At 72.0% G+C, this 42,644-nt stretch carries 35 protein-coding genes and 2 pseudogenes; 15 read left to right on the top strand and 22 right to left on the bottom strand.

Features of this window, described 5'->3' with window-relative positions:
* The 5 genes and pseudogenes from ACGGAQ_RS12720 to rsgA form a co-directional block, all read right to left on the bottom strand.
* Positions 1 to 197: pseudogene (locus ACGGAQ_RS12720) on the bottom strand (phytochelatin synthase); the annotation flags it as partial.
* Between the two features lie 761 nt (positions 198 to 958).
* Positions 959 to 3,001 (bottom strand): excinuclease ABC subunit UvrC, encoded by a 2,043-nt coding sequence (uvrC, locus tag ACGGAQ_RS12715; RefSeq protein ID WP_393047848.1) that lies wholly within the window; start codon positions 2,999 to 3,001, stop codon positions 959 to 961.
* 140 nt (positions 3,002 to 3,141) lie between these two features.
* Positions 3,142 to 3,627 carry a Rieske (2Fe-2S) protein gene (locus ACGGAQ_RS12710; protein ID WP_354862806.1) on the bottom strand — a complete coding sequence of 162 codons (486 nt, stop codon included), beginning with the start codon at positions 3,625 to 3,627 and terminating at the stop codon, positions 3,142 to 3,144.
* Between the two features lie 160 nt (positions 3,628 to 3,787).
* Positions 3,788 to 6,733, bottom strand: coding sequence for an excinuclease ABC subunit UvrA (gene uvrA / locus ACGGAQ_RS12705; RefSeq protein WP_393047845.1), 2,946 nt, complete (start codon positions 6,731 to 6,733; stop codon positions 3,788 to 3,790).
* Positions 6,734 to 6,913: 180 nt separating this feature from the next.
* On the bottom strand, positions 6,914 to 7,984 hold the full coding sequence (rsgA, locus tag ACGGAQ_RS12700; RefSeq protein ID WP_393047906.1) for a ribosome small subunit-dependent GTPase A: 1,071 nt from the start codon (positions 7,982 to 7,984) through the stop codon (positions 6,914 to 6,916).
* Positions 7,985 to 8,280: 296 nt separating this feature from the next.
* Between rsgA and ACGGAQ_RS12695 the strand changes: the two genes are divergently transcribed.
* A complete protein-coding gene (locus ACGGAQ_RS12695; protein ID WP_354862801.1) occupies positions 8,281 to 8,934 on the top strand; it encodes an MBL fold metallo-hydrolase in 654 nt (217 codons plus the stop codon).
* Between the two features lie 292 nt (positions 8,935 to 9,226).
* On the opposite strand, the gene ACGGAQ_RS12690 is transcribed toward ACGGAQ_RS12695, so the two are convergent.
* The gene (locus ACGGAQ_RS12690) at positions 9,227 to 9,835 is read right to left on the bottom strand and encodes a DedA family protein (protein ID WP_393047842.1); all 609 of its coding nucleotides are present in this window, start codon (positions 9,833 to 9,835) and stop codon (positions 9,227 to 9,229) included.
* 101 nt (positions 9,836 to 9,936) lie between these two features.
* Entirely contained in the window at positions 9,937 to 10,632 is a 696-nt protein-coding gene (locus ACGGAQ_RS12685) for a class I SAM-dependent methyltransferase (RefSeq protein WP_393047840.1), read from the bottom strand.
* 183 nt (positions 10,633 to 10,815) lie between these two features.
* Between ACGGAQ_RS12685 and ACGGAQ_RS12680 the strand changes: the two genes are divergently transcribed.
* On the top strand, positions 10,816 to 11,019 hold the full coding sequence (locus ACGGAQ_RS12680) for a cold-shock protein (protein WP_007462771.1): 204 nt from the start codon (positions 10,816 to 10,818) through the stop codon (positions 11,017 to 11,019).
* Between the two features lie 48 nt (positions 11,020 to 11,067).
* Here ACGGAQ_RS12680 and ACGGAQ_RS12675 read toward each other — a convergent pair whose 3' ends face one another.
* From ACGGAQ_RS12675 to ACGGAQ_RS12655, 5 genes are all read right to left on the bottom strand, one after another.
* Entirely contained in the window at positions 11,068 to 12,348 is a 1,281-nt protein-coding gene (locus ACGGAQ_RS12675; RefSeq protein WP_393047835.1) for an MFS transporter, read from the bottom strand.
* Positions 12,345 to 12,920: an ArsR/SmtB family transcription factor gene (locus tag ACGGAQ_RS12670; protein ID WP_393047832.1), complete on the bottom strand. Its 576-nt coding sequence runs from the start codon at positions 12,918 to 12,920 to the stop codon at positions 12,345 to 12,347. Before ACGGAQ_RS12670 ends, ACGGAQ_RS12675 begins: the two co-directional genes overlap by 4 nt.
* A gap of 107 nt (positions 12,921 to 13,027) precedes the next feature.
* Positions 13,028 to 13,909 carry a hypothetical protein gene (locus ACGGAQ_RS12665; RefSeq protein WP_393047829.1) on the bottom strand — a complete coding sequence of 294 codons (882 nt, stop codon included), beginning with the start codon at positions 13,907 to 13,909 and terminating at the stop codon, positions 13,028 to 13,030.
* 162 nt (positions 13,910 to 14,071) lie between these two features.
* Complete coding sequence (locus tag ACGGAQ_RS12660) at positions 14,072 to 15,751, bottom strand: CocE/NonD family hydrolase (RefSeq protein WP_393047826.1); 1,680 nt, start codon at positions 15,749 to 15,751, stop codon at positions 14,072 to 14,074.
* Between the two features lie 2 nt (positions 15,752 to 15,753).
* On the bottom strand, positions 15,754 to 16,269 hold the full coding sequence (locus ACGGAQ_RS12655) for a MarR family transcriptional regulator (RefSeq protein WP_354861427.1): 516 nt from the start codon (positions 16,267 to 16,269) through the stop codon (positions 15,754 to 15,756).
* Positions 16,270 to 16,392: 123 nt separating this feature from the next.
* Here ACGGAQ_RS12655 and ACGGAQ_RS12650 point away from each other — a divergent pair, with 123 nt between their 5' ends.
* Positions 16,393 to 18,519, top strand: a complete 2,127-nt coding sequence (locus tag ACGGAQ_RS12650; RefSeq protein WP_393047823.1) for an MMPL family transporter — start codon at positions 16,393 to 16,395, stop codon at positions 18,517 to 18,519.
* Between the two features lie 58 nt (positions 18,520 to 18,577).
* Here the strand turns inward: ACGGAQ_RS12650 and ACGGAQ_RS12645 are convergent, their stop codons facing one another.
* Together ACGGAQ_RS12645 and ACGGAQ_RS12640 are read right to left on the bottom strand one after the other, a co-directional pair.
* The gene (locus ACGGAQ_RS12645) at positions 18,578 to 19,462 is read right to left on the bottom strand and encodes a transglycosylase SLT domain-containing protein (RefSeq protein ID WP_393047820.1); all 885 of its coding nucleotides are present in this window, start codon (positions 19,460 to 19,462) and stop codon (positions 18,578 to 18,580) included.
* 33 nt (positions 19,463 to 19,495) lie between these two features.
* Positions 19,496 to 20,911 carry a DedA family protein gene (locus tag ACGGAQ_RS12640; RefSeq protein WP_393047818.1) on the bottom strand — a complete coding sequence of 472 codons (1,416 nt, stop codon included), beginning with the start codon at positions 20,909 to 20,911 and terminating at the stop codon, positions 19,496 to 19,498.
* Positions 20,912 to 21,044: 133 nt separating this feature from the next.
* Here ACGGAQ_RS12640 and typA point away from each other — a divergent pair, with 133 nt between their 5' ends.
* The 3 genes from typA to ACGGAQ_RS12625 all read left to right on the top strand — a co-directional run bounded on the left by typA (position 21,045) and on the right by ACGGAQ_RS12625 (position 24,636).
* On the top strand, positions 21,045 to 22,913 hold the full coding sequence (typA, locus tag ACGGAQ_RS12635; protein ID WP_393047815.1) for a translational GTPase TypA: 1,869 nt from the start codon (positions 21,045 to 21,047) through the stop codon (positions 22,911 to 22,913).
* A 113-nt stretch (positions 22,914 to 23,026) separates the two neighbouring features.
* Positions 23,027 to 23,878, top strand: a complete 852-nt coding sequence (locus tag ACGGAQ_RS12630; protein WP_393047812.1) for a serine hydrolase — start codon at positions 23,027 to 23,029, stop codon at positions 23,876 to 23,878.
* A gap of 56 nt (positions 23,879 to 23,934) precedes the next feature.
* Positions 23,935 to 24,636: a lysoplasmalogenase gene (locus ACGGAQ_RS12625; protein ID WP_393047809.1), complete on the top strand. Its 702-nt coding sequence runs from the start codon at positions 23,935 to 23,937 to the stop codon at positions 24,634 to 24,636.
* On the opposite strand, the gene ACGGAQ_RS12620 is transcribed toward ACGGAQ_RS12625, so the two are convergent.
* Positions 24,605 to 25,402 carry a tyrosine-protein phosphatase gene (locus ACGGAQ_RS12620; protein WP_393047806.1) on the bottom strand — a complete coding sequence of 266 codons (798 nt, stop codon included), beginning with the start codon at positions 25,400 to 25,402 and terminating at the stop codon, positions 24,605 to 24,607. The genes ACGGAQ_RS12625 and ACGGAQ_RS12620 overlap by 32 nt on opposite strands.
* Positions 25,403 to 25,446: 44 nt before the next feature.
* Between ACGGAQ_RS12620 and ACGGAQ_RS12615 the strand changes: the two genes are divergently transcribed.
* Both ACGGAQ_RS12615 and ACGGAQ_RS12610 read left to right on the top strand, forming a co-directional pair.
* Positions 25,447 to 26,544 carry a mandelate racemase/muconate lactonizing enzyme family protein gene (locus ACGGAQ_RS12615; RefSeq protein ID WP_393047803.1) on the top strand — a complete coding sequence of 366 codons (1,098 nt, stop codon included), beginning with the start codon at positions 25,447 to 25,449 and terminating at the stop codon, positions 26,542 to 26,544.
* Between the two features lie 59 nt (positions 26,545 to 26,603).
* Positions 26,604 to 27,521: an NlpC/P60 family protein gene (locus ACGGAQ_RS12610; RefSeq protein WP_393047800.1), complete on the top strand. Its 918-nt coding sequence runs from the start codon at positions 26,604 to 26,606 to the stop codon at positions 27,519 to 27,521.
* Between the two features lie 37 nt (positions 27,522 to 27,558).
* Here ACGGAQ_RS12610 and ACGGAQ_RS12605 read toward each other — a convergent pair whose 3' ends face one another.
* From ACGGAQ_RS12605 to ACGGAQ_RS12595, 3 genes are all read right to left on the bottom strand, one after another.
* Positions 27,559 to 28,557, bottom strand: a complete 999-nt coding sequence (locus ACGGAQ_RS12605; protein ID WP_393047797.1) for a TerC family protein — start codon at positions 28,555 to 28,557, stop codon at positions 27,559 to 27,561.
* 370 nt (positions 28,558 to 28,927) lie between these two features.
* Complete coding sequence (locus ACGGAQ_RS12600; protein WP_393047794.1) at positions 28,928 to 29,059, bottom strand: hypothetical protein; 132 nt, start codon at positions 29,057 to 29,059, stop codon at positions 28,928 to 28,930.
* Between the two features lie 16 nt (positions 29,060 to 29,075).
* Positions 29,076 to 30,461, bottom strand: coding sequence for an MFS transporter (locus ACGGAQ_RS12595; protein WP_393047793.1), 1,386 nt, complete (start codon positions 30,459 to 30,461; stop codon positions 29,076 to 29,078).
* 127 nt (positions 30,462 to 30,588) lie between these two features.
* Between ACGGAQ_RS12595 and ACGGAQ_RS12590 the strand changes: the two genes are divergently transcribed.
* Positions 30,589 to 31,476: a helix-turn-helix transcriptional regulator gene (locus tag ACGGAQ_RS12590; RefSeq protein ID WP_393047791.1), complete on the top strand. Its 888-nt coding sequence runs from the start codon at positions 30,589 to 30,591 to the stop codon at positions 31,474 to 31,476.
* A 71-nt stretch (positions 31,477 to 31,547) separates the two neighbouring features.
* The gene (locus ACGGAQ_RS12585; protein ID WP_393047789.1) at positions 31,548 to 31,841 is read left to right on the top strand and encodes an antibiotic biosynthesis monooxygenase family protein; all 294 of its coding nucleotides are present in this window, start codon (positions 31,548 to 31,550) and stop codon (positions 31,839 to 31,841) included.
* Between the two features lie 108 nt (positions 31,842 to 31,949).
* Here the strand turns inward: ACGGAQ_RS12585 and ACGGAQ_RS12580 are convergent, their stop codons facing one another.
* Together ACGGAQ_RS12580 and uvrB are read right to left on the bottom strand one after the other, a co-directional pair.
* Positions 31,950 to 32,807, bottom strand: a complete 858-nt coding sequence (locus ACGGAQ_RS12580; protein WP_393047787.1) for a helix-turn-helix domain-containing protein — start codon at positions 32,805 to 32,807, stop codon at positions 31,950 to 31,952.
* Positions 32,808 to 32,960: 153 nt separating this feature from the next.
* Positions 32,961 to 35,069, bottom strand: a complete 2,109-nt coding sequence (gene uvrB, locus ACGGAQ_RS12575) for an excinuclease ABC subunit UvrB (RefSeq protein WP_393047785.1) — start codon at positions 35,067 to 35,069, stop codon at positions 32,961 to 32,963.
* A 327-nt stretch (positions 35,070 to 35,396) separates the two neighbouring features.
* Here uvrB and ACGGAQ_RS12570 point away from each other — a divergent pair, with 327 nt between their 5' ends.
* A complete protein-coding gene (locus tag ACGGAQ_RS12570) occupies positions 35,397 to 36,983 on the top strand; it encodes a hypothetical protein (RefSeq protein WP_393047782.1) in 1,587 nt (528 codons plus the stop codon).
* Positions 36,984 to 37,013: 30 nt separating this feature from the next.
* Here the strand turns inward: ACGGAQ_RS12570 and coaE are convergent, their stop codons facing one another.
* Positions 37,014 to 38,198, bottom strand: coding sequence for a dephospho-CoA kinase (coaE, locus tag ACGGAQ_RS12565; protein ID WP_393047780.1), 1,185 nt, complete (start codon positions 38,196 to 38,198; stop codon positions 37,014 to 37,016).
* A gap of 228 nt (positions 38,199 to 38,426) precedes the next feature.
* Positions 38,427 to 39,926 (bottom strand): 30S ribosomal protein S1, encoded by a 1,500-nt coding sequence (rpsA, locus tag ACGGAQ_RS12560; protein ID WP_109819865.1) that lies wholly within the window; start codon positions 39,924 to 39,926, stop codon positions 38,427 to 38,429.
* A 470-nt stretch (positions 39,927 to 40,396) separates the two neighbouring features.
* Between rpsA and ACGGAQ_RS12555 the strand changes: the two genes are divergently transcribed.
* From ACGGAQ_RS12555 to ACGGAQ_RS12540, 4 genes and pseudogenes are all read left to right on the top strand, one after another.
* Positions 40,397 to 41,203, top strand: a complete 807-nt coding sequence (locus ACGGAQ_RS12555) for a class I SAM-dependent methyltransferase (RefSeq protein ID WP_393047778.1) — start codon at positions 40,397 to 40,399, stop codon at positions 41,201 to 41,203.
* Positions 41,204 to 41,310: 107 nt separating this feature from the next.
* Positions 41,311 to 41,862, top strand: coding sequence for a Uma2 family endonuclease (locus tag ACGGAQ_RS12550; protein WP_393047776.1), 552 nt, complete (start codon positions 41,311 to 41,313; stop codon positions 41,860 to 41,862).
* Between the two features lie 36 nt (positions 41,863 to 41,898).
* Positions 41,899 to 42,117: a DUF2945 domain-containing protein gene (locus ACGGAQ_RS12545; protein ID WP_393047774.1), complete on the top strand. Its 219-nt coding sequence runs from the start codon at positions 41,899 to 41,901 to the stop codon at positions 42,115 to 42,117.
* Positions 42,104 to 42,448, top strand: a pseudogene (locus ACGGAQ_RS12540) (DUF3140 domain-containing protein); the annotation flags it as partial. The gene ACGGAQ_RS12545 and the pseudogene ACGGAQ_RS12540, both read left to right, overlap by 14 nt.
* Positions 42,449 to 42,644 lie beyond the last annotated feature (196 nt).

The following is a 42,644-nucleotide window of genomic DNA, read 5'->3' as shown; positions in this document are numbered from 1 at the left end:
TAGTAGAAGTTCGGCTGGGCTTCGTAGCGCACGCCGAGCTGACGCTCACCCGCAGGCTTACGGTCGGCCTGCGTCGCAGTGGCGGGCTTGGCCTCGGAGGCGGCGTAGGCGGTGGTGATGGGGCCGGCGATGGCGCCGCCGGTGAAGGCGAGGCCAGCAGCGGTCAGAGCGGTCTTACGCATCAGATCGGTACGCATGATGGCGTGCTCCTCTGCATCAGGGGGATACGCGACGACACACACATTTCGGGGGGTGTGTGCCGGGCGGAAAGTTCACGGCGGGACGTGTGGTCCGGCGGCCCGGCGGGGGCCTGCACGGGGGGTGTCCCGGAGGGTGGTGCAACGGTCCGGGGCGGCGAGTCATTCCGCCGACGTTCTTCCGGGGACCGGGGGACGACCGGTGGTGCTCGGCCGTGCGGGGGGTGTAACCGCGGCGACCGGGCGGGTGTTCCCGGCGGCTGCCACACGCGCCGGGCCGATGTGCTGCTCGGCGGTGCGGGGGATGTAACCGTGGCCGCCGGCGCGGTGTTCCCGGCGGCTGCCGTGCGCCGCTAGCCCGTAGGTCGCGGCGGCATGCCAGGTATAACGACCCCGCCGGGTCCCCGATTCCGCCCCCAGGGTGGCACCCGCCACGGGACGGCCATGTCGAATCCACCCAAACCACCCACCGGAAACGGACACGCCACCACCCGGGAGTCGATCGACACGCGATCGGCGATACCGGGGTATCCGAGCGCCCGGGACACCCCGACATCACCGAACCCGAGTCGATCACCACCGCGCGGCCCCACGGCAACCTCATGATCCTGCTCGATCCAGGAAACAGGCCCCTCACCCAGCCGGCGAGGCCACTACATCCAGGATCGAGCACGATCATGCGGGGCACGCGGATTGTCACGGTGCGCCTCCACGCCGAGCGTCGTCTCCGCGCCGAGCGTCGCCTTCGCGCCGGGCGCGGCCTAGGCGCTGGGCGTCGCCTCGGCGCTGGGCGTCGCCTCGGCGCTGGGCGTCGCCTCGGCGCTGGGCGTCGCCTCGGCGCTGCCCTCGGACGTTGTGCCCTTGTCGAGGGCGGCCAGGATCGCCTCGGCGGTGCGTCGACCCACCCCGGGCACCTCGGTGATCTCTTCGACGGTCGCCGTCGAGAGTCGCTTCAGCGAGCCGAAGTGCCGTAGCAGCGCCTTGCGGCGTACCTCACCCAGGCCGGGGACATTGTCCAGCGCCGACTCGGTCATCCGCTTGGAGCGACGCTGACGGTGGAACGTGATGGCGAAGCGGTGCGCCTCGTCGCGGACCCGTTGCAGCAGGTAGAGACCCTCCGAGGTGCGCGGCAGGATGACCGGGAACTCGTCGTCGGGGAGCCACACCTCCTCCAGCCGCTTGGCGAGGCCGCACAGCGCGACATCGTCGATGCCCAGGTCGGCAAGGGCCTGGGCGGCCGCCGCGACCTGCGGGGCGCCGCCGTCGACGACCACCAGTTGTGGTGGGTACGCGAATTTCCGCGGCCGGCCGGTGGTCGGGTCGACCAGGATGCCGATCTGCGGATCCGTGGCGCCGCCGGGCGCGGTCGGGTCGTCGGCGGACTCCACGCCCACCTCGCCCGTCTCGGCCCGCGCGTCGAGGTAGCGGGCGAAGCGGCGGCGTAGCACCTCGGACATGGCGGACAGGTCGTCGGTGGCGCCCCGCACGATGAACCGCCGGTACTCACTCTTGCGGGGCAGCCCGTCCTCGAAGACCACCATGCTGGCGACCACGTCGGTGCCCTGGATCTGGGAGATGTCGAAGCACTCGATGCGCAGCGGCGAGGTGCGCATGCCGAGCGCCTCAGTGATCTCGTCCAGCGCCTTGCCGCGGGTGGTCAGGTCACCGGACCGCTTGAGCTTGTGCCGGGCCAGCGCGTCCTTGGCGTTGCGCTCCACCGTCTCCATGAGTGAGCGCTTGTCGCCGCGCTGCGGCACGCGCAGCGACACCCGACTGCCCCGGTGGCTGCTGAGCCACTCGGCCAGCGCGTCGGCGTCGGCGGGCAACTCGGGCACCAGCAGTTCGCGGGGCACGTCGGCTTCGCCGTGCTCGCCGCCGTACACCTGGGTGCAGAAGTGGTGCACCAGGTCGCCCGTGGTCAGGTCCTCGGTCTTCTCCACCACCCACCCGCGCTGGCCGCGGACCCGGCCGTCGCGGACGTGGAAGACCTGCACGGCCGCCTCGAGCGGGTCGTCGGCGAACGCGACCACGTCGGCGTCGGTGCCGTCGCCGAGCACCACGGTCTGCTTCTCCATGGCCCGGCGCAGGGCGGCCACGTCGTCGCGCAGCCGGGCGGCCCGCTCGAACTCCAGCTGCTCGCTTGCCTCGGTCATCTCGCGCTCGATCTTGCGGACCATGGTGTCGGTGCGCCCGGCCATGAAGTCGCAGAAGCCGTCGACGATGGCACGGTGCTCGTCGGCGGAGACGGTGCCGACGCACGGCGCCGAGCACTTGCCGATGTAGCCCAGCAGGCAGGGACGACCGACCTGGCCGGCCCGCTTGAACACGCCGGCCGAGCAGGTGCGCGCGGGGAACACCCGTAGCAGCAGGTCGAGGGTCTCCCGGATCGCCCAGGCGTGCGAGTACGGACCGAAGTAGCGCACACCCTTGCGCTTCGCGCCGCGCATCACCTGGAGTCGCGGGTACTCCTCGTCGAGGGTGACGGCGAGATAGGGGTACGACTTGTCGTCGCGGTAGCGGACGTTGAACCGGGGGTCGTACTGCTTGATCCAGGTGAACTCCTGCTGGAGCGCCTCGACCTCGGTGCCGACGGTGATCCAGTCCACCGACTCGGCGGTGGTGACCATCTGCCGGGTGCGCTCGTGCAGGTTCCAGACGTCGCCGAAGTAGGAGTTGAGCCGGCTGCGCAGGTTTTTCGCCTTGCCGACGTAGATCACCCGGCCGGTGCCGTCGCGGAAGCGGTAGACCCCCGGTGACTCCGGGATGGTGCCGGGTGCGGGACGGTAGGTCGAGGGGTCAGCCACGTCGACAAGCCTAGTCCGCACCCCCGACACCCACCGCGAGCACTTGATCCACTCGGTTTCCGGGAAGTCGGGGTGTCCGGTGCCTACCGACACCCCGACTTCATGGAACGCGAGTCGATCAAGCCGTCGAGCCGCGCGGGTCAGGCGAGGGAGATCTGGTCCCCGGTGACCTTGATGTCCTTCGGCGGCAGCGGCTTGGTGGCCGGGCCGGCCTTCACCGAGCCGTCCTCGATCGAGAACTTGCTGTTGTGGCAGGTGCAGTTGATGGTGCCGCCGTCGACGTTCGTCACGGGGCAGTTCTGGTGCGTACAGATCGGGCTGAAGCCCTTGAACTGACCGGCCGTGGGCTGGGTGATCACGACGCCCTCGGCGGCGAGGACCTTACCGCCGCCGACCGGGATGTCGGCGGTGGTGGCCAGCGACTGGGCGTTCTGCCGATCCCCGCCGCCGGCGTCCCCGGTGCTGGGCACCGCCGGGCCGCCGCTGGTGGGGGCACCGCTGCCACTGCCGTCGTCGTCACTGCCGCAGGCCGCCAGGACGACGGCCGCGCCGACGGCCCCGACGCCGGTGAGCAGGGTACGACGGGTCTGCGTACCCGGTCCGGTCAGCGCCTGATCGTCGCTCATGCCTGGCCTCTCTCTCGCCCAGTGCGCCGGTCCAAAAGCCGGCCACACTTCTCTCCACGGGCAACTGTGCCGGATAGTTCACCCCGGCATCGGTGCGACACCCCGCAAAAGGGTCGGGGCGGGTCGTCATCCGACCCGCCCCGAAAGAGTTGCGTCGCGGTCAGCGCGCGCCGGCCGGCACCTTGCGGCTGGCCCGCGTCTTGGTGGCGCCGTTGGCCTTGGCGGCGCGGGTGGTCGCCGCCGCCGCGCCCTTGGCCTCGCCGTCGAGCTTGAGCACCCCGCGCAGGAACTGGCCGGTGTGGCTCTCGGGCACCTCGGCGACCTCCTCCGGGGTGCCGGTGGCGAGCACCATGCCGCCCCGGTGGCCGCCCTCCGGACCCATGTCGATCAGCCAGTCGGCCGTCTTGATCACATCGAGGTTGTGCTCGATGGTGATCACCGTGTTGCCCTTGTCGACCAGGCCCTCCAGGACCATCAGCAGCTTGCGGATGTCCTCGAAGTGCAGACCGGTGGTCGGCTCGTCGAGCACGTAGACCGTCCGCCCGGTGGAGCGCTTCTGCAGCTCGGAGGCCAGCTTGACCCGCTGCGCCTCGCCGCCGGAGAGGGTCGGCGCGGGCTGCCCGAGGCGGACGTAGCCCAGGCCGACGTCGACGAGCGTCTTGAGGTGCCGGTGGATGGCCGGGATGGCGGAGAAGAACTCCGCGGCCTCCTCGATCGGCATCTCCAGCACGTCCGAGACGGTCTTGCCCTTGTAGTGCACCTCCAGGGTCTCCCGGTTGTACCGGGCGCCCTTGCAGACCTCGCAGGGGACGTACACGTCGGGCAGGAAGTTCATCTCGATCTTGATGGTGCCGTCGCCGGAGCACGCCTCACAGCGACCGCCCTTGACGTTGAACGAGAACCGGCCCGGCCCGTACCCCCGGACCTTGGCCTCGGTGGTCTCGGCGAAGAGCTTGCGGACGTGGTCCCAGACCCCCGTGTAGGTGGCCGGGTTGGAGCGCGGGGTACGGCCGATCGGCGACTGGTCCACACCGACGACCTTGTCCACGTGCTCGAGACCGGAGACCCGGGTGTGCCGGCCGGGCACCAGCCGAGCGCCGTTGATCTGGTTGGCCAGCACGGCGTACAGGATGTCGTTGACCAGCGTCGACTTGCCCGAGCCGCTGACCCCGGTGACCGCGATGAGCTGGCCCAGCGGGAACGAGACGGTCAGGTTGCGCAGGTTGTGCTCGCGCGCGCCGTGCACCACCAGCTCGCGGGCCGGATCCTGCGGACGGCGGCCCGTCGGTGTCGGGATCGACCGGCGACCCGACAGGTACGCCCCGGTGATCGACTCCTTGTTCTTCAGCAGGGCCGGCACTGAGCCGCTGTGCACGATCTTGCCGCCGTGCTCGCCAGCGCCGGGCCCGATGTCGACGATCCAGTCGGCGACGCGGATGGTGTCCTCGTCGTGCTCCACCACGATCAGCGTGTTGCCCAGACCGCGCAGCCGGATCAGGGTCTCGATCAGCCGGTGGTTGTCGCGCTGGTGCAGACCGATCGACGGCTCGTCGAGCACGTAGAGCACGCCGACCAGGCCGGAGCCGATCTGGGTGGCCAGCCGGATGCGCTGCGCCTCGCCGCCGGACAGCGTGCCGGCCGGCCGGTCCAGCGAGAGGTAGTCCAGGCCGACGTCGAGCAGGAACCGCAGCCGGGCGTTGATCTCCTTGAGGACGCGCTCGGCGATCATCTTCTGCCGGTCGGTCAGCTCGATGCCGGCGAGCAGGTCCGCGCACTCCCCCACCGACAGGTTGCAGACCTCGGCGATGCTCTTGCCGGCGAGGGTGACCGCGAGCACCTCGGGCTTGAGCCGGGCGCCGCCGCACGCCGCGCACGGCACGTCGCGCATGTAGCCCTCGTACTTGTCGCGGGACCACTCGGACTCGGTGTCGGAGTGCCGGCGCTCGATCCACTGCACCACGCCCTCGAAACCGGTGTAGTAGGAGCGCTCGCGACCGTACTTGTTGCGGTAGCGCACGTGCACCTGGTCGTCGGAGCCGTGCAGGATCGTCTTCTGCGCCCGCGCCGGCAGCGCCCGCCACGGGGTGTCGACGTCGAAGTGCTGGGCCTCGCCGAGCGCCTCCAGCAGGCGCAGGAAGTATTCCAGGTTGTGCCCGGTGGACCAGGGCTGGATGGCGCCCTCGCGCAGGCTGCGCTCCGGGTCGGGGACCAGCAGCTCCGGGTCGACCTCCTTCTTGGTGCCCAGGCCGGTGCACTCCGGGCAGGCGCCGTACGGCGCGTTGAAGGAGAAGACCCGGGGCTCGAGATCCTCGATCGCGAGCGGGTGGTCGTTGGGGCAGGCCAGGTGCTCGGAGTAGCGGCGCTCCCGGTCCGGGTCGTCCTCCGGCAGGTCGACGAAGTCGAGCAGCACCAGCCCGCTGGACAGGCCCAGGGCGGCCTCGACCGAGTCGGTCAGCCGCTGCTTGGCGCTGGGCTTGACGGTGAGCCGGTCGATCACCACCTCGATGGTGTGCTTCTCCTGCTTCTTGAGCTTCGGCGGCTCGGTCAGCGGGTGCACCACGCCGTCGACGCGGGCCCGGGCGTAGCCCTTGGCCTGCAGCTCGGCGAAGAGGTCGACGTACTCGCCCTTGCGGCCGCGGATCACCGGCGCGAGCACCATGAACTTGGTGCCCTCCGCCATCGCGAGGACCCGGTCGACGATCTGTTGCGGGCTCTGCCGGGAGATCCGCTCGCCGCAGACCGGGCAGTGCGGCTCACCGATGCGGGCGAAGAGCAGCCGCAGGTAGTCGTAGACCTCGGTGATGGTGCCGACGGTCGAGCGCGGGTTGCGCGAGGTGGACTTCTGGTCGATCGAGACGGCCGGGCTCAGCCCCTCGATGAAGTCGACGTCGGGCTTGTCCATCTGCCCGAGGAACTGCCGGGCGTACGAGGAGAGCGACTCGACGTAGCGGCGCTGCCCCTCGGCGAAGATCGTGTCGAAGGCCAGGCTCGACTTGCCCGACCCGGACAGCCCGGTGAACACGATGAGAGCGTCCCGGGGCAGGTCGAGACTGACGTCACGCAGGTTGTGCTCGCGCGCGCCACGGATGATCAGTCGGTCGGCCACAGTGCGTGTACTCCCGGGAGAAGACGAAGCGAAGGATCTGTCCCGCTCTGGGGGATTTCGAGCGGTCGTGCGGGCGCGGAAAACACGCCTCGGCAACTCTAGCCCCGAGGTGTGACAGTTTCCCCCGCCCGCACATTCCCCCAGCTCAGCCCGGTCGGCCGCGCCACGCACAACTGCCCGTCAGTAACCTCCGGGCGACGGCGGCCGCGCCGCCCTGCGCCGCGCCGATCGCCATCCGCCGCGCCGCTCGGCGGCCAGCCGCGCCTCACGCCGCCGGCTCTCGTGGGTGACCTCCGACTGCAGACGCCGCCAGCTCTCCCACCGACGGGTGGACAGCTCACCGGTCCGCAACGCGTCGCGGACCGCGCAGGCCGGTTCGCCGTCGTGCCGACAGTCGGCGTACCGGCAGCCCTCGGCCAGCCCGGCGATGTCGGCGAACGCCCGGTCCAGCCCGGCCACGCCGTCGAGCAGGCCGACCGCCCGTACACCGGGTGTGTCGATCACGGCGCCGCCGTTCGGGATCGGCACCAGGGCCCGCCACGTGGTGGTGTGCCGGCCCTTGCCGTCGACCCGACGGATCGCCTGGGTCGGCATCATCACCGCGCCGGCGAGCGCGTTGACCAGGCTCGACTTGCCGGCACCGGACGGCCCGAGCAGCCCCAGCGTGCGACCCGGCGCGACCTCGGCGCGCAGCGGGTCCAGCCCGGTGCCGCGCTCGGCGCTGACCGACAGCACCGGCACACCGGGGGCGATCACGGCGAGCTGGCGGGCCAGCGCGGCCGGGTCGGCCGCGAGGTCGGACTTCGTCAGCACCACGAGCGGCCGGGCCCCGGACTCGTGGACCAGGGAGAGCAGCCGCTCGATGCGGCCGACATCCGGCTCCGGGTGCACCGGCTCCACCACGGCGGCGGCGTCGAGGTTGGCGGCCAGCACCTGGCCGCTGGCGTCCTTGCCGGCGGTACGGCGGATCAGCGCGGCCCGCCGGGGCAGCACGGCCGCCACGGTGATCCGGCGGTCCGGCCAGTGCGTGAGCAGCACCCAGTCCCCTGCGCAGGGCAGTGCCGAGGGGTCCTGGACGGCGGCGGCCAGCACGGACGGGCCGAGGCTGGCCCGGACCGGGCCGCCGGCGGTGAGCACCGTGCAGACCCCCCGGTCCACCCGGGCCACCCGGCCGGGGTGGTGCTCGCCGCGTCGGGCGGCGTACGCCGCCCGGTCGGCGTCCCAGCCGAGGGCGGTCAGATCGATCGTCATGGCATCCTCATCGGTGTCGAGCTGGTGATGGCGGAACACGCGTGCCACGTCCGGCATGAACACCACCTCCGTCCGACGTCCCGGTGCCGCTTGTGAGGCCGACGGTAGGGCGCGGGGCGACGCGCCGAAAGCGATTTCCGCGACGACGGCGCAGCGCGGGCCCGCTAGGGTCGACGCGTGACCACGGGTCCGCTGCTGCTCGGGGGCGCGGCGGACGACACCACCACCGGCCGCCACGCTCGCCGTCGACCCCGACGGTCCCCTGTCTACTCCACCGGAACGGATTTGGACACGTCATGACCTACAGCGGAGATGTCACCCACGGCGGCCCGCCGGCGGTACGGGAGTTGGACGGGCTCACCATCAGCAAGCTGTCGGTGGGCCCGATGGACAACAACGCGTACCTGCTGCGCTGCACCGGCACCGGCGACCAGGTGTTGATCGACGCCGCCAACGAGGCGCCCCGGCTGCTGGAGCTGATCGGCGACGGTGGTCTGACCGCCGTGGTGACCACCCACCAGCACATGGACCACTGGGTGGCGCTGGAGGAGGTGGTCGCCAAGACCGGCGCGCGGGCGCTCGTGCACGCCGACGACGCGGCCGGGCTGCCGATCGAGGCGGAGCAGCTGGCCGATGGTGACACCGTGGCGGTCGGTGACTGCGCGCTGGAGGTCATCCACATCAAGGGCCACACGCCGGGTTCGATCGCGCTGCTCTACCGCGACCCGAGCGGCACCGGCCACCTGTTCACCGGCGACAGTCTCTTTCCCGGCGGCGTTGGCAACACGGACCAGGACCCGCAGCGCTTCGCCGCGCTGATCGACGACGTCGAGCACAAGCTGTTCGACCAGCTGCCGGACGACACCTGGTTCTACCCCGGCCACGGCAAGGACAGCACCCTGGGAGCAGAACGCCCATCGCTCCCCCAGTGGCGAGCCCGAGGCTGGTAACCCCCAACACCCGAACCCGAGCCCGAGCCCGAGCCCGAGCCCGAGCCCGAGCCCGAGCCCGAGCCCGAGCGATGGTCACCCAACGCTGACCGGACACCACTGACGATCCACACCACCGGCGGATCGCGGCACCACCGGACGAACCGCCCCCACGACGGGTGCGGGGGCCTGCCGTGCCCGGCGCAGGGATCAAGCCTGACCGCCCGAAGCCGGGCACGGCAGGCCCCCCCACCCCCACCGCAACCACGCCAGGCCCCCGCACCCCCACCGCAACCACAGCAGGCCCAACAGCTCAACCAGCAAGAGCAGAGAACCGCCGCCGCGCCCCCACCAGCACGACGAACGCCAACGCCAGCCCCACCCCCATGGTCACCAGCAGCGGGCTCGGCGCCCCCGGCAGCAGCCCGGCCAGCGACCGCGACGCGGTGCCCAGCGCCAGGTAGAGACCGGCCCAGGCCGCCGCGCCGAGGGTCGCGCAGCCGAGGAACCGGCGATACGACATCCGCAGCCCGCCGGCGGCCAGCGGCAGCAGCGCGTTGAACACCGGCAGGAACGGCGCGACCATCATCATCCGGCCACCGCCGCGGCTGAGGATCCCCTCCGCCGCGCTCCAGCGCGCTTCACCGATCCAGCCCCCGATCCGGCTGTCGCGCAGGCGTTCGGCGTAGCGGCGACCCACCAGGAAGCTCAGCGACCAGCCGGCCAGGCACCCGACCAGCACCGCGGCGAAGGTGGCCAGCCCGGTGGCCGGGCGGCCCACCCCGACCGCGGCCAGGATCGCCACGTCACCGGGGATCAGCACACCCAGCAGCGGTACGGCGTCGAAGAGCATGACCAGCCCGAGCGCGCCCATCAGCACCAGGATGGGCAGCTCTCCGACCTGGGCCAGCCATTGCGTCATGCCTCGTACGCTATGGCCGCCGCACCACCGTGGACATCAGGTCGCAGCCCTCAGCGCCCCCTGGTATCGGCCTCAGGGTCGCCCCTGAGAGAGCCCGCGCGTCACGCGGGTCGCAGCACCTGGACCTGCCGCAGCGACGAGTCCACCGACGGCTCGGTGGTGGGCACCGGATAGTCGGCCAGCACCCGCAGCCCGTCCTCGGGCAGGTGCCCCCGGCCGGGGTCCCCGACCAGCACCTCGGCGCCGGAGGCGACGGCCCGTTGCAGGAACGGCAGCATCCGCTCGGCCATCGCGCGGTCGTAGAAGACGTCCCCGGCGACCACCAGGTCGGCGTCGACGCCGATGCTGTCGAGCAGGTCGTCCCCGCTGGCGTCGACGGCGACCCGGTTGGCGCGCGCGTTGACGGTGATGGCCGCCACGGCGAACGGGTCGATGTCGTTGGCGACGACGTCGGCGGCGCCGGCCAGCGCGGCGGCGATGGCCACCAGACCCGAGCCGGCGGCGAGGTCGAGGACGCGGCGTCCGGCGGCCAGCTCCGGGTGGTCCAGCAGGTGTCGGGCCAGTGCCTGGCCGCCGGCCCAGGCGGAGGCCCAGTACGGCGGTGGCAGGGCGTGACCGGCGATCGCCTCCATCCGGGCCCACCAGACGATCGCGTCCTCGGCGAGGTGCAGCCGCACCTCCGGGACGAACGGGGTGGGCACCAGCTGGAGCCGGTCCAGGCCGGAACCGGGCGCGTCGATCTCGCGCTCCAGCTCGGACAGCGCAGTGGCTGCGGCACCTCTCATCGGCGCAAGCATGCCGTAGCGGAGGGTGGTCGGGGCGGCTTTCGCGTGCCGGCGCGCACAGAGTTCATCTGAGTTCGAGTAAACACCTACGGCACTTCGGCCGGCAGATCGGGGTTTCGCCCGCTACTGTCGAACAGGTACGGGCGACCATCGGCCACAGGCCGGTGGTCCGCCGCTTTGAACAGGGAGAGATGCATGGCAACCGGCACGGTTAAGTGGTTCAACTCGGAAAAGGGCTTCGGCTTCATCGAGCAGGACGGTGGAGGGCCGGACGTGTTCGTCCACTACTCCGCCATCGCTTCGAGCGGCTACCGGGAGCTCAACGAGGGCCAGAAGGTCGAGTTCGAGGTGACCCAGGGCCAGAAGGGCCCGCAGGCGGACAACGTCCGCCCGATGTAGTTCCGTGCCGGTGACGGCGGTCGGTTCCCGGCCGCCGTCGCAGTGCACTCAAGACGCTGCCGGGGCGGCGGGCAGGTCCCGCCGCCGCCGGAGCGGTCCAACCAGCAGGATCAACGGGGTGAGCGCCAACCAGGCGGTCATCACGCCGATCGCCGCGCCAACGCCGTAGCGCGCGCCGAGGGCTCCGGCCAGGACGGCCGCCAGCGGGATGGCGCCGAAGTTGAGCAGGTGCATGCTGACCGTCACGCGGCCGAGCAGGTGGTGCGGCGTGTACGTCTGCCGGAAGGCACCCTTGACCACGTTGCCGATGGCCACTCCGAGGCCGATCAGCACGCCGCCGAGGGCCGGCCAGACCAGCCCGACGCCGGGTGCAGCCAACGGGATGAGCAGGGCGGGCGGGCCGGTGAGCGCTGCCCCGATCAGCATGGCGCGTGCGGTGCCACACCGGCGGGCCAGGGCGGTGGCGAGCAGCGCGCCGATGATTCCCCCGGCACTCATCACTCCGACCAGCACGCCCACCAGGCCCGGTGCGAGCCGCAGCTCGCGCACCAGGAACACCACCAGGACCGCCTGGTAGCCGGTCAGACCGATGTTGCTGGCCGCGCCGAAGAGCGTCAGCACCCGCAGGTACGGGTCGCGGATGACGAAGCGCAGCCCCTCGGCGATGTCCCGACGCAGCGACCGGGACCGGTCCGGCCGGGCGGGGCGCGGCTCGGCGGTGCGGATGCGCAGCAGGAGAACCGCCGAGAGCAGGAACGTCAGCGCGTCCAGCAGCAACGCGGCGACCGCCCCGGTGAGCTGGGCGATCAGGCCCGCGATGCCGGGCCCGACGACGTAGCTCACGGTCTGCGTGGCCTGTAGTTTCGCGTTTCCCTCGGGCAGTTGCTCGGGCCGCAGCAGCACCGGCAGGTAGACCTGGTCGGCGGTCTCGAAGAAGACCCGTGCGGCGCCGGCGCCGAGCGCCACCAGCAGCAACTGCTCGACGGTGAGGCGGCCCAGGGCGGCGGTCACCGGCACGCTGAGGAACGCCAGGGCGCAGAACAGGTCGCAGACCGCCATCAGGGGCCGGCGTGGCAGCCGGTCCACCCACGCTCCGGCCGGGAGGCCGATCAGCAGCCAGGGTAGCCAGGCCGCGGCGGTGAGGACCGCCACCTGGAAGGTGCCGGCGTCGAGCACGGCGACCGCCACCAGGGGCAGCGCGACAGTGGTGACGTTGCTGCCGATGCTGCTGACCGTCTGCCCGGCCCAGAGCAGGCGGAAGTCGCGATGGCGCAGCAGCCCGCCGGCCGGTCGGGCCGGGCTCGGGTCGGTGCGGGTGGCCGCGGTCACGGCCGGGCCGGTACGCCGTGGACGAACACGAAGACGGGCTGGCGTTCGCGGCCGTCGTCGGGCAGCTGTCGGGCCGACCAGCGATCCAGCAGGTCGATCATCTCGCGGCTCAGCTCGGCCAGTTCCTCGGGCGTGAGGTGCAGCCACTTGTCCGTCGAGAACGGCGCGTCGGCCCAGGCGGCCTGCGCCGACTCGTCGCTGGCGTGCCAGGCCCGCGCCAGGGAGACGTGCCGGTCCAGGTTGAGTGAGGTGGCGGCGTCGGCGACGGCCCGGGCGGCCGGGTCGGCGTCGAAGTCGGCGTTGGACCAGCGCACCCCCCGGGTGACGAGCTGCCACCACCGTTCGCGGCGGTCGCGGGCCAGCTCGGGAGCCTCGGTGACGAGGTCGGCGGCGGCGAGCACCTTGAGGTGGTGGCTGACGTTCGCTGGCGCCTGGTCGGTGCGCTCGGCGAGCAGGCCGACGGTCGACGGGCCGTGCACCTTGAGCACGTCCATCAGCCGGCGGCGCAGCGGGTGGGCCATGGCGGCCAGCACTCGCGAGTCGGTGACCTGGCGTACGTCGGGTGTGTCCATGTCGCCAGCATCGCATCCGCAACGACAGTTGCGCAACGTTTATTGCCCAATCGTTCTTGCGGATAGTGGTGGGAGGGGCGGCCCGGTGGGGACGAGCCGCCCCTCGCTCAGGCGACGAGCCGGCGGGCCAGTTCGTCGGCGACCTGCTTGGCGATGGAGGGCGGGATGGCCGCGGCGATCTTCTCCGGCGTCAGGCCGGCCAGCACGCCCTGGACGATCGCCGCCTCGTCGGTGAAGTCCTTCCCGGCGAGTGCGTTGAGCGTGGTCTGCAGGGCGGTGAGCTGCGCGGTCATCGCCCGCAGGTTCCAGTTGCCGGTCACCGAGGCACCGGTCTCGTCCCGACCCTCCGCCATCCGGGTGTAGATCTGTCCGATCGGGTTGCGACCGTCGAGCACGGTCAGGTTCTTGTGGACGGTGGCCAGCCAGTTGTGTTCTTCGGGGGTCATGTCGTCGTCCTCCAGGAGTCCGATGGAGCTGAGGTAGCGGCGGAACAGTGGCCGCTGGTCACGGCCGGCCTTGATGGCGTCACGGAAGAAGCTGAAGTGGGTGTGCCAGCGGTGCGAGCTGTCGCCGCTGGTGCGCTTGCCGAGCCGGTCCCACCGCTTCACGGTCGTACCGTCGGGGCTGTAGATGATCTCGCGGATGTCCCGGGTGTCCGCCGCGTTCGCGGCGCACTGACCCACACACCAGAGCGAGAAGCTGGGCAGGGTGTGCGTACGTCCGCCGGAACGGACCTCGAAGCCGCCGACGTCGAGCGCCGCCGCGTCGAGGGTCAGACCGTTGCGGTCCCGCGACGACTCCACCACCGAGTAGTCGTTGGTCACCACCCGGTCCGATCCGCAGTGGTAGCCGCCCCGGTGGTCCGCGTCACCGACGATCCCGACCTCCGCCGGTTCCAGGTCGGCGTCGCGGACGGTGTTCGGGTCGACGTTGAGGTGCGTGAGAAGGAGACTTCGGACGGCCAACAGGTTCGCCGGAGCCCGGGTCATGGGGCCCCCCTTCCGATTGACGGGGGCCGGACACGACGTCACACCGCGTACGCGGTGCTGGGCTTCAGGCGAGCCCGGCCTGCTGGTGCACGGCGCCGGGCGTTGACCCAACCATAGCCCGCACAAAACATGAACGCCCAGCTCAGAGGGGGTCTCTTCGTTTCAGATGCTGCGCGGGGCAGTGTGGACGATCGGTAGCCACAGCGCCGAGGGATGCGCCGGATCGTGCAAGACCTGCCGCCAGCCGGCACGCAGCGTCACGGCCGTGCCGAGGGGCTCCCCACTGCCCGGGTTGCGCGCCCAGCGCGGGTGGGCGCCGCCGGCGACCTGGACACGCAGTCGGTGCCCGGCCGCGAACCGGTACGCGGTCGGCCAGAGCGGCACCGGCACCCGCAGCGCTCCGGACCCGTCGGCCGCGAACCGGCCGGGTGCGACCCGGACCAGTCCGTCGCACACGTTGCGGGAGCGCCCTCGCCGGTCCACATCGCACAGCCGGACGTAGACGTCCAGGTACGCGAGCTCGCTGCGGACGTGGATCTCCGCGCGTACGCCGCCGATCACCTCGATTGGCTCGGTGAGCGGAGCGCTGGTGTACGTCAGGACGTCGGGTCGGGCCTCGACGTGCCGGTTGTCCACCGGGCCGGCCCGCTTGGCGACCAGCAGCGGGCCACCGAGCGACGGGGTGGGGTCGGCCGGGTCGTACCGGAACTCGTCCGGCGCCGAGGGGTTCGGCGGGCGGATCGCCAGCTCGCCTCCCGGGTGCAGGTGCCACGGGGTGTCGGTGGCCGGTGGTGGCCAGTCCGGCAGGTCCCGCCAGCCGCCGTCGGAACCGCCCACGTGCAGCCGGACCGGGGCCCGACGGGATCCCTCGGTGGGCCGCCGCTGGTCGGCTGCGGGCTCGCCCAGGTGCTCGTCCAGCCAGGCCAGCCCCTCGCGCAACGCGGCCACGAAGAGGCCGGGGCTGCCGTGCGTCCACGGGCCGATCACCAGCCGCGGCCGGGCGCCCGCGGCGCGCAGGGTGGCGTGGTCGTCGAGCTGGGCGGGCAGGAAGATGTCGTGCCAGCCGGTGACCATGACCACGGGTGCGCGCACCCGGGCCACCCGGTCGGCGAAGACCCGACCCTTCCAGTACGCAGCGTCGGGGTCGTGGTGGCGCAGCCACTCCTGGAAGAACTCGATGGTGACGCCGGTGGCGACCCGGTCCGCCCCGGCCAGCGGCAGGTGATCCAGTGCGGCCGCCAGGCGGGGCTGCCCACGCTTGAGTTCCCACTGCCGGGCCAGCCTCGACACGGTCTGGGCGTGCAGCAGCTCGGCCCAGGTCAGCACGGTGTCCAGGGCGAATGACTCCCCCGCGTACGTCGAGTCCCGGGTGGACGACGCGGTCACCACCGCGACCATCGCGCGCAGGTCGTCGCCGGCGTCGGCGGCCAGCGCCCACTGGGCGAATCCCTGGTAGCTGACGCCGAACATGCCGAGCGCTCCGGACCACCAGGGTTGGCGGCGCAGCCAGTCCAGGGTGTCCACTCCGTCGTCGCGCTCGTGCACCAGCGGGGCGAAGGTGCCACCGGAGCCGCCGGTGCCCCGGCACGACTGGATCACCGCGTGTCGACCGCGCGCGGCGAGCAGCCGGCCGAGCAGCCGCAACGGCCCGCCCCGCCCGTACGGGGTGCGGATCAGCACGGTCGGTGCGGGCCGGTCCCCCGGGGCGTAGTGGTCGGTCCGCAGCACGACGCCGTCACGCACCCGGATCGGGATGTCGCGGGTGACCCGCACCGGGCCGGGGCGCACGGCGGGCAGCCGCAGCGCGGCAGCGGCGAGGCGGGCGACGAGCCGGCCCGGCACGCTCAGCCCGTCGTCCGGCGGGGCGGCTCGGGCCGGGCGGCGCGGACCGCGTCGCGGTGCGCCCGCAGCGACTCGCCCATCTCCGCCAGGAACCGGTGCACCACCTCCAGCTCGTCCTCGCCGAAGCGGTCCATCACCGTGTCGGTGCGGGCGCCCAGCGGCCGGAAGAACTCCATGGCCAGCGCGGCGCCCTGGTCGGCGTAGTGCAGCAGCACCTTGCGCCGGTCGACGGTGTCCCGGTCCCGGCGGATGTGCCCGGCCCGCTCCAGCCGGTCGATCAGGGCGGTGACCGACCCGGACGACAGGTTGAGCTGCTCACCGAGGCGGCCGGGGGTGATCGGGTCACCGAACAGCTCGGCGTCCATGACCGCGATCAGCGCGTTCAGGTCGGTCGGGTTGAGCCCGTGCAGGTTGGCGAAGGCGTGGCCGACCTGCTGGGCGTCCACCGCGTACCGCCGGAGGTTGTTGGTGATCTCCGCGACCAGCTGATCGCGGCGCGTGTCGCGCCGCCGGTACATGCCGTGAGTCGCCACCTCGCGCCGCTTCTCCCCGTCGTCGGTCCCCGGGTTGCAGCATAGAACAGCCGCCGATAATCTCGTCTATCAAGATACTCGACTCTCGAAGGATTTTAGGGGTCACCGATGTCTGTCTTCACCACTGTCGCGCGGGGTCGGCTGGCCGCCTGGCTCACCGTGGCTGCCGCGCTCGTCGTGGGCGCGGCCGTCTTCGGGATACCGCGGCCGGACAACCCGGCGCCGGTCTCCGCCACCGGTCTGTCCGTGCAGTGGGAGTCGACCCAGGTGCAGCGCCTCCAGGACCAGCTGCCGTCCAGCGACGTCCAGCCGGCCATCGTGGTCGTCAGTCGGGGCGACGGCGGGGCGCTGAGCGAGGCCGACCGCGCCGCCCTCGCCGCCCGCTCCGGCGACCTGGGCCGCTTCGCGGTCGGCGGTCGGGTCAGCCCTGCGCAGGTCTCCCCGGACGGCACCGTCGCGCTCGTCGCCGTGCCGCTGGACACCGCCGGCGGCCAGGAGGCGGTCACCGAGACCGTCACCCAGCTGCGCGACACGCTCACGGACCTGCCCGACGGGCTGGCCGCCGAGGTCACCGGCGCCCCCGCCTTCACCGCCGACCTGTCGTCGGTCTTCGAGGGCGCCGACGTCACCCTGCTCGCGGTCACCGCCGCCGTGGTCGCGTTGCTGCTGCTGATCACGTACCGCAGCCCGTTCCTGTGGATCGTTCCGCTGCTCGTAGTCGCGGCGACCGAACAGCTCACCCTGCGCGCGGTGGACACGATCGTGCCGGCCGTCGGCATCAACCTCCAGGAGGGCCAGGTCACCGGCATCGCCAGCGTGCTGGTCTTCGGCGCCGCCACCGACTACGCGCTGCTGCTCATCGCCCGCTACCGGGAGGAGCTGCGGCGCGAGGAGAACCGCTTCGCGGCGATGCGCGCCGCGCTGCGGCGTACCGCCGAACCCATCCTGGCCAGCGGCGGAACCGTGGTGCTCGGTGTGCTCACCCTGCTGCTCAGCGAGCAGGAGACGAACCGGGCACTGGCCGTGGCCTGCGCCACCGGCGTGATCTTCGCCATGCTCTCGGCGCTGTTCGTGCTCCCCGCCGTGCTGGTGCTCTTCGGTCGCGGCCTGTTCTGGCCCTTCGTGCCCCGCGTCGGCGGCCCGGTGCGCGAGGGCCGGCTCTGGGGTCGGCTCGGTAGTGCCGTGCAACGCCGTCCGGTGGTCATCGCGGTACTGGCCACCCTGCTGCTCGGCGGCCTGGCCCTCGGTGGGCTCGGGATCCGCACCGGCCTGTCCGAGACCGAGCAGTTCCGGGCCGAGCCCGAGGCGGTGACCGGCGCGCAGACCCTGGCCCGGGCGTTCCCCGCCGGTAGCACCCAACCGGTGGCCGTGCTCACCACCCCGGCGGCGGTGCGGGCGGTCACCGACGTCGCCGCCGCCGTTCCCGGCGTCGCCTCGGCGCGTCCCGGCGACGCCGGCGAGGCCGTCGCCCAGGTCGACGTGGTGCTGGACGCCGAACCCGGCACGACCGCCTCGGACCGCACGATCGAGGCGCTGCGCGACGCGGTCGGCGCCGTTCCCGGCTCCGCTCCCCCGGCCGTCGCCGGCGCCGACGCGCCCGCCGGGGCGATCGTCGGTGGTTCGGTGGCCGCCACGTACGACTCCGAGCAGGCCAACGACCGCGACCTGCGGTTGATCCTGCCGATCATCCTGCTGCTCGTCGGCGCGGTGCTCGTGCTGCTGCTGCGGGGTCTGCTGGCGCCGGTGCTGCTGGTGCTCACCGTGATCGCGTCGTTCTTCGCCAGCCTCGGCGCGGCGTGGCTGCTCTTCGACCACGTGCTCGATTTCCCGGCGCTCGACAGCGGCGTGCTGCTGCTGGCCTTCGTGTTCCTGGTCGCCCTCGGCGTGGACTACAACATCTTCCTGGTCACCCGTGCTCGAGAGGACGCCCGCAGCACGGGCACCCGCGCCGGGATGTTGTCCGCGTTGCGGGTCACCGGAGGTGTGATCACCAGCGCCGGAGTGCTGCTCGCCGCGGTGTTCGCCGTGCTCGGTGTGCTGCCGCTGATCACGCTCACGCAGATCGGCATCATCGTCTGCATCGGCGTCCTGCTGGACACGCTGCTGGTCCGCACGGTGCTGGTGCCGGCGCTGGCGTTTCTGCTCGGGGACCGTTTCTGGTGGCCGGGCCACGTCGACGCCCACCCGGGCGTCGACGTCCCGACGACGCGTGAGCCGGTGGCCGCGCGGGACTGACCGCCCACGCGACGGGGGCGGGGCCGGGAACCACCCGACACCGCCCCCGTCGACGCGTTCAGTACCCCAGGCAGACGCACTCGGTCATCAACGCCCGCACGTTGCGCACGTACGACGGATTGGGGATGGCGAGGGGCTCGCCCTCCTGCGCCACCGCCCCGTGCCCGAAGTTGTACGCGGAGATGACGGCGTTGAGCAGGCAGGAGTCGAGTTCGGCGGTGCACAGGTCCGCGTCGAGTCGGAAGTCGGACTCGAAGTACATGTCGCCGATGTACTTGGTCAGCCAGGCCAGGTAGTTGGCCCCCAGGTACGCGTTGTCCCGGTAGTCGGCGATGTCGTAGCTCTGCTCGAACCGCTGGTTCATCCAGGTGGCGGTGCCCGGCATCACCTGCATCAGCCCGACGCCACCGTCGCAGGCGTAGATGTTGGACTGCCAGCCGCTCTCCTGCCAAGCGGTCGCCTTGAGCAGGCTGAGCGGAATCTTGAGCTCCGGTGCGGAGCTGGGCCAGTACGTGCGGCTGGCGGCATCGGTAAGCGCCGCCTTCACGTCGGCGCGGCTCGCCTGGGTGCCCTTGTAGCTGGGCTTGCAGGACGAGGGGGCGGGCTTCGGCGGCGCCGGCGGGACCTGCGTCTCGGTGGGCGGCTTGGCGACCGCGCGCGGCTTCGGGGCCGCCGTCGTACGGGTCGGCTTCTTCGAGGGCGTCGGGGAGGCCGACGCGCTGCGGCTCGGGGCGGCACCCATCGCCGCCACCGCGCTCGGCGAGGGGCTCGGCTCGTCGGCTGCCTCGTCGATCGAGGTCTCCTCCGTCGGCGCTTCGCTGACCGAGACGGGGGCGGCCTGATCCTGCGGGCGTTCCCCCTTGCCGGCGCAGCCGACCGCCCCGCCGGCGAGCAGGAGCCCGGCGAGCACGAGTGCGCCCACCCGCCCGGTCCGTTGACGCATGGTGGTCCTCCCCCGTCTGACAGTCGCCGCAGATTAGCAAGGTTCGACCGGACGACGGGGCCCCTGCGGCGGCTGGACCGGGTCGGTCGGCTGCGCCCGGTCGCCCACCGCCCGGTCCCTCGTGGCCCAGGCGACCATGAACACCACCGTCCACAGCACCCCGAGCAGCACCGCCGCGGCGGTGCCGCTCGCCGTGTCCAGGCCGAGGTAGAGCCGTGCGGCGCCGACCCCGAGCACGCCCGCGGCGGCGGCCGTCCACGCGGCCACCGCCACCGGCCAGTGGGCGCTGCGCGACACCAGCCACGCCAGGGTGCACAGGCTCGCCGCGACCACGGCGTTCTGGGTCGAGAACGGGACGGCCTCGTGCCCTCCCGGACCGCCACCGGGCGTCGGTGTCAACTCGGCCACCACGGCCAGCACCACCAGCGGCACGAACGCGCCCACGGTGCCGACCACACTGAGCAGATCCGCGCGCCAGGGGCGATTCCGCCACGCCAGCACCGCCGCCACCAGCGCCACCAGGACGATCAGCACCCACCCGCGTACCAACGACACTACGACCAGGGTGGCGTCGGCCGCGTCCGGGGTCCGGCGGGCGGTGAACCAGGCCCCGATCGCCCCGTCCAATGCCGCCAGCCCGCTGTTGCGCACCACGACGGCGAGCAGGCCGGCGATGGCCAGCCCGGCGGCGAAGAGCAGCAGCAGCCCGGCGGCCAGGTTGAGCAGCAGCGTCCAGGCCGGCCCGATCCGCATGGCCACCAGGAAGAACAGCACCCCGTAGCGGGCGCTGAGCCAGCGCACCGGCGGCAGCGCGGCGGCCCGGGACAGCAGCGCGCGTACCGGGTCGGGGTTGCGGCCGAGCCACCGCCCGGCGAGCACCACCCCCAGCAGCCCCGCCAGCAACGCCAGTGCCGCGCCGGTGGCCCGGCCGAGCAGCCGGGAGACCGTGTCGTACGACTCACCGGCGAGGTGGCCGAGCAGCACCGAGCAGCCGACCCAGGTGACGATGCCGGCCAGGTTCCACGGCGCGAACCGCCGGTACGACATGCCGGCGGATCCGGCCAACCGGGGCACCAGGGTGCGGGCGAAGGCCACCCAGCGCGCCGCGAACACGCCCCGGCCGCCCAGCCGGGCGAGCATCGCGTCGGCCCGGCGCCACCGTTCGGGCCCGACCCGGTGGCCCAGCCCGGCGCGCAACTTCGGACCGAAGCGCCGCCCGGCGCGGAAGGCCAGCGCATCGCCCACGAACGCCGAGACGATCATCGCGAGCAACGCCGGTCCGAGCCGCAAGGTACCGTTGTAGGTGAGGAAGCCGACGAGCAGCAGGGTAGCCTCACCCGGCACCAGCAGGCCGAAGATCACCGCGGTCTCGCCCGCCACGATCAGCGCGGCGACCAGGTAGATCCACAGGGTGGGCAGACCTTGCACCCAGGTCAGCAGGTCGTGCACTCAGGCCCCCGGGACACGGGAGCCAGCATGCCAGCCGGTGCAACGACCGGGACAGCAGTTTCACCATAGATCAGGGGCACCTGGGGGTGACCCCGACGCAGCCTGCGCGAGCGCAGGCGGAAGGATAGAGGGTATGCAGCTTCGCACCGACCTCCGCAACGTCGCCATCATCGCTCACGTCGACCACGGCAAGACCACCCTGGTCGACGCCATGTTGCGGCAGGCCGGCGCCTACGGTGCCCGTGGCGAGAACACCGAACGGGTGATGGACTCGGGTGACCTGGAGCGGGAGAAGGGCATCACGATCCTGGCCAAGAACACCGGCGTGCGCTACCTGCCGGCGGACGGCTCCGACCCGGTCACCATCAACATCATCGACACCCCCGGCCACGCCGACTTCGGCGGCGAGGTCGAGCGCGGCCTCACCATGGTCGACGGTGTGGTCCTGCTGGTCGACGCCAGTGAGGGCCCGCTGCCGCAGACCCGCTTCGTGCTGCGCAAGGCGCTGCGCGCCCGGATGCCGATCATCCTGGTGATCAACAAGGTGGACCGCCCCGACGCCCGGATCAAGGAGGTCGTGGACGACACCTACGAGCTCTTCCTCGACCTGGACGCCGACGAGGAGCAGATCGACTTCCCGATCGTGTACGCCTGCGCCCGGGACGGCATCGCCTCGCTGACCCAGCCCGCCGACGGCTCGGTGCCCGACGACAGCACCTCCCTGGAGCCGCTGTTCCGCACCCTGCTGGACACCATCCCGGCCCCCGCGTACGAGGATGGCGCTCCGCTGCAGGCGCACGTCACCAACCTCGACGCCTCGCCGTTCCTCGGCCGGCTGGCGCTGTGCCGGGTCCGCCAGGGCACGATCAGCAAGGGCCAGACGGTGGCCTGGTGCCGCACCGACGGCAGCACCCAGCGGGTCCGCATCTCCGAGATGCTGATGACCGAGGGCCTGGAGCGCAAGCCGGCCGAGACGGCCGGTCCGGGCGACATCATCGCGGTCGCCGGCATCTCCGACATCATGATCGGCGAGACCCTCGCCGACGCGGAGAACCCGGTCGCGCTGCCGCTGATCACCGTCGACGAGCCGGCCATCTCGATGACGATCGGCACCAACACGTCACCGCTTGTGGGCCGGGTCAAGGGCTCCAAGGTCACCGCGCGGATGGTCAAGGACCGGCTCGACAAGGAGCTGATCGGCAACGTGTCGCTGCGGGTGCTGCCCACCGAGCGGCCGGACGCCTGGGAGGTGCAGGGCCGTGGTGAGCTGGCGCTGGCCATCCTGGTCGAGCAGATGCGCCGGGAGAGCTACGAGCTGACCGTCGGCAAGCCGCAGGTCGTCACCAAGGAGATCGACGGCAAGACCTGCGAGCCGGTCGAGCGGTTGACCATCGACGCCCCCGAGGAGTACCTGGGCGCGATCACCCAGCTCCTCGCGACCCGCAAGGGCCGGATGGAGCAGCTGGTCAACCACGGCACCGGCTGGATCCGGATGGAGTGGCTGGTCCCGGCGCGCGGCCTGATCGGCTTCCGCACCGAGTTCCTCACCGACACCCGGGGCACCGGCATCCTGCACCACGTCTTCGAGTCGTACGAGCCGTGGTTCGGCGAGCTGCGTACCCGCAACAACGGGTCGCTGGTCGCCGACCGGGCCGGCGCGGTCACCGCCTTCGCGATGATCAACCTGCAGGAGCGCGGCCAGCTCTTCGTCGAGCCGACCACCGAGGTGTACGAGGGCATGATCGTCGGGGAGAACTCGCGCTCCGACGACATGGACGTCAACATCACCAAGGAGAAGAAGCTCACCAACATGCGGGCCTCGACCTCCGACGAGACCGAGAAGCTGATCCCGCCGCGCAAGCTCTCGCTGGAGCAGGCGCTGGAGTTCTGCCGCGAGGACGAGTGCGTCGAGGTCACCCCGACCGCGGTGCGCATCCGCAAGGTGGTGCTCGACCAGCAGCAGCGCGGTCGGGCCGCCGCCCGCCGCAAGCACGCCGGCTGAGGACACCAGCACCCGGCACCGGGCGCGTCGGCCGCTTGCGGCCGGCGCGCCCGTCCGCTTTCCGGCGGGGGTACGCGGGCCCGCCCGCCCCGTGATCAGCTACGGTCACCGGCATGACCTGGGATGATCTCGACGCCCATCTGGACCGGGTGCCGGGCACCGTCTCGGCGTACGTCTGTCGACTCGACGCGCCCCCGACCTGGACCCGCCACGCCGACGCCGGCCACTACGCCGCCAGCACCATGAAGGTGGGGGTGCTGACCGCGCTGCACCGCGCCGCCGAGGCCGGCACGCTGGAGCTGGACGCCGACGTCCCGGTGGTCAACGAGTTCGACTCGGCCCAACCCGGCGCGCCCCGCTTCTCCTGCGCCCAGCACTACGACAACGACGACGCCGTGTGGGACCGGCTCGGCGGCACCGCGCCCCTGCGCTGGCTCGCCGAGCGGATGATCGTGCGGTCCAGCAACCTGGCCACCAACCTGGTCATCGGGCACGTCGGGTTGCCCGCGGTGGCCGAGGTGTGGCGGCTTGCCGGCGCCCGCAACAGCGTCACCGGCCGGGGCATCGAGGACTTCGCCGCCCGCGAGGCCGGCATCACCAACACCGTCACCGCCGCCGACCTGGCTGCCCTGCTGGGCGCGCTGGCCAGCGGCGCCACGACTCCTGGCCGCCTCGCCTCGCCGGCCGGCTGCGCCGCCATGCTCGACGTGCTGCTCGCCCAGGAGCACCGCGAGGACCTGGCCGCCGGCCTGCCCGAGGGCACCCGCGTCGCGCTCAAGAACGGCTGGGTACGCGGCGTGCGCCACAGCGTCGGCGTGGTGCTGCCCGACGACGCCCCGCCGTACGTCATCGCCGTGTGCACCACCACCGACCTGGCCGACAGCGACGAGGGGGTCGTCGACGACGCCTGCCGCCTGATCGCGCACGTCTCGGCGCAGGTCTGGGCCGCCCGCCACCGCCTCTGACCCCCGGCACCCGCCGATCCGGCTAGGCTGCTGCCACCCCCACCTCGGAGCCGCTGATGCCCCGCAGCCGTACCCTGCTCGTCGTCTTCCTGGTCGTGACGGCGGCGAACCTGCTGGCCAACGCCGTCGACAGTCCAGTGGCCGAGCTGCTCACCAAGCCGCTGCTGATGCCGCTGCTGGCCGCGTACCTCTGGCGGGCGGCCACCGAACGCGGCGCCCGGCCGGACCGGCTCGTGCTCGCCGCGTTGGCCTGCTCCACGGCCGGCGACGTGGCGCTGCTGGCCTCCGGCACCGGCTGGTTCATGGCTGGCATGGTCTGCTTCCTCGCCGCCCACGTCTGCTACCTCGTGGCCTTCACCCGGCACGGCGCCGCGACGCGGCTGCGCCGTCCGCCGCTGGTCGCAATGCCGCTGGTGTACGCGGTGCTGACCGTCGCCGCGCTGGCCTGGATGTGGGCGGGGCTGGCCGAGGCCGGGCTGGCCGTGCCGGTGGCCGGCTACGCCGTCGCGCTGGCGGCGATGGCCACCACCGCCGGGACCCAGGGCTGGCGGGTCGGTGTGGGCGCCGCGCTGTTCCTCAGCTCCGATCTGCTGATCGCCGCCGGGGTGGCCGACGTGGCCCAGCCGCCCGGCGCGCCGGTGCTCGTGATGGCGACGTACGCCGCCGGCCAGGCGTTGATCGTCATCGGGCGGGTCGCCCGCGCCGACGTGCTGCCCGGCCCGGCGGTCACTCCAGCAGTTGCGCCCGCAGCGCCGTGAGGACCTCGTCGGTCAGCCCCAGCCCGTCACGCAGGTAGCCGTCGAACGAGCCGTGCACCCGGCGCACCTCCTGGTAGCCGGCGTCGAGGTACTCGGCGCGAACCTCCAGCACCGGCAGCACCGCGTCGACGTCCATGCCGGGCTGCCGGCGTCGCATCGCCTCGATGATCACCGCGCGGAGGCTGTCGGTCAGCTCGTTGTTGCGCAGGTACTCGGCGCGGATCGCGGCCTCGTCCACGCGGAGCGCGGTGAGCAGGATGACGGTGAGCCAGCCGGTGCGGTCCTTGCCGGCGGAGCAGTGGTAGAGCAGCGGCAGGTTCTCCGACCGAGCGGCCAGCCGCACCGCCGCGCCGAAGTTGACCCGGGCCGCCTCGCCGGTGACGAACCATCGGTAGATCTCGGCCATCGCCCCCGCCGTGCCCTGCCGGGCCAGCTCCGCGTACGCGTCGAGGTCGTGGCCGAGCAGCACCGCCGAGACGTACGTGAAGACCGGGTGCTCCGGGTCGTGCACCGGCAGGTGCACGACCCGCGGCTCGCCCGCCAGCCGATCGGGCGGGGCGAGTGCGATCTCCGCGGCGGCGCGCAAATCGAGCACGCAGGCCGGCCCCAGCTTCGCGAGCACCGGCAGATCCTCATCGGTGAGCCGCCCCAGCGCCGGGGTGCGGATCAGCCGTCCGGCGCGCACCGTCCGGCCGTCGGTGCCGCGCAGCCCTCCCAGGTCACGTGCGTTCGGTGCGCCCACCAGCTCCCAGTCCCGCACGACCATCCGGTGTCCCCTCTCGCCGCGTGCCTGCGTATAGGGTGCCCCACATGACGATCTCGGCGGTACGCACCCACCGGGTTTCTGCCCCCTTACACACCCCGTTCGTCACCGCGCTGCGAAGTACCACCACCGTGGACACCCTGATCGTCGAACTGGTCGATGCCGACGGTCGGTCCGGCTTCGGCGAGGCGCCGCAGGTCTGGCAGGTCACCGGCGCGTCGGTCGCCGGCGCGCAGGCGTGCGTACGCGAACTGCTCGGCCCGCTGCTCACCGGACGTGACCCGGACGACCTGGTGGCCCGCTGCGCCGAGGTGCAGCGCGCGGTGGTCGGCAACGAGGCGGCGAAGGCCGCGGTGGACGTGGCCCTGCACGACCTGGCCGCGCAGCGGCTGGGCGTACCCCTGGTGCGGTTGCTCGGCGGCACCACCCTGCGGGTTCCGACGGACGTCACCCTCGCCGCGGGCGACGCGGTGGACCTGGCGGCGGCTGCGCGCCAGCGGCAGGCCGACGGCTTCGGCGTGCTGAAGCTCAAGGTCGGCACGGACGCGGCCGGCGACCTGGACCGGGTACGGGCGGTCCGCGCGGCGGTCGGCACCGGGGTCCGGATCCGACTCGACGCCAACCAGGGCTGGACGCCGCGCGAGGCGGTCCGGGTGATCCGTGGCATCGAGGACGCCGGGCTGGACGTGGAGCTCGTCGAGCAGCCGGTGGCCCGCTGGGACCTGGACGGGCTGGCCTGGGTCAGCGACCGGGTGTCCGTGCCGATCCTGGCCGACGAGGCCGTCTTCGGGGTCCGCGACCTGGTCGAGGTGATCCGTCGCCGGGCCGCCGACCTGGTCAACGTCAAGCTGGCCAAGTGCGGCGGGCTGCACCCGGCGCGCACCCTGCTGGAGCTGGCCACCGCGCACGGGCTCGGCACGGTGGTCGGGTCGATGATGGAGAGTCAGGTCGGCATCGGCGCGGCGGCGAGCCTGGTCGCCGCGTACGGCACCACTGCCGTCGCCGACCTGGACGCCGCCTGGTGGCTGGCCTGGTCGCCGGTGCAGGGCGGAATCCGCTACGAGGGACCGACAGTGGTGCTGCCGGACGCTCCCGGCCTGGGCATCTCAGGTTTGGCTGAAGTAAAGATGCAGACTCGCGGTTGAGGACCGTTGGTTTCTTTCATAGGGTTCCCCTGAACAGCCGACACGAGCTGGGGGTTGACGTGGAGCTGCAACCGGGCCGCGAGGCCATCGTCCGGGTCGCCGTCGCGACGCTGTGGTCCTCCCCCGAGGCGGTCCGGGCGGTCGACGGTCCCGCGCTCACCGCCGGCGCCGACATCCCGACCTGGGTTCGCGGCATGGACACCGACCAGCAGGTCGGTGACTGCGTGCTGAGCCAGCTCCTGCTCGGCGAGCGGGTGCTGATCGACGAGCTGCGCCCGGACGGCTGGGCGCGGGCCGTCGCCGTCGAGCAGCCGGCCGCCAAGCTCGATCCCCGCGGCTACCCGGGCTGGCTCCCCGCCGACCAGCTGACCGCCGTGGATCCCACCGTCAGCGGCGACCCGCTGATCGTGGACGCCACCGTCACCGGGCTGCACGCCACCCCGGGCGGGCCGGTGGTGCTGCCCGGCGTCGTCGTCGGCACGCGCCTCGTCCCGGCCGGCCCGGCCCGCGACGGCTGGCGAGAAGTCCACGTGCCCGGCCAGGCCGCGCCGCTCTGGCTGCCCGACAGTCAGCTCGTCCCGGTGCCGACCGAGCCGCCCACCGCCGCCGACGCGCTCGCGGTGGCCCAGCGGCTGCTGGACGTCGCCTATATCTGGGGCGGGCTCTCCGCGTACGGCATCGACTGCTCGGGCCTCGTCCACCTGGCCTGGCGCCGGTTCGGCGTGCTGCTTCCGCGCGACGCCGACGACCAGGCGGTTGCCACGACCCCGCTGCCCCTCGGCGCGGAACGCCCCGGCGACCTCTATTTCTTCGCCCGCCCCGGCCGCAAGATTCACCACATCGGCATCGTCACCGCCGTCGCGGACGACCCGACGGACCGGCGGATGCTGCACGCCTGTTACCGGCGGCGACGGGTGCTGGAGGAACTGCTGCCGGCCGACCGGGCCGCCACCCTCGTCGGCGTCCACCGGGTCTGACCGGTCGGGCCCTTCTGCGGGCCCGACCGGCGGTGATTCAGCGCCGGACCCCGGCCAGCTCGCGACGCCGGTCCCGGGCGGACTTGACCAGGCTGGCGATGGTGGCGATGCCCAGCGTGCCGATGATGACCAGCAGGGACAGCCAGATCGGAATGTGCGGCGCCCACCCGACGTGCTCTCCGCCGTTGATGAACGGCAGGTTGTTGTCGGCCAGCGCCTCCAGCACCAGCTTGACGCCGATGAAGCCCAGCACGACGGCCAGCCCGTAGCTCAGGTAGATCAGCCGGTCGAGCAGGCCGCCGAGCAGGAAGTAGAGCTGCCGCAGGCCCATCAGCGCGAAGACGTTCGCGGTGAAGACCAGGTACGGCTCCTGCGTGATGCCGAAGATCGCCGGGATCGAGTCCAGAGCGAAGATCAGGTCGGTGGTGCCGATCGCGATCATCACGATGAGCATCGGGGTGAACAGCCGACGCCCGTTCTCGTGGGTCATCAGCTTCGCGTCGTCGTAGCCCTTGGAGATCGGCAGCGCCCGGCGGCTCCACCGGATCAGCAGGTTCTCCGAGAACTCGTCCTCGTCCGGCTCACCCTGGCGGGCCAGGTTGACCGCCGTGTAGATCAGGAACGCGCCGAAGATGTAGAAGACCCAGGAGAACTGCGAGATCAACGCCGCGCCGGCGGCGATGAAGCCACCGCGCATCACCAGCGCCAGCACGATGCCGATGAGCAGCACCTTCTGCTGGTACTGCCGGGGCACCCCGAAGCGGGCCATGATGATGACGAAGACGAAGAGGTTGTCCACCGAGAGGCTGTACTCGGTGAGCCAGCCGGTGTAGAACTGCCCCGCCGAACTGGCCCCGGCGGTCAGCCAGACGCCGACGCCGAAGAGCAGAGCGAGGCCCACGTAGAAGGCGACCCAGAGGCTCGACTCGCGCACACTCGGCTCGTGCGGGCGCCGACCAATGATCAACAGGTCGACGAGCAGCACCGCAGTCAGTGCGACGAGGGTCCCCGCCCACACCAATCCGGACACGTCCAACGTTCATTCCTCCGGCAGACACGCGGCGTCGGGCACACCGTACGCCCCCGTGAGGGCTGGCGTGCCGCTGTCGCTCACTCTGGTGACTGTCGGAGGTCTCTTCCGCCCCCGACCCGCGAACGGGACGGCGACCGACGAAGCCGGGTCGAACGCCGAGGTGCCGGCGATCGTCCGTGCTGACGACTTCGTCGCGGGGGAATACTCCCCTCCTCGGTGACCATTGTTGCCCACCACTCGCCGTGATCACACCCCGGGCACCGGGTGTCACGGCGCACCCGGGTCGCCGGGAATACCGGCACACCCTCCCTGGCGTCCTCGTACTCCAGTCCTAGATCGTGCCCCGTCGCCCGCAGCTGACCGCCCAGCGAGGTCAGTTGACCTGGCCGGCAGGCCGTACGACGAGGTGGTTGACGTCCACGCCTTCGGGTTGATTGACGGCGAACAGGAGGTCGCCGCCCGGCTCCGTCAGGTTGAGTTCATTACCGGGCCCCGCGCCAGACATCTCCGTCACCGTCCCGTCAACTACGGCCGGGCGGCAGCAGGAGGGCCGCGGCCGTGGTGGCTATCAGCAGCACAGCCGCGACGCACAAGGCGGCCCGCAGACCCACAATGAACTCACCCCGGTTCGCGACCAAGGCTCCGAAGACGGCCACGGCGAGCGCGCCGCCCGTCTGCCGGAAGGAGTTCAGGATCCCGGCGGCCATTCCGGCCCGATCTGCGGCGATGTCGTTCAGCAGGATGGCGGTCAGGGACGGTACGAAGAAGCCTAGGCCGAGGCCGACCGGGATGAGCATCGCCGCGATCACTTGTCTGCTGGTGCCCTCGTCGATCCAGAGCAGGCCGAACAGCGCCAGCGCGAGGATCGCTTGTCCCATGACGATCGGCATCCGGGGCCCGAAGCGTGCCGCCGCCCTGGCCGAGGCCAGGTTGGCTCCGGTGATCACGGCCATCATCGGTAGGAACATCAGCCCCGCGGCCATGGCGGACAGGTTCAGAACGTTCTGAAAGAACAGGCTCAGCACGAACACCAGCCCGTAGAACGCGGCATTGACGACGAAACCGATCGCGACCGAAACCGTCACCGTGCGCGAACGGAAGAGGTCGAGCGGGACCAACGGCGCGGCGGTACGTGCCTCGATCATGATGAACGCGGCCGTCGCCACTGCGGCGAGCCCCAGGCAGCCCAGCACCATGGGCTCGCCGAAGCCGTTCTCCCCTCCGTCGATCACCGCGAAGGTGAGCGCCGCGAGCGCGAGGATCGCCGTGAGCTGGCCGTATGGATCGAGCGGCGTGGCACGGCGCGGCGAGCGCTCCGCGCGGGTCAACACCGCGAGGGTGGCGATGCCGACGGGCAGGTTGACGGCGAAGATCGCCCGCCAGCTCAGAGTGCTGGACAGCACCCCACCGGCCACCGGGCCGGCGGCAACCGCGACGGCTCCGCCAGCGGTCCACAGCGCGATGGCCCGTGCCCGTTCGGCCGCGTCCGGGAAGGCCTGCCGGACGAGGGCCAGCGAGGAGGGCAGCATGATCGCCGCCGCGCTCCCCTGGATCAGGCGGGCGGCAATCAGTTCGCCAAGCCCCGGCGCCAGTCCGCAGGCCGCCGAGGCGACCGTGAAGACCGCGACGCCGGCGCCGAACGCGCGGCTCGCCCCGATGCGGTCGGAGAGCGTACCCGCGGAAAGCAGGAGTGCGGCGAACATCAGCGTGTAGGCGTTCACGATCCATTGCAGTCCCGCCGTGCTGCCGCCGATGGTCCGCCCGATCCCGGGCAGCGCCACGTTTATCGCCATGGTGTTGAGGTTGAGCAGAAAGATGCCCATGAACGTGGCCGCCAGGATCAGCTTCGGTGCGGCCGTGCGTTGCCGGGCATCCTGCGACGCGCGGGCTCGTTCGAGCGTGGTCATCCGTCCAGCCTGGTGAGGCTCGCGAGGACGAGGCAGACCGTGATCTTCCGGGGTGCGCCATCGGTGGGTGTGACAGGGCCAGGCTCCGGGCTGGTCCCCTGATCACACGCCCGGGCAGAATGACGACATGACCGAGTTCGGGAGGTTTCTGCGGGCTCGCCGTGGCGACGTACGCCCGGCAGACGTCGGACTGCCCGCCGGAACCGGCACGCGCCGTACGCCGGGTCTGCGCCGGGAGGAGCTGGCGGCGCTGGCCGGTGTGAGCATCGACTACTACATACGTCTGGAACGGGGCAAGGAGACCCATCCGAGCCCCTCCGTGGTCGAGGCGCTGGCCAACGCGCTCCGCCTCAACCAAGAGGAGAGCGGCTTCCTGCACGAGCTGGCGGCACGGGCGGCGCGGCGTGCGCCCGAGCCCCGTCCCCTACCGTCACGACGGGTCCGTCCGACCGTCACGCAGCTTCTGGAGACGCTCCGGCCCAACCCGGCGTACGTCGTGAGCCGCACCAACGACCTGCTGGCGGCCAATCCGGGCGGGCTGCGGCTGCTGCACGGCATCGCCGACTGGCCGGAACGGCAGCGGAACACCGTCCGGTACATCTTCCTGCACCCGGCTGCCCGCGAGTTGTGGGTGGACTGGGAACGGAAGGCCAAGGGGGCCGTTGCCCAGTTACGGGCGATCGCCGGCTCTGATCCAGATGCCCCGGATCTCGCCTCACTCGTAGGTGAGCTGATCGTCAAGAGCCCGGACTTCAACCGGCTCTGGGAGCGGTACGAGGTGCACACGATCGGCGACGGCGAGAAGACGCTCCGACACCCGGAGGTCGGCACCCTGACGCTCTCGCACGAAGGGCTGTCCCTCAACCGCTCACAAGGCCAGCGCCTCATCATCTACATGGCGCCGCCCGGCACCCCGGACCACGACAAGATGACGCTCCTCGACCTCGCCGCCTCCGGCCCGTCCGTCGGTTCCGGCGAGACGGCGCCCGTCTCACCCTCTCGGAGACAGGGCTAGCACTCCAGGTGCGGCGCGGACCCCGACACCCGCACGCCCCTGCGCTCCTACGCCGTGGGAGGCTGTGCGGCATGGTGCTTGAAGTCGCGCTGATCGACGTACTGCCCGGACACGAGGACGCCTTCGCCGCCGCGTACGCCCAGGGTCACCCGGTGCTCGCCGGGACGCCCGGTTGCCGGTCGGTGCGGATGACCCGGGGCATCGAGTCCCCGACCCGGTTCGTGCTGCTGGTCGAGTGGGACTCGGTCGAGGCGCACGAGAAGAACTTCCGGGACACCGAACGGTTCGCCCAGTGGCGGGCGCTGATCGGCCCGCACTTCGCCGGGCCACCGGTGGTCGAGCACTTCCACGACGTACCGGCCTGAGCGAAGCTGTCGTACCCCGCGGTTATCGTGCCTCCCGCACGCGCCGGCCGCCGGCCCCGACGGGCTCGGGGGCGCCGGGTCCGGAGGCCGCGCGGGCGGCACCGACCCTCACTCGCCGACGCGGCGGGCCAGCGCGGTGACCGTCTCCTCCGGTGACAGGGCGGCCGCCAGCAGCGCCTCGGTCATCCGCTCGTACCGGTCGACGTCGAGCACGGTCGCCAGCCGGACGTCGGTGGTCAACGCCTCCAGCATCACCGTCCGCGGATCCGCCGGGTCGGGGAAGGCATACCAGGAGTACGGGGTGAGCGGGTGCAGGCCGCTGCCGGCCACCCCGCGGGGCAGCAGTCGCACCGTCACGTGGGCCAGCCCGGTCACCGTCACCAGGTGCCGCAACTGCTCACGCCAGACGTCGACCGGCAGGTCACCCGGGTCGCACGCCGTCTCGGCGAGCACCGCCGTGTAGCGCGGCGGCTCGGCCCGGCGCAGCACCTCCTGCCGCAGCGCCCGGGCGCGCACCTCCGCCTCCACGTCGACCTCCGGCGCGAGCAGAACGCCGGCGGCGACCCGCGAGCGGGCGTACGCCGGCGTCTGCAGCAGCCCCGGCACGACCGCCGGCTGATACTCGACGATGTCGGCCGCGCCCGCCTCCAGCTCGGCGTAGATGCGCTGCCGCTCGCTCATCTCGCCGAGCGTCTTCCACCAGCCGCGACTGGTGGCCGCATCCCGCGCGATCACGATCAGCGCGTCGCGGGCCGACGCCGGCACCTGGTAGATGTCGAGCAGGTCCAGTACGTCGGCGAGATCCGGACGGCTCTGCCCCAGCTCGATGCGGGACAGCTTCGACGTCGACGCCCAGCCCAGCCGGTCGCAGACCTGCTCCAGGGTCAGCGCCTCGCGCCGACGTAACTGACGCAGCTCGGCGCCGAGCCGCGCGCGTCGAATGACAGGACTTGTTGGCAACGGCATCCCCGCCTCCCCATCGAGGGAGCGTACGCAGGACGATCACCCAGTGCAATAGCTTGCTTGCGCACCGCAATCGGGGGTCGGCCCGGCGGGTCGGGCGAGGACGCCCCACATCTGCCGCTCGGGGCAGCCCGGCCCGCGCCGGCCGGGCCGCCTTCACTTCACGCCGGCGGCGTCCATGCCGCGTAGCTCCTTCTTCAGGTCGGCGACCTCGTCGCGGATCCGCGCCGCCAGCTCGAACTGCAGCTCGCGGGCGGCGGCCAGCATCTGGTCGTTGAGCTCCTGGATGAGCTGGGCGAGGTCGGCGCGGGCCATCCCCTCCCGGGACGGGGTGCTGGCGGTGGACCGACTGCGGCTGCGGGTCTCCTTGACCGGCGCCTTGCCCCGGGACAGCTGACGCGCCGCGCCGCCGACCCGGGAGTTCTCGGTGTCCTCCGCCTCGCGGTAGATGTCGTCCAGAATGTCGTGGATCTTTTTGCGCAGCGGCTCCGGACTGATCCCGTGTGCCTCGTTGTGCGCGATCTGCTTGGCGCGACGTCGGTCGGTCTCGTCGATCGCCGCCGCCATCGACGGGGTGATCTTGTCGGCGTACATGTGCACCTGGCCCGAGACGTTCCGGGCGGCCCGCCCGATGGTCTGGATCAGTGACCGGCCGCTGCGCAGGAAGCCTTCCTTGTCGGCGTCGAGGATCGCGACGAGCGACACCTCGGGCAGGTCCAGACCCTCGCGGAGCAGGTTGATGCCGACCAACACGTCGTACTCGCCCTTGCGCAGCTCGCGCAGCAGCTCCACCCGGCGCAGGGTGTCGACCTCGGAGTGCAGGTAGCGCACCCGGACGCCGTTCTCCAGGAGGTAGTCCGACAGGTCCTCGGCCATCTTCTTGGTCAGCGTGGTGACCAGCACCCGCTCGTCGCGGTCGGTCCGCAGCTTGATCTCGTGCATCAGGTCGTCGATCTGCCCCTTGGTCGGCTTGATCACGACCTGCGGGTCGACCAGCCCGGTGGGGCGGATGACCTGCTCGACGAACTCTCCCTGGGCCTGTTCCAGCTCCCACGTGCCCGGGGTCGCCGACAGGCAGACCATCTGGCCGACCCGCTCCAGGAACTCGTCGAAACGCAGCGGCCGGTTGTCGGCGGCGCTGGGCAGCCGGAACCCGTGGTCGATGAGCATCCGCTTGCGGGAGGCGTCACCCTCGTACATGCTGCCGATCTGCGGGATCGTCACGTGCGACTCGTCGACCACCGTGAGGAAGTCGTCCGGGAAGTAGTCGAGCAGGGCGTGCGGCGGGCTGCCGGGCAGCCGCCCGTCCATGTGCATCGAGTAGTTCTCGATGCCGGAGCAGAAACCCACCTGCCGCATCATCTCGATGTCGTACGTGGTGCGCATCCGCAGCCGCTGCGCCTCCAGTAGCTTGCCCTGGCGCTCCAGCTCGGCCAGCCGCTCGGCCAGCTCCGCCTCGATGTCGCGGATCGCCCGCTCCATCCGCTCTGGGCCGGCCGCGTAGTGCGTCGCCGGGAAGATCACCAGCTGGTCGACCTCGCGGACCACGTCACCGGTCAACGGGTTGAGGTAGTAGAGCTTCTCCACCTCGTCGCCGAACAGCTCGATGCGGACCGCCAGCTCCTCGTACGCCGGGATGATCTCCAGCGTGTCGCCGCGGACCCGGAAGGTGCCCCGCTGGAAGGCCATGTCGTTGCGGGTGTACTGGATGTCGACCAGCCGGCGCAGCAGCTGGTCGCGGTCGAGATCCTGCCCGACCTCGACCCGGACCGCCCGGTTGAGATATTCCTCCGGGGTGCCCAGACCGTAGATCGCCGAGACGGTCGCCACCACGATCACGTCGCGGCGGGTGAGCAGCGACATCGTCGCCGAGTGCCGCAGCCGCTCGACCTCCTCGTTGATCGAGGAGTCCTTCTCGATGTAGGTGTCGGTCTGCGGAATGTACGCCTCGGGCTGGTAGTAGTCGTAGTACGAGACGAAGTATTCGACCGCATTGTGCGGCAGCAGCTCGCTGAACTCCTTGGCCAGCTGCGCGCAGAGCGTCTTGTTCGGGGCGAGCACCAGGGTGGGGCGCTGCAGCCGCTCGATCAGCCACGCGGTGGTGGCGCTCTTGCCGGTGCCGGTCGCGCCGAGGAGCACAGTGTTGCGGTCGCCGCGCCGCACCCGGCGCTCAAGGTCGTCGATGGCGGCCGGCTGGTCGCCGGCCGGCTGGAATTCACTGACGACCTGGAAGCGGCCGTCGAGCCGGGGAATGTCGAGCGCCATGACCTCAACGGTACGCCGCAGGTCCGACAGGTTCGGCCGTCGCGCAGGGTGCGTGATCGGCTTCGATATTCCCATTGTGTGGCCCATGTCACCGGGGCTACCCTCTTCATGTAGGCCGCTCGCGGCGGCCGACCGGGCCGGAGGCCAGGCCATCATCAGGCCGGCCGCCCCCGGCACAGCGGTCGCAGCACCCGGCTCGTCCGGCGTGCGCACCCGTGTGGTCGCGCTCGAGGCGCAGACCGGCCGCCGCGAGCGCCCCTGCCGCGTCACCGCCCTCTCGTTCCCCCTCAGCTCGTCACCCCGTGCCGTCCCGCCCGTTTCACATCCGTGGACACCTCTGAAGGCCCGGCGCGCGGCCCCTCCCCCGACACCACCCGCGCTGGCAACGCAGTCCGCGCCAGCGGGCCGTCCTCCTCCGACCCCGACGGGCACCCGCGCGAGACGGCCGCCCCCGACACCGGCAGCGTCCGACCCTCCCGAGCGAGCCGTCGTCGGCGTACGGTGCTGCTGCTGCTCGCCCTGACCGCGGTGACGTCCGCGACGGCGCTGGTGGCCGGGCTGCTGAGCTGGGGTCCCGACCCATCCGCGCCGGCCCGACCGCTGACCGTCGCCGAGGCCGAGCGGCTGGCCGCCATGCGGGTCACCAACCTTCGGGACCTGCGCGCCGGCGTCCATGTCACGGTCGGCGCCGGCGCCGCCCGTACCGAACTGGTGGGCTGGGTGGACTGGTCGCGGCCCCTGCTCTACCTGGATGTCGGCGGGCCGGGGGCCGGTGCCGAGCGTGGCCTCCTGCAGAGCGCCGGGTCGGTGCTGGTCACCCGACCGGACCCGGCGGCCGTGCCCACCCCGGCCGCGCCGCCCCTGATGCCACCGACGGACCGCTGGCGGCTGCACCACCTGACGCCCGGCGCGGGCCTGGCACCGGTCCTCGACCTGCTCCTCGGCCTCGCCGCCGACCGTCCGGACCCGTCCCCGGCGATGAACGGTGGCGACGCCCGCTGGGTCGCCCGGGACGTGGTCGCGGCCGGGCCGGTCGACGTCGTGCAGGCGCCGCTGCCCACCGCGACCCCACCCAGCCCCGGCAGCGCCGCGACGGGCGGCACGGCGGCGACCGGCCCGGACGGGTCGACCCGCTACTGGCTCGACCGGGACGGCCGACTGCACAAACTGGTGACCCGGTTGCTCGGCGTCGGGCCGGTCACGGTCCTCCTCAACCGGATCGACCGTCCCACGCTGCGCCCGGTCGACGCGCTCGGCGGCCGACCCGGGCTGCCGCGCGCGCTCACGGACGCGGAGCAGCGCCGGCTGGACCGGCTGGCCGCCCGGCTGCGCGGCCAGGGCGGTGCCACGCTGACGCTGACCGCGCCGGTGGGCACGGACACCAACCTGCGGGGTGCCGGCTGGTTGAGCTGGGCCGCCCGCACCGCGTACGTGGCGGTCGCCGACCTGGGCGTACCGGGTCGCCGGACCCTGCTGCACCGCGACGCCGCCGGCCTGTCCCGGACGGACGTGCCGGCCGAGACCGGTGGCGGTGGCACCGCCGAGGCCCCGGGCCGGCCACCGTTTCCGGTCCCGGGCGGATCGTGGCGGCCCACCCGGTCCCCCCGCGACGACCTCGACCTGCTGGTCGACGCAGCGGTGGCCGCCGCCGGGCCGGTGGCGCTGCGCGGCGCCGCCGTACGGGTACGCGAGGACCTCGCCGCCGGACGGACCGTGGACGTCGTGGAACTCCGCACGGCCGACGCGCGCCTGCGCTACTGGATCGACCGCGACGGTTCGCTGCGCCGGGTGGAACTGCACACCGGCCCCGGCGCGTGGGCACAGGTGGACCTCAGCCCCGCCGTGGTGCCCCGCCTCAACCCGCCGCCGCGCGCCACCCCACCGAGCCGCCCGCCCCGACCCGGAGCACGCTGACCACACGCACTCGGGTTGGTGGCACGGCTCTCAGGGTCGCCAGCCGGTCCGCGCGGCCCACTGCTCGGCCCGCAGGTACTCCTCGTCGAACCAGGGGTCGCCGGCCGTGCCGGAGTCACCGGGGTGCGGCGCCGCGTCGACCAGATCCCGCTTGAACAGCAGGTACGTGGCCCGCTGATCCGGATCGGCGCGGAGGTGGTCACGCATGAGCAGCGCGTACCGCCAGCCGGGCGACTCGACCTCCCGCAAGTGCAGGCGCACCGGGCGACCCGGGTCGGCGCTGCCGTGCAGCCGCTTCTCCCACCGACCTCGGCCGGCCGGGCGCGGATCGTCCCACCAGTGCCCCGGCACGCGGGGAAACCCCGCGTTCGCCAACCGGTCGGCCAGCGGTCCGTCGGCGTCGGCGAGACTGGGCACGGCCACCTGCACGTCGATGACGTCGTCGGCGGCGAGCCCGGGTACCGCGGTCGCACCGATGTGGTCGATCCGCAGATCCGCCGGGGCCAGCGCGTGACGGATCCGGGCGGCCAGCCGCGCGTACTGCTCGGGCCAGCTCGGATCGGCATCCACCCCGTCACTGCGGCTCGGCAGCGGCACGGCTCGCCGCTGCCGCAGGTTGTGCTCGTAGGGCTGCAGCCGCTGCCGCCACAGCGAATCCACCGCGGCGTGCAGCGCCACCAGACTGCCGTCATTGGTCAACACCACGTCCGCCGCGGCACGTCGGCGGGCGTCGTCGGCCTGCGCGGCGATCCGCCGCTCGGCCTCCGCGCGGTCCATCCCCCGGTCGCGCATCAGCCGCTCCAGCCGGGTCGGCACGGCCGTCTGCACCACGACCACCAGGTGGTACGTCGGCGCGAGCCCCACCTCCACCAGCAGCGGTACGTCGTTGACCACGATCGCGTCCGGTGCCGCCGCGGCGACCAGCTCGGCCGTACGCGCCCGCACCCGGGGATGGGTGATCGCCTCCAACCGGCGGCGGGCGGCCTCGTCGGAGAACACCACGGCGCCCAACGCGGCGCGATCCAGCGCGCCGTCGGCGCCCAGCACCTTCTCCGAGAAGGTGGCGACGATCTGCGCGAGGCCCTCCGTGCCCGGCGCGACGACCTCCCGGGCAACCTGGTCCGCGTCGACGAGCACCGCGCCCAACTCCACCAGCCGCGCGGCCACCGCGCTCTTGCCCGACCCGATTCCGCCGGTCAAACCCACCCTCAGCACCCGACCAGTCAACCGGATCACGAGCCTCCCCGCCAAACCCACCCGCACCCTGGTCCCCAGCCCAGGGTCTCCGTAGGCCGGTATGACCCGCATCGCCCGCGGACCCCGCGCCAACGCCGCTGGCGCGAGGCACGGGCGGCCAGCGTTGAGCGGGTGCGGGTATGGCGAGGGCCCCGCCCCCGGCGATCGGAAAGATCGCGGGGACGGGGCCCGTCGTCGTTCAGCGGGTCACTTACCGCCGGCGAGCTTCTCCCGCAGAGCGGCGAGCGCCTCGTCGGTGGCCAGGGTGCCGGCCGGCTCCTCGGCCTGCCGGCTCGGGGCCGGGCTGGACGAGGAGGTGGTGCCGCCACCGGCAGCCGGAACGGCCGGAGTCGGGTTGGCAGCGGCCTCGGCGTCGGCGGCGCGAGAGGTCTGCACCTGCTTGGTGTGGGCCTCCCAGCGCTGACGGGCCTCGGCGTACTGGTTCTCCCAGGTCTCGCGCTGCTTGTCGTACCCCTCGAGCCACTCGCCCGTCTCCGGGTCGAAGCCCTCCGGGTAGATGTAGTTGCCCTCGGCGTCGTACGTCGCGGCCATGCCGTAGAGGGTCGGGTCGAAGTGCTCCTCGCCCTCGACGAAGCCCTCGTTGGCCTGCTTGAGCGACAGCGAGATCCGGCGGCGCTCCAGGTCGATGTCGATGACCTTGACCATGACCTCGGAGCCAACCTGGACGACCTGCTCCGGGATCTCCACGTGGCGCTCGGCCAGCTCGGAGATGTGGACCAGGCCCTCGATGCCGTCGTCAACCCGGACGAACGCACCGAACGGCACCAGCTTGGTGACCTTACCCGGCACGATCTGCTGGATCGCGTGGGTGCGGGCGAACTGCCGCCACGGGTCCTCCTGCGTCGCCTTCAGCGACAGCGAGACGCGCTCGCGGTCCAGGTCGACGTCCAGAACCTCGACCTCGACCTCCTGGCCGACCTCGACGACCTCGGACGGGTGGTCGATGTGCTTCCAGGACAGCTCGGAGACGTGCACCAGACCGTCGACGCCGCCGAGGTCCACGAAGGCGCCGAAGTTGACGATCGAGGACACGACGCCCTTGCGGACCTGGCCCTTCTGCAGCTTGTTGAGGAACTCGGTGCGCACCTCGGACTGCGTCTGCTCCAGCCAGGCCCGGCGGGACAGGACCACGTTGTTGCGGTTCTTGTCCAGCTCGATGATCTTGGCCTCGAGCTCACGCCCGACGTACGGCTGCAGGTCGCGCACGCGCCGCATCTCGACCAGGGACGCGGGCAGGAAGCCGCGCAGCCCGATGTCCAGGATGAGGCCACCCTTGACTACCTCGATGACCGAGCCGCGGACGACACCGTCCTCGTCCTTGATCTTCTCGATCGTGCCCCAGGCCCGCTCGTACTGCGCCCGCTTCTTGGAGAGGATCAGACGACCCTCCTTGTCCTCCTTCTGGAGGACCAGGGCCTCGATGTGGTCACCAACCGTCACAACCTCGGCGGGGTCCACGTCGTGCTTGATCGACAACTCCCGAGAGGGGATGACACCCTCGGTCTTGTAGCCGATGTCGAGCAGGACCTCGTCCCGATCGACCTTGACGACGGTGCCTTCGACAATGTCGCCGTCGTTGAAGTACTTGATGGTCTCGTCGATCGCGGCGAGGAATGCCTCCTCGGAACCGAGATCGTCGTGGGTGACCCGGGTGGCGCTCGAGGGGGCCTCGATGCTGCTCGTCATGTGGGCGGTTGCTCCGGTCGGATGGGTTGTCACAGCAGGCTGGTGTCGCGGTGACCTGTTCGCGCCAGCGGATCCGTCGCCGGGCACACCGAACGATCACCTAGTGGGATCATGATGTGCTCCGTCGACCGCGCACCTGCTCCCTGCCGAGACACACGATCCGCGAGCGCATCGTCTAGCCTACCGTGCGCATTACCACAGCGTGCAAGCCCTCCCGACTCGTCGCCGCACCATGACCTGCGAAAGCCGAACAATCGCCCGGAAACGACCCCTCCTGTCTCGTACGTCACAGCGGCCCCAGGCACCCCGAGGGGCGGGCCGGCCGGACGGGCCGCGCGCCACTCCTCATCGACGCGATTACCGGAAAATCAGCGCTGCCCACCGGCCCCAGCACCACGACTTCGCGGAAACCGAGTCGATCAGGCCGCGCCGCCGCCCCCTTCGAGTTCACCGGGGCCTAGCGTGGGCGCGTGGATGACGACAGCCGGGTGACCCGGCGCCGGGTGGGTGACGCCGAGGCCCGGCGGGCCAACCGCGGCTGGTGGGACACCGACGCCGACGACTACCAGGCCGAGCACGGAGGGTTCCTCGGCGACGTGGACTTCGTCTGGTGTCCGGAGGGGCTGCGCGAGGCCGACGCCCGCCTGCTCGGCGACGTGTCGGGCCGGCGGGTGCTGGAGGTGGGTTGCGGCGCCGCGGCCGCCGCCCGCTGGCTCGCCACCCAGGGCGCGCGTCCGATCGCCTTCGACCTGTCCGCCGGCATGTTGCGGCACGCCGCACAGGCCGCAGACCGCACCGGGGTACGCGTACCGCTGGTGCAGGCCGACGCGCTCGCCCTGCCGTTCGCCGACCGTTCGTTCGACCTGGCCTGCACGGCGTTCGGCGCGATCCCCTTCGTGGACGACTCGGCGGCCCTGCTCGCCGAGGTGCACCGGGTGCTGCGCCCGGGCGGCCGGTGGGTGTTCTCCGTGACCCACCCGATGCGCTGGATCTTCCTCGACGATCCCGGCGAGGGTGGTCTGACGGCCGTGCACTCGTACTTCGACCGCTCCCCCTACGTCGAGCAGGACGACGCTGGCGTCGCCACCTACGTCGAGCAGCACCGGACCCTCGGTGACCGGATCCGCGAACTGGTCGGCGCCGGGTTCCGGCTGCTGGATCTGGTGGAGCCGGAGTGGCCGGAGGGACACGAGGGGATCTGGGGGCAGTGGAGCCCGCTGCGCGGACGACTGTTCCCCGGCACCGCCATCTTCGTCACGGAGAAGCCGGCCGGGTGAGCACCTCGCACCCGCAGTCCGACCTGTGTCCCATCGATCGCCGGTAGGCTCGTCCCATGAGCGCCGAGCCCATCCCGACATCACATGGCCCCTGGTGTCCGGATCCGATGCGGCAGCAGCGTGCCGACTACACGCTGGAGGATCTGCTCGCCCTGCCGGACGACGCCCCCCGCGTCGAACTCGTCGACGGAGTTATCCAGGTGACACCCTCCCCCACCCTGGGCCATCAGAACATCTCCAGCCTGTTGTGGCTCTGGCTGCACAGCCACGCACCGCAGCACCTCGGCGCTGCCCAGGCCATCGGTGTCAAGCTCAGCCACAACACGAGCCGACAGCCCGACGTGCTGTTGCACCGTGCCGGCGTGGCGTCCGTCCATTCCATCCTGCAACCGAAGGACGTCGTGCTCGCCGTCGAGGTCGTCTCGCCCGGCACGCGACGGATCGACCGGTTTGCGAAGCCCGGGGAGTACGCCGCCGCCGGCATCCCGTTCTACTGGCGGATCGAGCAGGACCCGGTGCACGTGTACGCGTACCGGATTGGCGACCGGTTCGGGCCGGGCGGTGAGCGGCAGTACGAGCTGGTCGCCGACGGGCCCGACGTGATCGAGCTGACCGAGCCGTTCGACATCAAGCTGTCCGTCGCCGAGATCACCCCCTAGCCGTTTCGCCCCGGCGGTGTCGGGTAGCCGAGGGCCATGGCCGAGCAGAGGTTCCACGAGGGCGACCAGGTCTCTTGGTCGGCCCACGGCAGCCGCGCGTACGGCGTGGTCCAGGAGGAGATCACCGACCGGACGCGGATCCGCGGGCGGGCTGTGAACGCGGCCCCCGACGATCCGCAGTACCGGGTCCGCAGTGACGGTACGGGCCGCGACGTGGCCCACCGCCCCGAGGCGCTGCGTCATGAGCAGAGGTGACGACGGCCGGGACACCTACCGGGAGTTCACCGAAGCGGTGAACATGAAGCCCGGCGAGCTGTCCTCCTGGCTGGAGACCGACGAGTCGAAGCAGGTCGGCTGGCACAAGGGTGGTCACTCCGGCGGCGGCGAGTCCGTCGGGCACGAATCCGGCAGAAAGATCATCAATCTGTTGCGCCGCAAGCGCGCCGACCTGTCCGAGGGCGACTACAAGCACATGCGCAAGGTGGTCGGCTACGTCCGCCGGCACATGGCCCAGCGCCCGTCCGGCGAAGTCCGCGACACCAAGTGGCGCTGGTCCCTCATGAACTGGGGCCACGACCCCATGAAGTAACCCCAACCAAACAAGGATCACCAACAAGGACGGACCGAGATCAACCTACGGGGCGACGGCCGGCAGCAACGCGAGCAGGGCGACCCGGTAGGGGGTGCGGGGGGGCCCCCCCCCCCCCCGGCCCCACCCCCCCCCCCCCCCGCCGCGGGGGGGGGCCCCCCCCCCCCCCCCCCCCCCCCCCCACCAACAACTA

Origin of the sequence: Micromonospora sp. NPDC047557, from assembly GCF_043205095.1 — a bacterium.
GTDB lineage: Bacteria > Actinomycetota > Actinomycetes > Mycobacteriales > Micromonosporaceae > Micromonospora.
This window is presented reverse-complemented; position numbering and strand designations above follow the sequence as displayed.

Coding starts and splice junctions, on each gene's coding strand:
- ACGGAQ_RS12670 (WP_393047832.1), bottom strand. CDS start 12,920: ATGGACACACCCGACGTACGCCAGGTCACCGACTCGCGAGTGCTGGCC.
- ACGGAQ_RS12550 (WP_393047776.1), top strand. CDS start 41,311: ATGCGGCAGCAGCGTGCCGACTACACGCTGGAGGATCTGCTCGCCCTG.
- ACGGAQ_RS12685 (WP_393047840.1), bottom strand. CDS start 10,632: ATGCTTGCGCCGATGAGAGGTGCCGCAGCCACTGCGCTGTCCGAGCTG.
- ACGGAQ_RS12655 (WP_354861427.1), bottom strand. CDS start 16,269: ATGTACCGGCGGCGCGACACGCGCCGCGATCAGCTGGTCGCGGAGATC.
- ACGGAQ_RS12645 (WP_393047820.1), bottom strand. CDS start 19,462: ATGCGTCAACGGACCGGGCGGGTGGGCGCACTCGTGCTCGCCGGGCTC.
- ACGGAQ_RS12585 (WP_393047789.1), top strand. CDS start 31,548: ATGGTGCTTGAAGTCGCGCTGATCGACGTACTGCCCGGACACGAGGAC.
- ACGGAQ_RS12590 (WP_393047791.1), top strand. CDS start 30,589: ATGACCGAGTTCGGGAGGTTTCTGCGGGCTCGCCGTGGCGACGTACGC.
- uvrB (WP_393047785.1), bottom strand. CDS start 35,069: ATGGCGCTCGACATTCCCCGGCTCGACGGCCGCTTCCAGGTCGTCAGT.
- ACGGAQ_RS12545 (WP_393047774.1), top strand. CDS start 41,899: ATGGCCGAGCAGAGGTTCCACGAGGGCGACCAGGTCTCTTGGTCGGCC.
- ACGGAQ_RS12630 (WP_393047812.1), top strand. CDS start 23,027: ATGACCTGGGATGATCTCGACGCCCATCTGGACCGGGTGCCGGGCACC.
- ACGGAQ_RS12690 (WP_393047842.1), bottom strand. CDS start 9,835: ATGACGCAATGGCTGGCCCAGGTCGGAGAGCTGCCCATCCTGGTGCTG.
- ACGGAQ_RS12620 (WP_393047806.1), bottom strand. CDS start 25,402: ATGGTCGTGCGGGACTGGGAGCTGGTGGGCGCACCGAACGCACGTGAC.
- typA (WP_393047815.1), top strand. CDS start 21,045: ATGCAGCTTCGCACCGACCTCCGCAACGTCGCCATCATCGCTCACGTC.
- ACGGAQ_RS12695 (WP_354862801.1), top strand. CDS start 8,281: ATGACCTACAGCGGAGATGTCACCCACGGCGGCCCGCCGGCGGTACGG.
- ACGGAQ_RS12710 (WP_354862806.1), bottom strand. CDS start 3,627: ATGAGCGACGATCAGGCGCTGACCGGACCGGGTACGCAGACCCGTCGT.
- ACGGAQ_RS12625 (WP_393047809.1), top strand. CDS start 23,935: ATGCCCCGCAGCCGTACCCTGCTCGTCGTCTTCCTGGTCGTGACGGCG.
- ACGGAQ_RS12615 (WP_393047803.1), top strand. CDS start 25,447: ATGACGATCTCGGCGGTACGCACCCACCGGGTTTCTGCCCCCTTACAC.
- ACGGAQ_RS12650 (WP_393047823.1), top strand. CDS start 16,393: ATGTCTGTCTTCACCACTGTCGCGCGGGGTCGGCTGGCCGCCTGGCTC.
- ACGGAQ_RS12680 (WP_007462771.1), top strand. CDS start 10,816: ATGGCAACCGGCACGGTTAAGTGGTTCAACTCGGAAAAGGGCTTCGGC.
- rsgA (WP_393047906.1), bottom strand. CDS start 7,984: ATGACGATCGATCTGACCGCCCTCGGCTGGGACGCCGACCGGGCGGCG.
- ACGGAQ_RS12580 (WP_393047787.1), bottom strand. CDS start 32,807: ATGCCGTTGCCAACAAGTCCTGTCATTCGACGCGCGCGGCTCGGCGCC.
- ACGGAQ_RS12600 (WP_393047794.1), bottom strand. CDS start 29,059: ATGTCTGGCGCGGGGCCCGGTAATGAACTCAACCTGACGGAGCCGGGC.
- ACGGAQ_RS12595 (WP_393047793.1), bottom strand. CDS start 30,461: ATGACCACGCTCGAACGAGCCCGCGCGTCGCAGGATGCCCGGCAACGC.
- rpsA (WP_109819865.1), bottom strand. CDS start 39,926: ATGACGAGCAGCATCGAGGCCCCCTCGAGCGCCACCCGGGTCACCCAC.
- ACGGAQ_RS12665 (WP_393047829.1), bottom strand. CDS start 13,909: ATGACCCGGGCTCCGGCGAACCTGTTGGCCGTCCGAAGTCTCCTTCTC.